We start from the raw sequence: 57671 nt of genomic DNA, 5'->3' as shown, positions 1-57671 counted from the left end.
AATGAGGTCTCTTACACTCCAAGTTTAAATAACAAATTAGCTATGGTTGATTACAAAGTAAAACTGGGATCTATCTATACACTAGGAAAAATAATTCCAAATATAAAAAATGAATTTTTAAGTAAACTATACAATAACTCTTCTGCTGAATCATTTTTGAAGGTAGGGGATCCTTTAGACAAGGAAATTATTTCAAAAGAAAGAGATAGAATCACGAGTCTTTACAAGGGTGAAGGTCTATATAGATTTAATAAATCTCATATAGATTTTACTATAGATACTATTGGTAAAAAAAATAAAGTAGACTTAATACTAAATGTAAATACAGAAGGGAAACACACAAATTCTTATAAGTTTAAAAGAATATTTATAACCACAGATTACTCTCACGCAAAAGAAGATAAGCCTATTATAGATAGCCTCTATTACAAAGGTTATACTTTTTACGCTTATGATAAGTTAAAATACAATCCAGATGTACTATTAAAAAATATTCTAATAGAGCCAGATAAAAAATACGACCAAGGCGTCTATGAAAAAACTATTCGTCATCTGTATGGGTTAAATAATTTCAGCAATGTGAGAATAAATATTTTAGAACCTTCTGATAATCTATTAAACGCTTATATATTTCTCACGCCTAAAAAAAGTCAATCTGTAAAATTTTCTAGTGAAATGTCTAATTCTAATTATTCAAACTTCTCAACTAGAATTAGTTCTTCATATTTGAATAGAAATATATTTGGCAATGCTGAAATTTTTTCAATGTCTTTGGAAGGAGCTATTGGATTAAGCGGCCGTGTAAATAATCCTAAAAAAGATAAAAACGTTTTATTTAACGCTTGGGAATATGGAGTGCGAATGAGTATAGAATTCCCATATTTTTTGTTAGTTCCCAATGTAATTAGTTCTATCTCCAAAGAACTAAATGAAAAAACCATATTTACAATAGGTTTAATTAATCAACAAAACACTGGAATTGAAAAATTAAATATCAATACTTCAATATCGTATAGGTGGAATAGCAATATAGGAAATAAACATCAGATCAATATATTCGACAATGAATATATAACTAACCTATACGCTAGTGATTATGATTATTTGAAAAATGTTAACAAGGAGATCTCGAAAATAACTTCAGATATTATTTCTAAATATGGAAAAGATATTAACGAAAAAAAACTGCGAGATATCTCATCGGATAAAAGTTTTATTAAACAGAATTACGATTTGTTAAAAAAAGTTGAAGATTTATCATTAGTACAAGACAGAATACTCGAAGATGTATTTATCTCTTCTTTCAATTATTCTTTTACACACTTGAACGTATACAATAATGTTCACACTCTTTTTAACTCTAAAATAGAGTCTGTTGGATCGGCATTATACCTCATAGACAGAATAGTAAATTTCATAAGAGGTAATGATCAGTTTAAAAGTATATATCAAATAAAATACGCCAGATATGTCAAATTAGATTTTAGTTATTCTAAACGATGGGATTTAGAAAATAAATCTCAAATTGCTTTTAGGTTTTTGGCTGGAGTATCTATTCCTCACACAAAGTTATCTGATATACCATTACAAAAAGGATATGTAGCTGGGGGAGCTAATGACGTAAGAGCTTGGTTGCCTTATGATTTGACGCCGGGCTTTTTTTTACCTGTATCTAATGGGAACTCATATTATCCGACTGTAGGTAATATAAAGCTGCTATTAAACCTAGAATATCGTTTTGATTTGATAAAAAACTTTGAAGGAGCTTTTTTTGTAGATGCAGGAAATGTGTGGCATTCTTTTCAGGATGAGGAATTGGGAGCTAAGAGCTTTTATTTTAATAGGTTTTATAAGCAATTGGGTATAGGATATGGAATAGGTTTGAGATATGATTTAGGTTTTTTTATATTGAGATTAGACTTCGCTATGAAATTGTACGATCCTATTATGGGAGATTTCATTTTTCCTAATATAACAGAGCACCAGCTTAATTTTGGTATAGGTTATCCTTTCTAATCATAGGTTTTTCTAATTAAAAAAGTACCTTCGCCTCCTTTTAAGACATAAAATTTATCCATGAAATTGATAAAAGAGATAAATAGAAGAAAGACTTTTGGAATTATTAGTCATCCCGATGCTGGAAAAACCACTTTAACAGAGAAATTACTATTGTTTGGTGGAGCAATACAGGAGGCTGGAGCGGTAAAATCCAACAAGATAAAGAAGGCTGCTATTTCAGATTTCATGGAGATAGAAAGGCAAAGGGGAATATCTGTAACTACGACTGTTCTTTCCTTTGAATATAGAGATTTTAAGATAAATATCTTAGATACTCCAGGTCATAAAGATTTTGCTGAAGACACATTTAGAACCCTCACGGCAGTTGATAGTGCTATAGTAGTTATAGATGCTGCAAAGGGTATAGAGCAGCAAACAGAAAAGTTAGTAGAGGTCTGTCGCCTTAGAAAGACTCCTATTATAGTCTTTGTGAATAAAATAGATAAAGAGGGAAAAGATGCTTTCGATATACTAGATGATATTGAAACTAAATTAAATCTAAAGGTCACTCCTCTTAGTTGGCCCATAGGTATGGGATCTGATTTAAAAGGGGTATACGACATATGGGCAAGTGCACTTAATCTGTTTACGGGACAGAAAAAACAAGTCATAGAGGAAAGTATTTCCATAGACAGCTTAGAAGATGAAAAATTACAGTCTCTCATAGGAGAAAAAGCCAGAAATATCCTTTTAGACGATATCTCTACCATAAGGGGAGTGTATCCAGAATTTAGAAAAGAGGAATATTTAGATGCTGATATTTGTCCTGTATTTTTTGGATCGGCATTGACAAATTTCGGGATAAGAGAATTATTGAATTGCTTTGTTAAAATAGCTCCATCTCCTACGAATAAAAAATCAGATATCAGATTGGTAGAAGCCTCTGAAAACACATTTTCTGGATTTGTATTTAAAATACATGCCAATATAGATCCTAAACACAGAAATAGATTAGCCTTTGTAAAGGTAGTCTCTGGTATATTTAAGAGAAATACTTCTTATTTGCATATAAGACACAACAAACATTTAAAATTTTCTAGCCCAAACACTTTTTTTGCAGAGAAAAAGATGATAGTAGGTGAATCTTTTCCAGGAGATATTGTGGGTTTGTACGACACTGGTAATTTTAAGATAGGTGATACCCTTACCGAAGGAGAAATACTAAACTTCAAGGGGATTCCAAGTTTTTCTCCGGAGCATTTCAGATATATAAACAATTCAGATCCTCTAAAGACAAAACAGTTAAACAAGGGGATATTTCAACTTATGGATGAAGGTGTAGCACAGTTGTTCACCATGAATATGACTAATCGTAAGTTAATAGGTACTGTAGGAGCATTACAATACGATATCATACAGTATAGGTTAGAAAATGAATATGGAGCAAAGTGTACTTATGAAAATATCCCCATATACAAAGCCTGTTGGGTGGAGGCTGAAAAAGGAAAAGAGTTCGACGATTTTAAAAGAGTAAAATCTAAATATCTCGCTGTAGATAAAGAAGGTAACCTAGTTTTTTTGGCTGATTCTGCTTTTACCATACAGATGACTAAAGAAAAATATCCTTCTATAAAATTCCATTACACATCTGAATTTAAATAAGAAACCTCTTATAGTCTCATTTTTTTTAATATATAATTATTATTATGGAACCTTTACATTCACTTTATTTGATAGTAGCCTATTTTTTGTGCTTAATAGTTATTTCTTTCTTAGTTAAGAAAAAAGACAACAGCAACTCTTCCTTTTTTATAGGAGATAGAAAATCCCCTTGGTACGTAGTAGCTTTTGGGATGATAGGAGCTTCTCTCTCTGGGATTAGTTTTGTATCCGTCCCTGGATGGGTTGAACAATCTAATTTCAGTTATGTGCAAATGATAATGGGATATTTAGTAGGCTATCTCTTTATAGGCACAGTGCTCATGCCCATGTATTACAAATTGAAATCGGTATCTATATACAGTTATCTAGGTGATCGTTTTGGTCAGTTTTCATATAAAACAGCAACTTCTATATTTATCATAGCTAAAACGGTGATAGCTTCATTTAGACTGTTTTTAGCAGCCAGTATATTACAGATATTAATTTTTGAAAAAATAGGTATAGATTTTTATATAACTGCCATAGCTACAGTCGTACTAATATGGCTATACACTTTTCGTTCAGGGATAAAAACTATAGTATGGACTGATGCCTTACAGACATTTTTTATGCTATTATCTGTGATAATAAGCATATATGTAATATGTAAAGAAATGAATCTTAATACTGGTTCATCACTCATAGGATATATAAATGACAGTCCTCTATCTAAAACTTTTTATTGGGATTCATCTTCTAATAAATACTTCTGGAAACAATTTTTATCGGGAATATTTATAGCTATAGCCATGACTGGTTTAGATCAAGATATGATGCAAAAAAATATCTCTTGTAAAAATATAAAAGATGCCCAAAAAAACATGTTTTGGTTTTGCATTGTACTGATAATCACTAATCTGTTGCTATTATCTCTAGGTGTATTACTAACAGATTTTGCTCTATTAAAAGGAATGGATAAACACAATGATGAGCTCTTTATCTCCATAGCCAATCGACCAGAATTAGGCTTGATAATGTCTTCTTTTTTCATTTTAGGTCTTATCTCTTCGGCTTATTCTAGTATTGATTCTGCTATCACATCACTGACGACTTCCTTTAGTGTTGATTTTATAGGTATATATAAAAAACCTAAGAATAGGCAAGTCCAAATTAGGATATTGACACATATCGCATTTAGTTTTATCATAGTTGTAGTCATGTTGCTATTTAGGTATACCATAACCGATAGTATTATAAAAGAACTGTTCGTGATAGCTGGATATACATATGGACCATTATTGGGTTTGTACTTTTTTGGTTTGTTCACCTCCTACAGAATAAGAGATAAATACGTTCCATTTGTGGCATTGACATCTCCTGTTTTATGTTATATCTTAAAACAAAACAGTATGGATTGGTTTAATTATTCATTTGGATTTGAATTACTCATACTAAATGGAATGATAACCTTCACAGGGTTGTGGCTTTTAAGGAATGGGAAAATGCTGAAAAAGAAACTCTATTAAAAAGCTCAGTAAAATTAAATGCTGTCCTTTTTACTATTCCTTCTAAAAGAAATATTGGCTGAATTTGGGTCATTATTTTTTTTGAATCTAAATAAAATTATTAGGTTTGCAGCTCCACGTTATAATTACGACTTGTTTCGCAGTTAATTGTTTATCTAAGCTAATAATGATTAAACTACTAAATACTTACTCAAATTAAAACAAAAGATGATTAAACTAATAACAAATACCTTTTTACTAATAGCGATTAGTAGTAATTTTTTATTCGCTAAAAATACAGCCAAGATAATTGGAAACATAACAGATTCAGAGAATAAACCCGTTGAACTCGCTTATATTTTTTTGGAGGATATGTCTATAGGTTCACAATCTGACAAACATGGGAATTACGAATTAGACGCCCCCCTTGGAACCCACAAATTAGTGTTAAGGATGCCAGGATATAAAACTATAAAACAAATAATAGAAGTAAAAGACAGTAATGATATAAGATTAAATTTCACACTCAAATTAGATCTACTACAGCTAGACAAAGTGGTAGTCACTGCTACTAGAAATTACCTAGATAGAAAACAAGCCCCTATTGCGGTATCTGTAGCCACTGCTCGTATGCTAGAAGCTACAAACTCCGTATCTCTTGTGGAGGGACTAAATTATCAACCAGGATTAATGACAGAGACGAATTGTCAGAATTGTGGTTTTTCTCAAGTTAGAATAAATGGACTTGAAGGAGCTTATTCTCAAATACTAGTGAATAGCCAACCGATATTTAGCACGTTGAATAGCATATACGGACTAGATCAAATACCGATGAATATGATAAAAGAAATAGAAATTGTAAGAGGTGGAGGATCTTCTCTATATGGAGCAAATGCCATTGCAGGGACTATAAATATCATCACCAAAGACCCTGAGACAAATTCTTTCGGAATAAATCAAAAAGTATCTCTTATGAATTTAGCTACCCCAGAGTATACAACTATGATGAATGGATCTGTAGTAGGTGATAGCAATAATGCAGGATTCTCATATTTTGGTTTATTTAAAAAGAAAGACCCTATGGACTACAACGGTGACGGGTTCTCAGAAATCCCTATGTTAGAAAATAAATCATTTGGATTTAAATCATTTGTAAAACCATTAGAAAACTCTAAATTGACAATGGAGTTTAATACTCTTAGTGAATTTAGACGAGGAGGTAATAAACTTCACTTAGAGCCATTTGAAGCCGATGCAGCAGAACAAATTGTATCTGATGTTTATTCTGGTAATATGTCATTCGACATTATGGATGAGAGTGGAATAATGCATTCAAATAGCTACGCTTCTTTTTCTTCTTCTAAGAATAGAAATTATTACGGTGGAGGCGAGGATCTTGTAGAACAAGAAGGTAAAGTATTAGGTTTTGGTAAAACTAAAAATGAGATATTTTTAGTAGGAACCAAGTATTCTCATAAAATTCCAAATTTGCTGTTTGGTAAAGGAACTATTACTGGTGGATTTGAATTTAAACACGAAATTGTTGAAGACCAAAAGAAAAATCTCGATGCAGAAATAAATCAAACCTTAAAAAACTACGGAACGTATGTACAACAAGAATGGGAAAAAGGAGATATAAAAATATTACTCGGATTGAGAGGGGATATAGATAATTTCATAGAAAAAAAAATAATATTGAGTTCAAGATTAAATATTATGTATTCCATACACGAAGACTCTAGACTAAGACTGTCATATTCTGAAGGCTTTTTATCTCCGAGAATGTTCACCGAAGACATTCACCAAACTCTAGCTGTAGGAGAGCTAACTAGAGTTGAATTAGCTCCAAATTTAAAACCTGAAAAATCTGCCAGCTATTTGGCATCTATAGATTGGGGGAATAATTATGGGGTAGATGAGTTTTATGTTTTGTTAGAGGGGTTTTACACACAGTTATACGATTCTTTTGTGTTAGAAGATATAACTGGAAATCGTAAAGGGAGAATTTTTCAAAAGAAAAATGGAGGCACTTCACATATAAAAGGATTAAACCTAGAGTTGAAATACGCTCCTAATATAGAATGGCAAATACAGTTGGGCGGAACTTTGCAAGAGGGATTACGTTTAGAGCCTACAAAATGGAGTGAAGAATTATCTACTACAAAAAATGACAGTAAATTTTTTAGATCTCCTAATCTATATGGGAATTTTGCTATTACTTATGCTCCTACCAAAGATTTTCAAAATAACATTACTGGAACTTATTTAGGAAGCATGTACGTTCCACATATGAGTGGATTTATAGAAAAAGATAAATTAGAAGAAACTCCAGATTTCTGGGTATTAAACCTAAAATCTTCGTATAACATCCATTACAAAGATATATTAGATATAGAGTTTAGTGGCGGCGTCTTAAACGTTTTAGACAGTTTTCAACAAGATTCTGATAAAGGTCCAGATAAAGATGCTGCCTATATTTATGGCCCATCTAAGCCTAGAACGATATTTGCAGGAATTAAAATCAGTACTCATTAGAAAACAGAAATCTTTTTATTTACTAATAATCTCAAGAAGCTGTCTCAAAACCGAGGCAGCTTTTTTTTTGTTTGAGAGATAATAACAATCCAGAGTTAACAGGTAAAGTATTTTTTGATATTAATAACTCTTTTCGTATCTCTCGCTTCTTTATTAACCTGAGTTCAAATTAATTACTAGCCAAAAACAAATCACTTTTAGTAGGTTAATGCTAAATAATAACTCCTTTCAAGCTTTTTTTTATTAGGAGGGGAGGGTGGGGGTATTAATCAAGTCTAGATTATTTTATTTAGGTAGGATTTTATTCGTCCAAAGTAGAGCACAGGGACATAAAAGCGTATTTCTGATAAAAATTACCTTAAAAAAAACTAAATAAAGATATGGAATGGAAATAGTAAAAAAAAGAAGATCTAATTTCCTGATAATGAGATAATTATCTTTTTTTTTAAATTAAACGAATGACTTGGCTTAGTCAAGCCAAAGTATCTCTGTGATATTATAGGTTAAATTCTTTTTTTACCTGTTCTATCCATTTCTCTATCCTCTCTTGGGTTAATTCAGATTGGTTATCTTCATCTAAGAGCAAGCCCATAAATTTGCCATTCCCTAAATCTGCTTTACTTTCATCATAATCATAACCCTCTGTAGGCCATTGTCCAATTATTTTTCCTCCGTTATTTTTGACAACTTCTCCTATAATTCCTACGCCGTCACAAAAATACTCTCCGTAGCCAATCTGATCGCCTAGACCAAACAATGCAACTGTCTTGCCTGTAAAATCTACAGTCTTGAAATCATCTAAAAATTCTTCCCACGCACTTTGTAATTCCCCATCATACCAAGTAGATAAACCTAAAATTAATTTATTGTACTTGTCAAAGTAATCTACATCAGCATCGTATACATCTATAACATCTGTGAGATCTTCTCCTAAACATTCATGAATCTTAGAGGCTATTTCTTCTGTCACTCCTGAATCAGAGCCAAATACAATCCCTATTTTACACATATGTCAAAGACAAAACTTTAAAAAGGTAAATCGTCATCATCTAGCATTTCCTCTTTTTGAGAGGGAGCAGTTTCAAAATTATCATCGCTGCTGTTGTTATCAGACTTTTCTATCTTCCAGCAATGTATAGAATTGAAATACATATCCTTGCCTTCGGGATTGGTCCACTTTCTACCTCTTAAATTTATATGAGCAGTGATCTTATCTCCCTCTTTATAGGCATTTAATAATTCACATCTGTCTTGTGTGAATTCTATCAATAGATGTTGCTGATACTGCTCTTCAGTAGCCAAAACAATTTCTCTCTTTCTAAAACCACTTTCAAAAACTTGAACATCTCTCATCAAATTTATAGTACCTGTAACTTGCATCAGTATTAAAAAATTAAAGTTGTAATAAAGTTATTTTAACCAGTCGGCTAAAGTACAAAATAAAACTATTTTTTATAGTTTTCAAGGATAAATTATGCTGTTTTAATCCCTTGTATTCTCGTTTAGAGATATTATTTTTTCTACTATTACCCTTGCTGTTTTAATATGAGATTCTACGGTCCAACCTGCTACATGCGGACTGAAAATTACCTTGTCAGAATTTATGAGATATTTAAAATGATCGTTTAATACATCTCTATCATAGAACATCTCAAAGGAACTTTGTTCATACTCTAAGACATCCAAACAAGCTCCTAATACTTTTTTGCTTTTTATAGCACTTACTAAATCCGACAAGGACACTACACCACCCCTTGAAGTATTGATGAGATAAAATGGTTTGTGAAATTTATTTACAAAATCCTCATTGAACATATTTTTTGTAGAATCATCTATGGGAACGTGAAAACTCAGAATATCTGCTTGCTCAAATAGATGATCTATAGACACCTCTTGAGCAAATTTATCTGCGTAGTCCCTCTTAATATCATAGGCTAGAACTTTAGAACCAAAACCGCATAATTTCTTAGCAAAGGTCCTTCCCATATTCCCATAACCTATAATTCCTATTGTCTTGCCAGCTATTTCTACACCCCTGTTTTTCTCTCTGTTCCATTTACCTGATCTAACCTCATTATCAGACCTGTTTAAATTGTTAAATAGAGATAATAACATTCCTATAGAATGTTCCGCCACGGCATCTGTACTGCCTTCAGGGGAGTTCATGCAAACTATGTTTTTCTTCTTGGCGTAGTCTACATCTATATTCTCTAATCCAGAACCTGATCTAACTATAAATTTGAGTGAAGTGCATTTATCTAAAAAATTTGAACAGATCTTAAATCTACTCCTTATTATAATTCCTTGATAAAGATGAATCTTAGATTCCAAAGACTCTTTTGAACTAGTGTAATCCAAATGGCAGGTATAACCCAAAGAGGTTAATTTTTCTTCTAAATAAGGGTGATTGACATCCAGTATTAGTATTCTCATTTCAGAAGCCTAAAACCAAACCTGCTATGAAAAAATACACGAAGAGTCCTAAAATATCATTAGAAGTCGTTATAAATGGTCCTGTGGCCAAAGCTGGATCTATTCCGCATTTGTTGAGTGCTAATGGAACAAAAGTTCCGAATAAAGAGGCGAATATCATGACTATTATAAGAGATATAGAAACCACAACAGATATATCAATGCCGTATAAAATATAACAGAATGAATATATAATTACCGAGCAAGAAATGCCATTGATAAAAGATACTTTTAACTCTTTAAACAGAGTCATCCAAATATTGTCAAAGCTTTTACCCGTTGCTAAATCTTTTACTACTATGGCTGAAGATTGAACGCCAACGTTGCCACTCATGGCACCTATAAGAGGTATAAAAAGCGATAATTCTATATGTTCTGCTATGTCGAATAAACCTATTATTCTAGCTCCACATATTCCACCTATCAAACCTATTAATAACCAAGGCAGTCTGGCTTTAGTCAATCGAAGTATGCTATTATTAGACCTTATATCCGATGATATTCCCGATGCTAATTGATAATCTTTCTCAGCTTCATCTGTTATTACATCTACTACGTCATCTAAGGTTATCTTACCTACTAAAACTCCATTGTCGTCAACCACTGGCAAGACAAACAAATCATACTTTTGCATCAATAGCGATACGGTCTCTTTAGAATCGCTTACCATCACTTTTAATGTAGATTTATTGTAAATGTCTTTTATAATAGCTCTAGTAGAAACGGTGAGTAATCTCTTTAAAGACAGTGTGCCTAGAAATATATTGTCATCATTTACTACATATACTCCGTGAACTTTTTCTATTTCTTCGGCTTGTTTGCGCATTTCCCTCACGCAGTTAATCATATGCCAATTCTCATTGACTTTGACTAACTCTTTGCCCATCAAACTGCCAGCGCTACCCTCTCGGTGTCTGAGGAGATCTATTATGTCCTTAACGTGTTTTTTGTCCTCTATCTGAGCTATTACTTCATCCTTTCTATCTAAAGGCAACTCATTTATAATATGAGCTGCATCATCAGATTGCATATTTTCTATATTTTCTGCAATCTCTTTTGAGGATCTCTCATTAAATATTCTCTCCCTTAAATCTTCATCTAACTCTATGAGAACATGAGATGTCTTTTCTTGATCTATTAAATTGTATACATAGAGGGAGTGTTCTGTCTGCAGATTATTTAATAATTCTGCTACATCAACAGCATGCATATCTTTTAAAAGGTCTAGGATTTTTTGATCATCCTTATTTTTTACGTATTCCTTTAGATTAGATATAAGCATGTCCTTAGGTAATTAAATCATTAGACAAAGAGTTATTTTAATACTAAGCTCGGTGACAAGCGCATATGTGGTTGTTGAAATTTAACTAAAAATGTTATTTCTTTTAGATTGTTCAAAGAAAATAAAAACACATTTAAATTACCTGGAATTTCCCCCTTTTGATATGAGAAAAAAAGAGTCGGGGTGGCAGGATTCGAACCTGCGACCTCCTGCTCCCAAAGCAGGCGCGATAACCAGGCTACGCTACACCCCGAAAGACTCAGATAGCGGAGAGAGAGGGATTCGAACCCTCGATACCCTTTAAGAGGTATAACACCTTAGCAGGGTGCCGCTTTCAGCCACTCAGCCACCTCTCCTAACTACCATAAAACCAATTTAGCCTTACGGCAGGCAAAGGTAATATTTTTTTAAACTCGCATGAAAAAAATAACGCTTTAGATAAATTTTAAATTATTCATTGAGATTCTAATAACTTAACTTGGCAATCTCCTTGAATAGAAATAACACCATTGTCTATAACTTTATTAGATAATATTTCTCTAGATATCTTGTCTAAGACCTCTCTCTGTATCAATCTCTTTATAGGTCTCGCTCCATATTCTGGTTCATATCCATTGTCAGCTATGTATTCTATGGCCTCTTGACTGATCTCTAAAGTTATATTTTGTCGTTTCAATATCTTTTTGACTTCTACTAATTGAAGTTCTATCACTTCCCTAACGTCTGATTTAGATAGTGGACTAAAGACTATAATATCGTCTATTCTATTTAAAAACTCTGGTTTTATAGAACTTTTTAACAAACTCAAAACCTCATCTTTAGCTTGATCCATAGCACTAGATATGTCACCTTTTAAAGTATCGTATTTATTCTGTATGAGGTGACTTCCCATATTCGATGTCATTATTATAATAGTGTTTTTGAAATCCACTAAGCGTCCTTTATTATCTGTGAGTCTGCCTTCGTCTAGAACTTGAAGTAATATGTTGAAAACATCTCGATGGGCTTTTTCAATCTCGTCTAACAAAACTATGGAATAAGGCTTTCTCCTTACAGCTTCTGTCAATTGTCCTCCCTCTTCATAACCTATGTATCCAGGAGGAGAACCCAATAGTCTACTTATAGAATGTCTCTCTTGGTATTCGCTCATATCTATTCTGATAATAGCTTTTTTATCGTCAAAGAGATAAGAGGCTAATGCTTTTGCTAATTCTGTTTTTCCCACACCTGTAGTTCCTAAAAATAAGAATGACCCTATTGGTTTATCCCCAGAATGTAACCCTGCTCTAGATCTCCTGATAGAATTTGAAACAGCGCTAATAGCTTCCTGTTGACCTACTACATATTTATGTAATTCGCCCTCTAAGTTTAATAATTTCTCTTGTTCGCTCTGTAACATTTTAGAAACTGGAATGCCTGTCCATTTGGCTACTACTTCAGCTATATCCTCAGAGCTAATCTCCTCTTTTATAAGGTTTAACTCCTTATTTTTAGAAAGTATATTTTGATTGTCATCAATACTTTTTTGAGCCTCTTTAATCTTCCCATATCTGAGCTCAGCGACCTTTGCATAATCACCCTCTCTCTCTGCTCTATCAGCCTCAGATTTGTAATTATCTATATTCTCTTTCTCTCTCTGTATCTTATTTACTAAGTCTCGTTCGTTTTGCCATTTGGCATTTATCTTATTGCGCTTTTCTTTTAAATTGGCTATCTCAGCAGTTATAGATTTTAATTTATCATCATCACTTTCCCTTTTTATGGCTTCAATCTCTATTTCTGATTGGAGAATCTTTCGGTCTAATTTATCTAATACCTCTGGCTTGGAATTTATCTCTAAGTTTAATTTAGATGCAGCTTCATCTATCAGATCTATTGCTTTGTCTGGCAAAAACCTATCTGTAATATATCTGTCTGATAAAGTGACGGCCGATATAATAGCGCTGTCTTTTATTTGAACCTTATGATGTGTTTCATATTTTTCCTTTATGCCTCTTAATATAGATATAGCGCTATCTATATTAGGCTCTTCGATTAAAATTTTCTGAAAACGGCGCTCTAAGGCCTTGTCCTTTTCAAAATATTTTTGGTGTTCGGAAAGAGTAGTAGCGCCTATGGCCCTAAGTGTCCCCCTGGCTAAATCGGGTTTTAAGATATTGGCTGCATCCATAGCTCCTTCTCCTCCCCCTGATCCAACCAAAGTGTGTATCTCATCTATGAACAAAATGATTTTTCCATCAGAAGAGTTGACTTCTTTTACAACCGATTTCAATCGTTCTTCAAACTCGCCTTTGTATTTAGCTCCAGCGATAAGGGCTCCCATATCTAGAGAATAGATTTTTATATCTCTCAAGTTATCTGGCACATCGCCACGTAAAATTCTACAAGCTAACCCTTCTACAATAGCTGTTTTTCCTGTGCCAGGTTCTCCAACCAATATGGGATTGTTTTTAGTCCTTCTGGAAATTATCTGTAAGAGACGTCTAATTTCATCGTCTCTACCTATAACTGGATCTAATTTGTTATTTAAGGCTAGTTCATTGAGGTTTTTAGCGTATTTGCCTAAAGCGTTATATGTGTTTTCTGCTGTTTTACTGTTTACTTTACTTCCTTTTCTCAATTCATCTATAGCTGCTTTAAGATCTTTTTCTGATACACTCTTGTCTTTGAGTATTTTGAGATTATTTTCATCTCTGAAAATAGATAAAATAAGATGTTCTATAGATACGTATTGATCGCCCATCTCCTTTGAGATGTCTACAGCTTCTTTTAGCATTTTTGCAGTTTTGTGCGATAAGAGAACATCAGCACCTGAAACCTTAACTATTTTATCTAATTGATGATCTACAGATCTTTCGAGTATTGTTATATCTACATTTATCCTCTTTAGAATGAAGGGAATAATGTCCTTGTCTATATCTAACAGGGCTTTGAAAATATGTGCATTTTCAATCTGGTTATGACTATAAGTTTTAGCTAATTCACTAGATTTCTGTATAGTCTCTTGAGCCTTTATGGTAAAATTTTCTAGGTTCATATGAATTTTATTTTACAGTTCTATCTGATGATAGAATATCTCAAAATTCATGCCATTGAAATTGTTATATAAACTAAATGCCATTTTGACACAGATTATTAATCTGGGTTCGATTAATATATTCTAGTAGAATAGTTTATTACAGAGCAGCTAGCTAAAGCTATTTAATTTTATTTCTTTCTGAAATATATGGATATGGGAGCGCCTTTAAAATCAAAATTATCTCTTAATTTGTTTTCAATAAACCTTTTATATGGCTCTTTTATATACTGAGGTAGATTCGTAAAAAATACAAATTTTGGGGTGCTGGTCATAAGCTGATTGCAAAACTTTATTTTTATGTACTTGTTTTTAACCACTGGGGGAGGGGTTCGCTCTATAATAGGAATCATAACTTCATTTAATTTGTTAGTTTTTATTTTCCTTCTCAAATTTTCGTATACGACCGAAACTTCCTCTATGGCTTTAAAAATACGCTGTTTTGTTAACGACGATATGAATATTATTGGAACGTTATCAAAAGGACGTATTTTCTCCCTTATCTCTTTTTCTAAATGTTTAATAGTGTTGGTTTCTTTTTCGACTAAATCCCATTTGTTTATTAGTATTACAGCGCCTTTTCTATTTCTTTCTATCAGGTGATAAATATTTTGATCTTGAGCTTCAAATCCTCTAGTGGCATCTACTATGTGAAAACATATATCGCTTTGTTCTATAGATCTGATAGAACGCATTACAGAATAAAACTCTATGTCCTCATTTACTTTAGATTTTTTTCTCACCCCTGCGGTATCTATCAGAATAAATTCCTGACCAAACCTATTATACTTAACTCCCAATGAATCTCTAGTAGTTCCTGCTATATCCGTTACTATATTCCTGTTTTCACCTATTAGAGCATTTATAAAAGAAGATTTGCCAGCATTAGGTCTGCCCACTACAGCTATTTTAGGTATAGCGCTGTCTTCTTCCGTGTCTTTTTTATCTGAAAAATACGATACTACCTCATCTAACAGGTCCCCTGTGCCGCTGCCATTAATAGCTGAAATACTGTGAAAACTCTTAAAGCCTAGAGAGTAAAAATCCACAGCCTCCATAACTTGCAATGAGTTATCGACTTTATTGACAATTAGTAATACGGGCTTTTTAGATTTCCTCAAAATATTCGAGACGTCTTTATCCATATCTGTAACCCCCACTATATCAACCATAAATAAGATTACATCGGCTTCATCTATTGCTAATTTGACCTGTTCGCGTATCTCTTTTTCAAAAACATCATCACTACCATAGACGTATCCTCCAGTGTCTATCACAGAGAATTCACGGCCGTTCCAATCACTTTTGCCATAATTTCTATCCCTAGTGACCCCACTTACCGAATCTACAATAGCACTCCTCTTTTTTGTCAACCTATTAAAAAAAGTAGATTTTCCAACATTAGGTCTACCTACTATAGCTACTATATTTGCCATTTAGCTTATTAACTTAATTATGTCTGTTTTCTGTTTAAAAATTAATAACTCTATTGTTATTAATAATATTTGATAAAGTTTTATTTCTATTTATTTTTCCACTGCCTGTATAAGTGAATTTATCTGTAAAGAATATCTCCTTAGGGCGTTGGTATTTATCCAATTTATGGTAAATATTAGAAATGTCTATATCGTCTTGTTCACCTTCTATTACCAAAACCAACTTCTCTCCCAAAACCTCATCTTCAATAGAGGATATGAATATATTTCTGTCTAGAACTTCATTTATCTTTTTTTCTATATCTTCGGCTGATAATTTTATACCTCCACTATTTATAACATTATCATATCTGCCTCTCCAAAGAAACTTATCGTGACTTTTAAGTTCTACAATATCATTTGTGACTATTTGTTTTTCACAAAGCAAAGGGGCATGAATGACTAAACAACTTCTATAATCAGTCGATATTCTAACGTTTTTAAGAGTCTTGAAATATTCATCATTAATATTTCTAATAGCTATATGAGATATAGTTTCAGTCATGCCATATGTATGAAAAATATCTACTCCATCTATAGCTCTCAATTTGGATTCTAGATTCTTATTGATAGCTCCGCCGCCTATGATGAGTTTTTTTATATTAGATATCTCCTCTACACTGCTATTTGCCACTTGCATTGGAGTAAGTGCACAAAAGTCAATTGGAAAATAAATATTAGACAGAGGATTAGAAGTTGGCTTTATGGAGATTAGCTCTAATTTTGAAACCATTGCTCTTATGATCATCATCTTAGCAGCGATATATCTACAAGACATAGATAATAATGAAGTATGGCCAGGTTTCAATTTTAAAAATTCGGCAGTAGCCAAAGCGCTATTGATAAAACTCTGTTTATTAACAAATATAGTTTTAGGCTTTCCCGTGGTGCCTGATGTTCTCAATTCTATACAGTCTGAATCAGATAACCATTCACATATAAAAGAATAAAAATATTTCTCCCATTCCTCGAGTTGGTCACTCATTTTTTTTTTGCTCAAACTCAATAAGTCATCTTTAGAATACAAACGTCCATTTAAGTGCAAAGTAGAATACTTCATATTCTATTCTTTTTTGTTCTACTTATGTCTCGCTTTACTTCTCTGTCTTTTAGAGCTTGTCTTTTATCGTATAATTTCTTTCCCTTTGCTACATGTATGTCTAACTTAGCTAAACCTTTTTCATTTATAAATAATCTAGTAGGTATTATAGTCAGTCCTGCATTTTTTACTTTTTTCTCTATTTTTGTAATCTCCCTTCTGTTTAAGAGAAGTTTCCTGTTCCTTTTGACCTGATGATTGTTATATGTTCCGTATTCATACTCTTCTATATACATATTAATCACAAATAATTCCCCTTGGATAGCCTCACAAAAACTCTCAACTATTCTAGCTTTACCGTGTCTTATAGATTTTATTTCCGTTCCATTTAACTTTATTCCAGCAGTGTATTTCTCCAGTAATTCGTAATGAAATCTGGCTTTTTTGTTTAGAATATTTACCGCTTTGAGCATATGTTAGAATATAAAAAACATTAGAATAAATATGTGTCGAGAACTTTACTCATATACTTTTTGAATTGCTTTAGGACTTAAATTGTTTTAAAACTCGCTAAACAGCGTAATTGAAATGCCTAAAAACTGGCAATATGAAAACATCCATAAAGAACACCAAAATTACAACAAGCCCTTTATTAAACTAGATAAATTTTATCAATAAAATTTCCTGGGAATAAAAAAACTATTTTAAATTTGCATTCGCAAACTTAGAGAGTCATATGGTGATTGTAGCTCAGTTGGTTAGAGCGCTGGATTGTGGTTCCAGAGGCCGCCGGTTCGAACCCGGTCCTTCACCCAAAAACATATCAATTCTGGATAATTTAAAACCTCTTATCGAAAATTAGTTTTAGTCAGCAGGTAATTTGCCTTTAATAAAGGCTGTTATGCTGTCTTTCAAGGTAAAGAGACTGATATGCGTGAAGGTCAGAATTTACCTCGCCATTAAACGGCAACAAAATATGAATGTAGAAGTTAAATGATATGTTCCCAAAATTCGAACTAAACAATCCTAAATAACTTTAATAGAAATATGGATCCACAAAATATTATAGAAGAAAAGTCTTTAAATTTCCTAAGAGATTATCTAAATGTAGCCTCTCCTACTGGATTTGAATCCAAAGGGCAGCAAATTTGGTTAGATTACATAAAGCCTTTTGTGCATAAAACATATACTGATATTTACGGAACAGGAGTGGGGGTTATAAATCCAGAATCAGATTTTAAAGTGGTAATAGAGGCTCACGCAGATGAGATATCTTGGTTTGTGAATTATATATCCCCTGAGGGATTGATATATGTAAATAGAAACGGTGGGTCTGACCATCAGATTGCTCCTTCTAAAAGAGTTAATATACACACCAAAAAAGGAATTGTCCCTGGTGTTTTTGGATGGCCAGCAATACACACGCGCAAGGCAGATAAAGAACAATCTCCTAAAAAAGATAACATAACAATAGATGTAGGAGCTGAAAACAAAGAAGAAGTAGAAAAAATGGGGGTTCATGTTGGATGTGTAATAACATACCAGGACGAATTTACAATTCTCAACAAAGATAATTTTGTGTGTAGAGCTCTAGATAACAGGATTGGAGGTTTTATGATTGCAGAGGTAGCAAGATTGCTGACTCTTAACAAAGATACTCTTCCCTTTGGTTTATACATAGTTAATTCCGTTCAAGAAGAAGTTGGATTGAGAGGGGCTAAAATGATTAGCAGAAGTATAAAACCAGATTTAGCTATAGTCACCGATGTGACTCACGATACCCAAACTCCTATGATAGATAAAAAAATAGAAGGTGATATATTTTCTAGAAAAGGACCAGTTATATCTTATGCCCCTTCTATTCACAATAATTTCAGAGAATTCATAATAGATGTAGCTGAAAAAAACAAAATACCTTTTCAAAGAGCTACTTGTTCTGCTTATACTGGTACAGATACTGATGAATTCGCATATTCAAATGGTGGAGTAGCTTCGGCTTTGATATCTTTACCTTTGAGATATATGCATACTACTGTTGAGATGGTAAATAAAAAAGATGTTGAAAATGTTATACGTATGATTTACGAAACTTTGAAAAACATCGAATACAAACAAGATTTTAGATATATAAAATAGTGTTTCCCAACCCTTTGACATAAGGGGGGGTATAATGTAATTTAGATTATTGTGCATTTAGAAGTAAAGATCTATTTTTGCACAGATTTTCAAAGAAAATAAATGTGACAGAATCTTTGGCTAAGCCAGATAATATAATAAAGGAGATAACGGAGGCTATAGTAGATTCCAAGGGGGTGGATATAAACCTCATGGACATCAGGAAGGTTGATGGCTCTGTTTGTGATTATTTTATAGTATGCCAAGGCAGTTCGAATGTTCACGTTTCTAGTATAGCCTCCAATGTAGAGAGAAAAGTATCTAAGAGCTCTAAAGAAAAGCCTTTCAGCGTAGAGGGGCTGAGTAATTCACAATGGGTTATATTAGATTATGTAAATGTAGTGGTGCATATATTTCAAGAACCTTATAGGGCATTCTATGATATAGAGAATCTCTGGGGAAATAGAGAATCAGAAAGTATATCTACCTAGTATAGAAAAAACTCAAAACAAATTAATATTTTGAAAAATAACAAAGAGCATAAGAATACTGGTAATAAGAGACCGAGCAGTAGAAAATTTAATGCATACTGGCTCTATGGGATTATTCTCGTGGTAGTTTTGGGGATTCAATTCTACTCTTCCATGAATACTGGAATGAAGAGTATAAATACACAAGAATTCACTAATTACTTGAAAGATGGTCATGTATCTAAGGTTTTAATAATAAACAGATCCATAGCACAAGTATTCCTAAATGAGGAAGCTCTGAGAAATGATATACATAAAAGTGTAAGCGTATTGCCTCTTAGTAGTGATCTAAATAAGATAGGGCCTCATTATAGTTTTGAAATAGGAGATTTACAAAATTTTGAAAATGATCTCAAGAGCATAAAAGAGAGCTACAATTTAGATTTCTTATGGGAATACGAAACAAGGGGAAGTTGGACAGATAATATAGGCTGGATACTTCCAATTGCAATACTGCTGATATCCTGGATACTAATATCTCGTAAATTGAGGAGTGATGGAGGATTAGGTGGGGGAGGTCATATATTTTCGGTAGGTAAATCCAAAGCCAAGCTCTTTGATGAAAATGACAACATTAAGATATCTTTTAAAGATGTAGCAGGTTTGACAGAGGCCAAAGAGGAGATACAAGAAATAGTAGACTTCCTTAAAAATCCTGATAGATACACCAAACTAGGAGGTAAGATCCCTAGAGGAGTGCTGTTGATAGGCTCTCCAGGTACTGGAAAAACTCTTTTGGCAAAGGCTGTGGCTGGAGAGGCTAAAGTTCCGTTTTTTTCCTTGTCGGGATCAGACTTTGTAGAGATGTTTGTAGGAGTAGGAGCATCTAGGGTTAGAGATTTATTTAAGAAAGCAAAAGACAAATCCCCTTGTATAATCTTTATAGATGAGATCGATGCTATAGGAAAATCTCGTTCGAATGGGCAAGTCCCAGGAGGGAATGATGAAAGGGAAAATACTCTCAATCAGCTGCTTACAGAAATGGATGGTTTTGGAAGCGATATAAACGTAATAGTTATGGCTGCTACAAACAGATCTGATATCCTCGATAAAGCCCTCTTGAGACCGGGAAGATTCGATAGACAGATATATGTAGATTTACCAGAGCTCAAAGAGAGAAAAGAAATATTCAAAGTACATCTTCGAACTATCAAACATCAAAAGAAATTAAACATAGATTTTCTTGCAAAGCAAACACCTGGATTCTCGGGTGCGGATATAGCAAATATATGTAATGAAGCAGCTTTAATAGCTGCCAGAAGAAATAGCACAAGTGTAGTATTACAACACTTTTTAGACGCTATAGACAGAGTTCTATGTGGATTAGAAAAGAAAAACAAGATCATAACTCCAAAGGAAAGGGAGACCATATCATTTCATGAGGCGGGACATGCAACTGTGAGCTGGTTATTAGAACACGCTGCTCCTTTGGTTAAGGTAACAATAGTGCCTAGAGGTAAAACTTTAGGCGCAGCTTGGTATTTGCCAGAAGAGAGACAGATAACCACTGTAGAACAAATTCTCGATGATATGTGTGCTACCCTTGGAGGTAGGGCTGCAGAGCAGATATTGCTAAATACGGTATCTACAGGAGCTCTAAATGACTTAGAGAAAGTTACAAAACAAGCAAAAGCCATGGTCACCTTTTATGGCTTAAGCGAAAAAATAGGAAATGTTACTTATTACGATTCTCAAAAGTCAGGGGACTATAATTTTACAAAACCTTATAGTAATGAGACCGCCCTTATAATTGATAGTGAAATATCAAATATTATTGAATCTCAGTACAATAGAGCTCTAGATATATTGAAAAAGCATAAAAAAGAATTGATTCAGCTATCTGAAAGACTTCTAAAAAAAGAGGTGCTTTTTAAAAAGGACCTGGAAGATATTTTTGGCAAAAGTGCTAAAGAGAAAAGAGAAGAGGAGATAAAAAATAAAGAAAAGGAGGAAAAAGAAAAAAAAGAAAAAAAAGAGCTAAATAAAGAAGATAAAAAAGAAGTTGCAAAAAAAACAGAAAGAAAAATAAAAGACAAAAGTGAAAGTTTAAATAAAGAAGAGACGGTAGGCAAGGCTAACAAGGAAACAGAAAAAGCGGTGAATATCTAATGAAAATTATGTCAAATGATTTTTTAAAAAGGACCATAACAGGAATAGTATTCGTATCTATATCTTATTTCTGTGTCGTTTATTCTAAGTACTCACTGTACTTTTTCTTGGTTGCTATGTCTCTTATAGGAAATTATGAATTCTATAAGATGACCAAAATGAGTAAAATAGGTTGGGCATTCACCAACGTATTTACTGTACTTCTTTTCCTCTATATCATAGATAAAAATAGATACTTAGAGCTAGCAATAATATTCTTCTTATTTATAAATTTTTTGATTCCTCTCTTTAGAAAGAGTATAGAAAATCCATTTGATTATTTAGGTAAAATATTCATATCAACTATATATGTAACGCTTCCTTTGCTCTTAATTTTTGAGGTAATACAAATAGAATTATCAAAGGAGCACAACAAGATAATACTCAGCATATTTATTTTGATATGGTCTAATGATAGCTTTGCATATTTAATAGGCAAATATTTTGGAAAGAAAAAGTTATTCAAAAAATTATCTCCTCAAAAAACATTGGAGGGGTTTTTAGGAGGGATATTCTTTTCGTATTTGATAAGTTATTTTATGTACATATTTTGGATAAATAATAAATTAACCATTACTTTATGGTTTATATTGGTTAGTATAATAGTGGTTACTAGCATATTTGGAGATCTAATAGAATCTATGCTCAAGAGATTTGCTCAGACTAAGGATTCTGGAAGAATACTACCAGGGCATGGGGGTATTTTGGATAGGATAGATAGTTTTTTATTTGTATGCCCTTTTGTCTATTTATTTTTTAAATTGATATACCATGATACATAAAGAAGGGTATGGTGTATTGCTAAATACTTTTACTATCTTATTTTTCATCAATATAGGATTGATATTGTATTCACCTTCTCAAATAAGTGTGTATGTATTGATTGTGTCTACTGCTTTATTTTCAATTATACTCAATTTCTTCAGAAATCCCCATAGAGGCGTGCATGGGGGGGGGAACTATATCACATCTCCTGTAGATGGGAAAGTGGTAATCTTAGAAAAAGTATATGAAAATGAATATTTCAAAGATGAGCGCATACAGATATCTATATTCATGTCTCCTTTAAATGTACATGTAACTCGTTATCCTGCAAGTGGAAAGGTTTTATTTTCCAAATACCATCCGGGTAAATACTTAGTGGCATGGCATCCTAAATCATCTATTAAAAACGAACGTACTACTGTGGTTTTAGAGACGAATATAAATAAGACAGAAATACTCTACAGACAAATAGCTGGGTTTTTAGCAAGACGTATTGTCAACTATGCTGAAGAAGGTAAAATGGTAGTTCAAGGGGATGATTCTGGATTTATAAAATTTGGATCTAGATTAGATCTATTCATACCAATGGATTCGACAATAGATGTATCACTAAATCAAAAAGTGAAGGGGGGACAGCTAATAGCTAAGATTAATTAGATAGAAAAAGTAGTAAGCTAAAAAAAACTATAATTGAATAACTTAAAAACTCCTGTAGGAATTGACGATATGGCATTCTATGTTCCTAACATATTTCTTCCAATAGAAGTTTTGGCAGAGAAGAGAAATATAGAGCCAGAAAAACTAGCTAAAGGGTTAGGGTTAAATAAAATGTCTTTTTTGGATGTTCACGAAGATACAGCTACTATGGCTGCAAATGCTTTGCTATGGCTGATAGATAAAAATGGTATAAATCCCAAAGACATAGGTAGAATATATTTAGCTACTGAAAGCGCCTTAGATAATTCTAAGCCCACATCTACCTACGTGTTAAAGATGTTATCGGATAAACTACAAGATAAAAAGGGTTTTGAAAATTGCGATGTCCTAGATATGATATTCGCTTGTATTAGTGGAGTAGATGCACTGCACAATTGTGTGGATTGGATAAAGGTAAATCCGTCAAAAATGGCAGTTGTAATAACTTCTGATTTTGCTAAATACGATTTAGAGTCTACTGGAGAGTACACTCAGGGAGCTGGAGCTGTGGCTATATTGTTAAAAGCAGAGCCGCGTCTTTTAACTATAGGAGATAGTTGGGGAATAGCATCTGAGGGTGTATTTGATTTTTTCAAGCCAAAAAGGAGTATCAAAAAAGCAGATATAATCAACGATATAATAAAATTGATTTCTATAGACAATGAGGCTAAAAAAGATATAATAGGAAAAATGGATTCTAATCCAGAAATATGTGGAATGAAAGAACAGAGCATAGAAATCATTAGAGACATGCCTGTTTTTGAAGGACAGTATTCTAATAAGTGCTATCAAGAACAGATAAAAAAAGCATATTTCAATTTCGTAGAAAACAAAAAGTCTTCTAAAGAGGAAGAAAACTACTTAAATGTTTGGGAACAGATTATTTTCCATTTGCCTTATGCTTTCCACGGAAAGAGAATTTTAACAGAATTATTTTTTGAAAATTTTAAGGGTAGTGATCTTTTAAAAGATATAGAGACAGAGACTGGATTAGAATTTATCAATTCCTATTTGGAAAAGAGTGATTTAGAAAAAGAAAATATTTTAAAAGCTATAAGTAAGAATTCTCTTTATGAGAATTTTGTAAAACAGAAAATCAAAAAATCAGAATACGCTTCCAAAGAAATAGGAAATATGTATACTTCATCTATTTTTATGGCCTTGATGTCTTTTCTAGAAAAAAGCCTAGAATATGGAAATGACATATCTGATAAAACCATAGGATTTATATCATATGGAAGTGGCTCTAAGTCTAAGATATTTGAAGCTACAATAAATAGAAATTGGAAGATTCCCACAAAAAACTTTTTTCTGTTTGAAACCTTATCCAAAAGGACCAGTATAGACTACGATACCTATGAAAAATTACATAAAAGAGAATTGAAAAATAGTGTTATCCCTCCTACAAAAGAGTTCTATTTGAAACATATAGATGAAGATGGCATTTTTAAAGGATCTAGACATTACGAATTCAAATAAAACACTAATTATTTATCTTAAATAAGGCAAAAAAATGAAGCCGTCTCATTAATGAAATGAGGCGGTTTTTTTTAATTTTTGGTATTTAGCACTACATTTTACTTTCCTTTTAAAAGGAAGTTGTTTTTTTATACTACCTTTTTTCGAAGATTGTGTGCCAAAGCATGTTAATCCAAATTCTAATTAAAACAAAAAAAAGCTGCCTCGGTTTTGAGACAGCTTCTTCTTTCTTTTTAAGAATTCTACTTCTATTATTATGATTTTTTCGTAACTTTTACAGTATACTTCTTAGTCTTTCCATCTGAAGTTACTGTGTAATCCACACCAGTAGCAGCACTAAAGTCTTTTGCTGTACCACTTGCAGGGCTTACCGTAGCTCCTTTAGCTAGCTTTATGGTAGGAGCTAAAGCTGTAACTGCTTTAGCATCTACAGTAACTGTTATGGTACCATCTTCATGATTAATTTTACCTTCAGCATCAGCTTTTAATGTAGTAGCCTCCGCTTTGTTCGTATCGTTCTCCTTTTCGAATTTAAAAGATGTAATTTGTAAATTCTCATCTGCCTTAGAACATGAAAATGCTATAAAACCAGCTACCACTAACGATAAAACGTTCTTAAATAAATTCTTTGTTTTCATATAATTATAATTTAAAGTGTTAAAAAAAACTCTCGGCTAAATTAGTACAATTAAGTTAATAATCTGATGTTTTTTCATAAAAATCATCAATTAAACTAAAAATACTCCAATAATATCAACAATTATAATACCGCAAAAAATAATTTAAAAACCTTATTTTCAGTGTTTTAACTCTTAAAACCTATAAAAAAATCTAATAATGAGTTTCTATGCCCATCTCTATTAACATATAAGCAAATTATTGCCTCGCTAACTTAGATTTAGGTTAAATAAAATAAGTCAAGATAGATATTATCAACGGTTGATAGTTTAAGAGAGAGGGGGGGGGGAGTAAAAAACTATGAGTTATAATAAGTCTGGAAATTGATATTAAAAACAGAGTTAAATTTACGGTCTCAAATGATAATTGTTATTCCAACTTTAATCTGAAAAAAAACAGACAGCCAATTATTATGGAGTCTTGTTTTATAAAAGTATTCTTTAAAAGAAGCCGTCTCATTAATTAAACGAGGGGTTTTTACTTTCAAACAAAAAAACTGCCTCGGTTTTGAGACAGCTTCATGTTTTTAGAACATATGATTTATCATATAACTGTTATATTATTTAGAACTAGCCATTCTATTGTATTGGCAACACTTATGTAGCCCCTTGTAAGCTTTCTCATTAGCAGTTATGTTTTCAGTATCATAACCAGATTCGGCTATTGCTTTTTCTATTTTGTGTAAATCAGTTTTAGTGCTATCAAAAGCTACAGTTATTTTCTTTTGTTTTACATCCCAGATAGCATTATGAACTCCCTTTACGGAGCTAGCAGCGCCCTCTATGGTTTCTTTGCACATCCCACAATTTCCAGATACTCTAAACGTTTTTTTAACTAAATTCTCCTGAGACACTTCATTTCCTGAATTGGTGACTTCTTTTCTTTTTTTTAAATGACACTCTTTTGATTCTTTCTTTTTATTTAATTCATCTCCAGTGGGGTCGATTCCTTTACATACGTTATAGTTTAACAGTAATAGTCCTACAACAAGGACTGATAAAATAATAGTAGCAGTGGTAGTTTTTTGTCTCATAATTTTGTTTTTTTTTATTAATGTATTTTAAAGGTAAAAAATAGAAGCTGCCCAATTTAGGCTTTTTTTAATTATACACTTTTTTTATTTCACCACATCTAAGCATAGAGCTTCCAAAATATGGGTTTTTTATATCTTTTTCATCACTTAACCAATAGGCCCCTTTGTTATTATCAGCCATAGAACAGAAGTTCAGATAAATTTCTTCACCCATTTTAAACATTCCAATTATTTGTATCATACTTTCAGAGACTTGTAAAAAGTGTTTTCTGTATTTTTCTATATCATTATCTAGATTTAGCATTTTTCCAACCTGATTTTTTAATGATGATATAATACTTTTAAATTCTTTTTTGCTATCATAACTACTTATATCACTTAGGGCAGTATTAAGTTTTTTAATCTGTAAACTTGTTTTTTTTACATCATCTTCTGCAAGTGTGTTTTTTAGACCTAAATATGCATAGTAAATTTTTTTTATTTCACTTTTGAGCTTATCTGAAGCTTGAGTTCTATATTTCTTTTTAGAAGATTCTGATTTTGTAATTTGATTCATCATACTGTTTTTGCCCTGCAATTGAGCGGCAGCATCTATGGTGAAAGCTCCATTTATAACTATTTCATCGCCTTTGTTTAATCCACTTTTGATAAAGTAATAATCTTCAGAGTGATCGTATAAACTCACTTCTACTGCTTTGAAAGAGTGTTTTTTTGAGTCTGGGGTTTTAAGATATACTATAGATTGTTTCCCAGTCCATAGAACGGCTGTTTTTGGAATCTTCAACTTCTTTTTTTTTCGAAAAGAGACAAATTTTCCAGTAGTAAACATCTCTGGCAATATTTTATCCTCAAAATTTTCTATTTCGACTCTGACCTTAGCCACACGGGTTTTCTCATTTATAACAGGATCTATAAACGCTACTTTAGAAGTTATTTTTTCTAATCCTGGAACATCAAATGTTATTTCTACCTCATCGCCTTTGTGTATATGTTTAATGTGTTTTTCATATGCGTCGAATACTATCCATAATTTACTCAGATCTGCTATTTTATATAGAGTTGTGCCTGGGTCTACGTGATCTCCTATATTGACATTTTTATAAGTGACTATCCCTTCAAAGTCAGAAATGACATCGAAAGTCCTGATGATAGATTTGGTTTTAATTATTTTATCTATAGTTTTTTTGTCTATCCTCCAGAAATCCAATTTTCTTTTGACAGAGGGAATTAGATTTTCATCTTTATATTTTATAGATTCTAACAGTTCCTCTTGGGCCGTGACTATTTGGGGCGAATACACAGCTATTATTTTTTGTCCTTTTACTATCTTTTCTCCTGTAAAATTTATGTATAATTTTTCTACTTTACCGTCAAAGTGAGCTGTTTGGGTCGATATCTTTCTCTCGTCTACTATTACTTTCCCATTGAGGTAAAATTCCTTTTTAAAGTTGTCGTATTCCACTTTAGAGGTTTGAATATTAGCCAAAGTCATACTATTTTGATTGAGTTCTAATAATTGACTTGTTTCATTTGTACTTTCTTCTTCTTCTAATATTGTCAAATCCATGCCGCATAGAGGGCATTTACCACTATTTTTTTGTTTTATTTGTGGATGCATAGAACAAGTCCATATACTTTGTTTCTCTGGAGTTGAAGTTTTATTTTCGTCTTGATTTTCCTTATTTTCCGAACCAAAGAATATCTTGCCTAGATATATCCCTATCAGCAATAGTAGAATGCTTATTAATAATTGTTTTTTATTGATGTTTTTCATAGATATGAAACTTATTATTTAACACTTTTTCTAGAAACTACCTTTTAAAAATTTCTCTTTAGCCGTTTGCACTAGCACCTTTATATTTGATTCTATCAACATAAATTCGTATTTCAATATTACTTGTTTCATATTCAATACTTCTTCTAGGTTTTTTTCAGCTACACTATATGTATCTAGCAATATGGATAAGGCTTGATTAGATTTTTTCAATTGTGTTTCATATAGTTTTATAGATCTAAAAGCATTTTTTATATCCTTTTTATACTCTCGATATGATATGACCAAATCGTTATGTAACCTCTGTTTTTTATGTTTGGCTAATTCTATACCTAGCTTAGACTCTTTCTTTTTGGCCTGATATTTGGAATAAAATATAGGGATATTTATCGAAATCATAGGCATTAACATATCGGGACCGCCTTTGGGTGTATTATCATTTTCTACATAAATATAGTCAAGCCCTATTCCGAAATTTGGAAAATAGTTTTTACTTGCTAAATCTGATTTATGGCGATTAGATTCTATCTCAAAATCAAAAAATCTTAAAACAGGATTCCCTGAAATGTGTTCATCTTCATTTTCATCTTGAAGACTACTTTCATAAGTAGGAATATTTATACTTTCAGGTAATTTTATCTCTTCCTTATTATCTCTATTCAAGACGTTATTAAAATAACTTTCTAAAATCTTGAAGTCATCTTTTAATACAGATAGATCATTTTTCACTTCATTTTCTGTCATTTGTATTTTTAAAATATCTACCATATTTATTTGAGCAGTTTCATATTTGTTCAGCGCTAATTTTTCATAACTATTCAATATGCGAATATTCTCTTCTGTTAATTTTATCTTTTTATGTAATTCGTACAATTTATAATATCTCTTTGAAACTTCAAAAAATATCTGATTCTTTTTATTTAAAAATTGTTCATATTTCGCTTTGGCATTTGCCGTAGCTATGTTTTCTTTTGTTCCTAAGGTTCCAAACCAAGGAAACGCCTGTGAGATGGAAACTTTAAATTGTTGAGATCCTGGTTTATGAGCAGGAGATACAAAATATCCAAAAAGCACTTTAGGATCTGGCAATGACCCTACCTGAGGGATCTTTTCTAGAGCCATCTGGTACTCTAAAAATGATTCTTTTAAATCTAAATTATTCTCTGCAGCTTCTTTCATATAATCGTCTAAATTGTTTTGGGCAAGACTTATATTAATCGATATTACAATCGCGGCAAATATTTTTATTTTACTCATATACTATAAGCATTATAATTTTTCTATATATTTTTTTCTTTCCACATGGAGTAGAGCACAGGAACCACAAATAGAGTTATGATCGCTATAGACATCCCACCGAAAGAGGGTATAGCCATGGGTATCATAATATCAGAGCCCTTCCCTGACGAAGTCAGTATGGGCAATAATGCCAAAAGTGTAGTAGCAGTAGTCATCAAACAAGGCCTTATCCTTTTTTTACCCGCTTGTATTACACATTTTCTTATCTCTGAAATATCTTTCAAAGATTTACCCTTAAATGATTGTTCTAGATATGTAGCCATTACCACTCCATCGTCTGTAGCTATACCAAAGAGAGCTATGAATCCGACCCATACAGCTACGCTTAAGTTTATAGTTCTTATTTGGAAGATATCTCTGATATTATTGTCGAAAATAGAGAAATTTAAAAACCATTCCTGTCCGTATAGCCATATCATGAGAAATCCTCCTGAAAAAGCTACAGCTATTCCTGAAAAAACCATAAGGCTAGTGCTTATAGAGCTAAATTGAAAATACAATATCACAAAAATTATCAAGAATATTAAAGGGATAATCAGAGATAACTTCTTTTCTGCTCTCATCTGATTTTCATAATTTCCTATAAATCTATAACTTACTCCCTGAGGCACTTTTAAACTAGAATCAGATATTTTTTCTCGTATAATTTTATCTGCATCGTCTACTGAGTTGACCTCTGCAAAACCATCTTCTTTATCTAGTAAGACATACCCTACTAGAAAAGTATCTTCACTCTTTATCACTGGAGGGCCTTGTTTGTATTTTATGTCAACTAATCTACTCAAGGGGATTTTAGTTCCATTTTTTGTAGAGACAAGTATCTCTCCTATAGATTCTGGAGAATCCCTATTTTCTCTTGGGTATCTAACTCTTATAGGGTATCGCTCTCTTCCCTCTACTGTATTACCTAACTTCATGCCACCTATTGCGATTTCTACATATTGCTGTATATCTTCTACAGTCAATCCATATCTAGAAATAGCTATTCTATTTATATCTAGTTCTATATAGGGTTTACCTGTTATTCTCTGAGTGAATACAGATTCTTTTTTTACAGAAGGGACTTCTTTGATGATAGATTCTAATTCTAGAGCAAACTTCTCTATAGTTTCTATATCAGGGCCTTTTACAGCTATTCCGATAGGAGCGGGTATTCCCGTTTGAAGCATTATGAGACGAGTTTCTATAGGTTGTAATTTCGGCGCTGAGGTTACTCCAGGAATTCTAGTAGAATTTACTATTTCCTTCCATATATCATCTTTGGATTTTATTTTATCCCTCCATTGCCTATAGTGAGTTCCATTATCATCTAAGATTAGATCTTCAATATCTACGTCTGAACCTGATTTTATTGGAGGTTTATCATTTTTTCTCAAGAATAAACCATTTTCATCTGTAGCAAATTTTAATGCTTTTCTGTGTTCATCTAAAGCGTACTCATCTTTATAATTTATGATGTTCTCATACATGGAAATAGGAGACGGATCTAGTGGACTTTCTATTCTACCTGCTTTCCCTATTGATTCTTTAACCTCAGGAATATTTGTAGTAGCTATATCGAGTTTTTTTAGTATTTCTGTATTTTCCTCTATCCCAGAATGAGGCATAGAAGTAGGCATTAGCAGAAAAGATCCTTCATCTAAACTGGGCATAAATTCCTTTTGAGTTCCAGGGAAAGTATGATTTAACATACTCCAAATAGGATTTATACGAATATTATACCCTATCAAATCGAGGCTTTTAGGTATTACGAAAAACACTTTACTAAATCCCAGCCATATAGTAATTCCCAATACAACTATAAATACAGGTATAGATAAAAATTTTTTCTTGTTGTCTAAGGCCCAATTGAGCATATTCTCGTAGTATTTTATAAAGACTAGAAAGGCTCCTAGTATGAAAGAAATTACAATACTGACAAATAAAAAGTTTTTGTATATCTCTGCATTCAATCCCAATGGACTCCAGTAATTAGATAATATATAAGTCACCAGTGATACAGATATTATGATATTTGTTTTATTCAAGAATTTATTTTCTGTATATCTCTGTTTAAGGATACCTAAAACACTGAATAACATAATGGATATACCTCCTAAAACAGTATATGAGAATGTTATGTACAAACCTACTATAGACAACAGTATATTCATGATGATCTTCATGGAATTTTTCTCATACAGATACTTACTGAATTTAAGCCTAAATAATACGTAACTCACAGAGGGTATAGCTATTAAACACACTAATAGAGATGCTATCAAGGCATAGGTCTTGGTGTATGCCAAAGGGCGAAATAGCTTTCCTTCTGCAGCTTCCATGGAAAATATCGGGATAAAACTTATTATTGTTATTAGTACTGCTGTTAGAATAGCTGGAGAGACCTCTGTACTAGCTTTATAAATGATCTTTATTATATTTTCCTTATTCAGTTCTTTTTGATTTATGCGCAAGTGTCTGAGTATATTTTCCGACAATATTATGCCCATATCTACCATAGTACCTATAGCTATGGCAATCCCTGAAAGAGCTACTATATTGGCATCTACTCCAGTGTATTTCATAGCTATAAAGACCATAAGTATAGACAGAGGTAATAAGCTAGATACTATTATAGATATATTGAAATTAAGCATCATGATTATAACGACCAGGATTGTTATCAATACTTCCAAACTCAAAGCTTCTTCTAAAGTGTTTAAGGTCTCTTGTATAAGAGTGCTCCTATCGTAAAAAGGGACTATTGTAATCTTTGATATATCCCCATTACTTAATTTTTTTGTGGGCAATCCCGTAGAAATTTCATCTATTTTCTTTTTTATATTTTTTATCACTTCCATAGGGTTAGCCCCAAATCTGGATATGACGACACCTCCCACGGCTTCAGAACCAGATTTATCTAAAACACCTCTACGAGTTGTCGGGCCTAAAGAGACCTTGGCTATATCTTTAATTCTTAAAGGGATATTATTATCTACTTTTACTACAGCTTGTTCTATATCATCGATTTTTTTTATGTACCCTAAGCCCCTGACCAAATACTCTACTTTATTTATTTCTATTGTCTTAGCGCCTACATCTCTATTAGCATTTTTTACAGATTTTACCACTTCCATCAAACTGATATTGTGAGCTTTCATAGCAGAGACATTTATATCTACTTGGTATTCTTTCACAAAACCACCTATGGAAGCAATTTCAGAGACTCCGCTGACAGAGGATAATCCATATTTTACGTAGTAGTCTTGTATACTCCTTAATTCTTGTAGATCCCATCCTCCAGTAGGCTTACCTTTGTCATTTCTGCCTTCTAGGGTATACCAAAATATCTGACCTAATCCAGTGGCATCTGGTCCTAATGCAGGTTGAGTATCTGTAGGGAGTAATCCATTGGGAAGGGAATTTAACTTTTCCAATATCCTACTTCTACTCCAATAGAATTCTACGTCTTCTTCAAATATTATGTATATGCTAGATAGCCCAAACATAGAGGTGCTACGGATGGTTTTAACCCCTGGGATTCCAAGCAAAGAAGCAGTTAAGGGATAAGTTATCTGATCTTCTATATCCTGAGGAGATCGTCCCGTCCACTTTGTGAATACTATTTGTTGATTATCACCTGTATTAGGTATGGCATCTACTGCTACGGGAGCTTTAGGTAAAAAAGGAATATCCCAATTAAAAGGTGAAACTACAATGCCCCAGAGTATTAATGTTATAACTAATATAAGTGTCACTAGCTTCCTTTCCAGGAAGAATTTTATAAATTTGTCGAGCATGTTATTGACTTAATTATATCCTTATTCTCTAGAATTTTTAAAAGGGCGCAATATAGTTTTTAAAATTTAATTTTCTGTAAAAGCTTCGTTTAAAATCTGATTTTAGTTAGTATGAAAAAAAAAGATAAAGCTAATTTTATAATAGAAAATCTAGAGCGTTTATATCCTGAAACTCCTATCCCTTTAAAGCACAAGGATAATTATACTCTTCTCGTATCTGTTTTATTGTCTGCTCAGAGCACAGATGAGAGAGTAAATAGAATTACACCGATGTTGTTTTCAAAAGCTGATAATCCCTTTGATATGATCAAACTATCCATAGAAGAAATAGCTGAGATAATAAAACCCATAGGGTTGTATAAATCCAAGTCAAAAGGCATTTATGAGTTGTCTAAAATTTTAATTGAAAAGTATAATGGAGAGGTTCCTAGAGACATAAAACTCTTAGAAGAGTTACCTAGTGTAGGTCATAAAACAGCGTCGGTGGTCATGTCTCAGGGTTTTGGTATTCCAGCTTTTCCTGTAGATACGCATATTCATAGATTGATATACAGATGGGGTATTTCGAGTGGAAAAAGTGTAGTTCAGACCGAGAAAGACTGCAAAAATATTTTTCCAATAGAAAAATGGAATAAACTACACTTGCAAATTATTTTTTACGCAAGGGAGTACTCTCCTGCTAGGGGGTGGAAAATAGAAAACGATATAATCACCAGAACAATTGGAAGGAAGAGCTTATTAAAAGCCTATTACGATTAATTTTCTTTTACTAAAAACACTTGAACCCCTCAAATTAACTTGGATTAAAGAAACCCATGTTTGTGATAAATAGAATGTTTTAGTGCAAGAATTGTTAAAATTCGACTAAATCTGCCTCGCAAGCATAAAAGATCCCAAAACTAAAAAGGTGTTTCCTTAAATCCGAATAAAATCAAAGGATTCAGGTGTTTCTATTAATCCAACTCAGGTTAACCCGGATTACTCATGGTTTGTATTTCAATTTGAATATAAAGTGTTATTTTTAAAGGGTTTCAGCCAAAAATAACCACTTTAGATATTCCCCAAAAATGAGGAACAAGAATATACCATTTATAACTGTGAGTTTATCAATGACTACTTATAAATACTGGATAAAGCGATAGATTCTGTCCGAAAAATTCATGCGACTATGAATAATCTGGGTTAATCCAACTCAGGTTAATAATATGGATTATATGTTTTATGGAGCTGCAGAATTCAATAGATGCATAAGTTCTTGCCATGTTTCTGAGGTTGCTCATATGAGTAGTATGTTTGACAGCGCTATACTTTTTGATCAAAACTTAAGTGAGAGGGATATTTCTAGTATTTCCTATGTTGATGCTTCTTGTCTATTTTCAGATTAACCCAGATTATTCATAGTTACCCTTTAAATATTGCGCATAAAGTGTTAATTTTAAGGCATTAAAGTCCAAAGAAACATACTTTAATATAGCCCAAAAATGAGGAATAAAAACACATTATTTTATAGAGGGAAAACTTCTGTTGAGTTAACTTTTTCATCATCAGAAATTAGCTCTGATGGATCTTTAATCATGCTTGAAAAACTAGAAAGAGATCATAGATTGATTCATTATTACAGTAAACTTTTGCCTGATACTCGAGACTCTAGATTTATTACTTATACCAGAAAGCAACAGTTAAAACAAAGGGTTTATATGATCATGTTAGGCTATGAAGACGCCAATGATGTTAATCATTTACATAACGATCCTTTATTCAAAGATGTTCTTCAAGGTGATTTGGCTTCTCAACCTACTATATCAAGATTTGAGAATAGCTTTGACAAACAAGCTGTTTTTAAGTTTTGTGATGCGTGGTTATACAAATATGTTTCAAGTTTATCTGATCGTAAGAGAATAGTTATTGACGTAGATTCAACTGATGATCCAACTCATGGCAGTCAACAATTGTCAATGTTTAACGGTTATTATAGTCAATTCATGTACAATGAACTATTTTTTCATGATGGAAAAACAGGACAGATTATCCTTCCTGTACTCCGCCCAGGAAATAGTCATTCTAATAAATGGTATGTGAGTATTTTAAAGCGAATAATTATCAAAATACGTGAGAGTCACCCAGAGATGGAAATAATTATTAGAAGTGATAGCGGCTTTAGTTGCGCTCCTTTTTACCAATTAGTAGATGATTTTGATTTACTATATGTGACAGGCATAGCGAGCAATGAAGTTTTAAAAAGAAAGGTATCTTGGTCAAAAAATGCTGTAAAAAAAATGTATTTAGATCAGGGAGAGAAGCACCAACATTTTATGAGTTTTACGTACAAAGCCAAGAGTTGGCACAAGCCTCAACAGTGCTATTCTAAAGTTGAGAGTACAGGATTAGGGATGAACATAAGGCATTTTTCTAGTAATCTTCCCCAAAAGGATGCTAGAGAAATTTACTTTGACTTTTATGTGAGGAGAGGTGATTCAAGTGAAAATAGAATAAAAGAAGTTAAAAATATGTGTTTTTCTGATCGTTTGTCAAATCATAGTTTTCTTGCTAATTTTTTTCGACTTATAATAAGTAGTCTTGCCTATGAAATGTTTTTATTACTGAAACAGAAGATAAAGAAAACAAGATTTGAAGTAGCAAAAAAATGGTTAATCAGTTCAATTAGAACTTATCTTTTGAAGGTAGGAGCAACGATTAAAATTACCAAAAGGCGAATCTATTACCAGTTATCTAAATCTTTTGTTTACAAGGGTTTATTTCGGGAAATTATTACCCAGTAGCGGTTGTTTATTTGTAAAATGAACAACCTTGGGATAGTTACGTTCTATCGTTAAAAAACCATGTAAAAACACTAAAAAAGATCATTGTCGTGCTAAAAAATGGTGCAAGAAAAACTACAAAGAAGACAAGTTTTGTTTGATTAGTAAAAAAGTTAATTAAAAAAATATCACGTCTAATCTATTTTAATATGACTGTGAATAATCCAGGTTAATGGAATTGAGAATTTTTGGGGACTATGTAAAGTTTAATTATCTGAGTTTAGATGAGTTCATAAACACAAGTTTTATTATCATCTAAAAGAGTATGAATGGAGGTTTAATTATCGCAATGAAAATTTGTATTCTTATCTGTTAAAATGGCTAAGAAAAAATCCCCTTAAGTTGTCTTAAGCCATAATTTCCTGTAGAAATCATGAAAATTATTTACACGACCAACTTGATTGAAAACCTCAATGGAAAAATCAGAAAGTATACCAAAAACAAATTGTCATTCCCAACTGATGATGCTGTTATGAAATCTACTTTTTTAGCTCTGAGGGAGGCTACAAAAAAATGGTCCAAACCCATACCAAATTGGGGAATAATCTTGAATCAATTTTTAACTATTTTTGACGAAAGAGTTCGACTATGAATAAAAACAAAAAAATATGTCATTTCTTATTTACACACTTTAAGGGATAGTGTCACTATTTTTTACAAAAGAGTTCGACTATGAATAAAAACAAAAAAAATATGTCATTTTTTATTTACACCCTTTAAGGGATAGTATCGTTTATCAAAATCTATCATAACTCTCTCCTTCAAGGAGAGACTCCGACACTCTATGCACGTGATACTGCAGTCTGTAAAGTCCTTCGATTATATCTTTGTATAAGAAAGCATTCTTTATATTGTAGTCTTTTTCATTTTTCATGAAGATACGCTCGTATTCCTTAGATAGCTCTTTATAAAGAGCTCTAATTTTTCCATTTATATTTGATGCCTTACGCATGTCAATATCTTTAGGATTAGAGTTTAAATTTTCTAACATAATAGATGCTGATTCCTTTATTAAGACTAACATCTGTTCTGAATTACTGCTCAGATCTGTTAAGATAAATTGTTTTTTCTTTCTCCTCTTTTGAAGATTATAAGCCATATTTTGGCTTATATCACCAATATTTTCTAGGTTGTGAGATATTGATGATAAAGATTTTATTTTCAATCTAGACTCATCGCTTATATCTTCTTTAGAAACTTCCATTAGGTATTTAGTCAATGCTAATTCTATATTATCAGTGTTCCTTTCTTGCTTGCTAACTTTCTCTACTAGAGTGTCAAACTTTTTTTCATCGTATTCAAATAATAGAGATTCTAAGTTTAATATTATTTTATTGGCTATATTTCCAAATCTTGTTATCTCCTTATTGACTTCTACAATATATAATTCTGGGGTTTTAACAAAGCTAGTCCTTATGTATTCAAGAGAAAAATCTTCATCTTCATCTTCCTTTGTAGGAACTAACTTAACAGCGATTTTAGCTAATTGGGGCATAAACCATATCAACATAGATACATTTAAAATATTGAATGAAGTGTGAAAAATGGCCATAATAAATGCATTAGAATAAGTGCTTATATCCGATTTGTAAAATATCCACGATAGCAATTCCAAAAATTGCGGCAGTATTATTACCATCCAACAAACTCCTATAATATTGAACATAGAGTGAATTCTAGCAGAACGTTTCGCATGTACATTTGCCACGGAAGAGGCCATCTCTGCAGTTATTGTAGTGCCTATATTTTCACCTAAGATCATAGCAGCTCCTATCTCTATAGGTAATCCTTGAGTCACTAAAACAATGGTTAAAGACATAGCCGCACTTGAAGACTGTACAGCTATAGTCAATATAGCTCCTATTATTACAAACGTACATCTTACAAGGAGAGTCGGTTGAGAAAAATTATGTAAGAAAGATATTATCTCGGGGTTATTTCTCAAATCTGGAACAGCTTCTTTTAATTCGCTCAATCCCATAAATAAGACAGAAAAGCCGATTAGAAACTCTCCCCAATTTTTTATCCTATGCCTTTTAGAAAACATCATAGGAACTCCAATGGCCATTATAATGAGTGTGACAGAAGAAATTTTAAAATCTAAACCTATTAGAGACACTACCCATCCAGTAATAGTAGTTCCTATATTAGCCCCCATCATAATGCCTCCAGATTGTATAAGAGATAAAAGCCCCGCATTTACAAAACTGACTGTCATTACAGTAGTCGCTGAAGAGGACTGTAAAATGGCAGTTATGATAAAACCACTTAAAACCCCTAAATATCTATTGTATGTCATTGCTGAGAGTATCTGTCTCATTTTTTCCCCAGTAACCTTTTGTATTCCGTCGCTCATTATTTTCATGCCAAAAATGAAAAAACCAAGCGAACCAGCTATATTTAATCCCTTAATTAGATATTCCATGTTAAAAGTTTATATGTAATACGGCGGCGTAAAAGTATATAAATATTTGAGCTATAGCCAAAATAGCGCACAAAAAATGCCCAAAACTTTGAGCTTGGAGCATTAAAGTAATTCGTTAAAATGATTTTTAATTTGAGTCAAAAAAACTTAAGGTAAATTTAATATACCTTAAACCCTTATTTTATCTATGAAAAATAAGTATATACTTTGTTTGAGAATTTCGGAGGTAAAATTTAGGTGTATCTTACGAACCTGAGTTCGATTAATAATTGGGTGTAAAATAGTCAATAAAAACAATGGAATTAGAGTAATTTACGCTCTAAAATTCAACGTTTTAATTCTAAAAAAAAACAGGCATGATAACTTGCTCCAAGCAGAATGAGCTCTAGCCAAATAATGACCATAATGATTATTTTTCAACACAGTAGCATGAGAAAATTCAAGCATTTTTATTTGAATTTTTTACAAAAACACATGACTAAAGAATTCCCTAAAACCGTATCATACAACAGATTTGTGGAATTAATGCAACAAAATTTATTGCCTCTTACCTTGTTGTTAAAGACATTCTGTTTAGGAAAATGTACTGGAATTTCATTTGTAACCTGAGTTCGATTAATAAAGACGCTAAAATCCTTTGATTTTATTCGGATTTAAGGAAATAGCCCTTTAATTTTGGGCTCTTTTTGTATGCTTATGAGGCCGACTTAGTCGAAATCTAACAATTCTTGCACTAAAACATTCTATTTATCACAAACACAAACCTCTTTAATCTCAGTTAATTAAAGGGTTTCAAGTGCTTTAATTAAGTAAATTATTAATCGAACTCAGGTTAACAGGTAAAAACTACACTTTCAAACAAAAAAAGCTGCCTCGGTTTTGAGACGGCTTCAATTTTTTGAACAATCTCTCTTTTCCAATATGAAGAACGAAAGTATTATTTGAATTCTAAACTTAAAAGATTTGTGATCATTTGGGAGTCAGTTAGTTTTTATAACCAAAAAGTATACTTGGGCGCAAGTGAGTAAATAAGTTGATTAAACTATAAATTCGTTTAGATAGCATTATTGGCTCTAGAGTAATATTTTAGATAACTTTGCTAGGATTTTTTTACTGGTCATAAAATAGTATTTATAGAATTGATAAACTATCAGTATTGAAAAGCATAAGATTAAAAATTTCTATAGTTTTATTTTTACTTTATTATCAATCCTCATCTCAGGAGCTAACAGATGGATTTGCGGCTTTGGAGATGTACGATTATTTTAAGGCAAAAAACATCTTCACTGAATTATTACCATCTAAAGCAGCTGGAAGTTCTTATGGGCTCGGCATAATATTTAAGAGAAACGATAATCCCTTCTATGATTTAGAAGAGGCTTATACTTATGGCAGACGAGCATTGAGAGAGTATTCTAATTCTTTTGAAGAGCAACTAAAGGAATTAGATGATCTAGAAATAGGAATACTAGAATTAAAGAGATTAAATGATGATATTGAAACTCTGTTATTTAGTAAACTAAGCGATAATAGCTCACTTGAAGAATTAGGAAAATTCAAAGAGAGATTTCCAAAGTCTAAGCACAAAAAAAAGTTAGACAACCTCATGTCGAACATATTGTACGAGACAGTCGAAAAGGAAAATACAATATCAGCATATAGAGACTTTTACAGACTTTATCCAAATAGTAAATGGGCCAAACAGGCAAAAGATATCTATGAAGATAAGTTGTATTATCACAAGACAAAAAGCGGAGACATCCTCTCATACAGAGATTTTGTATTGACCTACCCAGAAAACAAATGGATCGCAAAGGCTCAAGAAGAAATTTTCAGATTAGCCATAAAAACCAATAATGAAAAGAATTATATCAAATTCTTAAAAAAATTCCCGTATCTGCCTCAATCTGAGATAGCTTGGGCTAAGGTGGAGAGTTTTAGAATAAAAAATTTTAATAACAAGGAGATAATAGATTCTTTCATAAACACCTATCCTAATTATCCTAAAAAGCAAGAGTTATTAGATAAGAGATCTATGATAGATATAGATTTTTTCCCTCTATTAGAAGATGGGAAATACGGTTTTATAAATGATATAGGTGTTGTAAGTGTTGCTCCTGTATATTATTTTGCCCGTAATTTTTCTGAAGAATTAGCCCTTGTAGCTAATGAGACTCACGTTGGATATATAGATAAAAAGGGCAAGACCGTTATCCCATTTAATTTTAATAACGGAAGTGATTTTAAAAATGGATTAGCTGTAGTAGACATAGATGGTAAAAGTGGTGTCATAAATCGTTTTGGGGAATTTATAATCCCTTGTAATTATGACAAGATAGAAATAGGAGATAGCTTTTTATTGGTCAGAGAAGAAAAGAAATACAGTTTTTTTAAACACGATGGAACCAGATTTACCCAAAAGGTATTCGATGTGGCATCGGTCTTTATAAAAGGGCTATCCATAGCAAAAATTGGCAATTATTTTGGAGTCTTAAATGAGAAGCTAGGTGTGTTGATTCCTTTTACATACGATTCTATAGAACGCATTTCTCCTGAATTATTTAAAATGAAAAAAAATGGCAAGTGGTCATTATTCAATGATAAAGGGATGATAATTTCAAAGAAATACAAATATATAGGCGCATTAAGTGAAGAATATATAATGGTTGAAAATAGAGGCAAATACGGATTTCTAAATACTAAAGGCGATGAAGTTATCAGGGCTTCGCTAAGAGTTTTTAAAGATCACAGAAGGACCGCTAATTTTAAAAACGGATATTCCAAGTTTTTTTACAAAGACAAATATGGCATTATAAATAAAAAGGGGAAACAGGTAATACCTAACAAGTATGTAGATATCAAAATAGGAGAAAATGGATTATTTGCCTGTAGGCTAAAAAATTACGGATTTATAAACTCAAAAAACAGACTTATACTCAAACATATATATCAAGATGCTGATACTTTTAAAGACGGCATGACTGTGGTCAAATACAACGGGAAATATGGAGTTATCAATGAAAAAGGCAAAAATATAATTCCTTTTAAGTATAGTGTATTAAAGTCTTTTGTCAAGTCTTTTTTTATAGCTTTTAACGACAATGTAAAAAAAGGATTGATAGATACTGACGATAAGGTTTTAGTTCCAATGGAATACTCTAAAATAGAACTTCTCAAAAATAATATTGCCAAACTTACAAAGGCTAGTGGTGATATACATTATTTTAATCTTATTACCAAGTCTTTTTTGTATCCAATAAGATAATATTAGGGTTTTTGTTAAATGGAAAATTTTGACGACATCTCAATCAGAGACAATATAATTATAAGGGGTGCTAAAACTCACAACTTAAAAAACATATCTCTAACTATTCCTAGAAATAAATTGACTGTTATAACTGGGTTGTCAGGATCAGGAAAATCATCCTTAGCCTTTGATACTCTCTATGCCCAAGGCAGATATAAGTACATAGAGAGTTTGTCTTCTTATGCTCGTCAATTTTTAGGGAAACTAGATAAACCTGATGTTGAATATATAAAGGGGATGTCTCCTGCAATAGCTATAGAACAGAAAGTTAATACTTCTAATCCTAGGTCTACTGTTGGGACTTCATCGGAAGTGTACGATTATATAAAATTACTATTTGCTTCTATTGGAAAAACCTATTCCCCTATCTCTGGAAAACAAGTCAAAAAAGAAGATATAAAAGATGTCTTAAGATGGATAGAAAATCAGAATGAAGGAGATAGAGTATTACTATTGATTAAGATAGTTATATATGAAGGTCAAGAGATAAGAGATATATTGAATAAGTATTTTAATCAAGGTTATATCAGAGTTGAGATAGATGGAAAAGTCTTAGGTATACAAGAGGCTATAGAGAGGGAGAATATAAGAGACTCAGACATATCTATTGTCATAGATCGCTGGGTAATAAAACACGAAAACAGCTTTTATAATAGGGCATCTGATTCTATAGAGACAGCTTTTTCTCAAGGGGAAGGACATTGTATAGTACAAAACTTATCCAGTGGTGAAAATATTTCGTTTTCAAATAAGTTTGAATTAGATGGTCTAACCTTTGAAAAGCCCACTGTAAACACTTTTAATTTTAATAGTCCTATAGGAGCTTGCCCAAAATGCCAAGGCTACGGCAGTATTATAGATGTAGATGAAAACTTAGTTATTCCAAATAAAAATCTTTCGGTATTACAAGGTGCTGTTGCGCCTTGGAGTGGAATCAAACTCTCTAAGCACTTAGATAATTTTATCAGCGGAGCCTATAATAAATTTCCAATAACTCTGCCTTATAAAGATCTTACAAAGGATCAAAAGATGTTTTTATGGGAAGGAGATGGTAAAAGGCTAAAAGGCATAAATTCGTTTTTCGATAAACTGAAGGCAAAAAATTACATTATACAAAATAGAGTTCTTTTATCTAGATACAGAAAAAAAATAGTTTGTAATTCCTGTAATGGCACTAGGTTGAAAACTGATTCTTCCAATATAAAAATAGCTTCTAAAAGTATAGGTGAAATAACACTCATGCCCATAAGCACGTTGAGAGATTTTTTTTTAAAATTAGAGTTATCACATGTGGATAAACAAATATCAAATAGAATTTTAGTAGAGATAAATAACAGGTTAAATGTTTTAACAGAGGTGGGATTGGGTTATCTAACTCTCAATAGAAACTCCAATTCCCTGTCAGGGGGTGAATCACAACGCATAAGATTATCGGCCTCTATAGGGAGCAGTTTAGTCGATTCAGTTTATGTATTAGATGAGCCCAGTATAGGCTTACATTCTAAAAATACAGAAAATCTCATCAAGGTCTTAAAAAAACTGAGAGATATAGGTAATACTGTCGTGGTCGTAGAACACGATGAAGATGTTATAAGGCAGGCTGACAACATAATAGACATAGGGCCGTTAGCTGGAATTAACGGCGGAGAAATAGTGTTTAATGGTCCTTTCGATCAATTAGAAAATTCTGATTCTATCACGGCTAAGTATATTAGTAATAAGTTAAAAATATCCACGCCCAAAATTAGAAGACCTTTTAAAAAACACATTTTAATAACTGGTGCTAGAGATAATAATTTAAAGGATATAGATGTTAGATTTCCGTTGAACACTCTTACTGTAATAACAGGGGTTAGTGGTTCAGGTAAGAGCTCTCTAATTAAAAACGTGTTGTACAACGCCTTGAAAAGGCAGGCAGATAATAATACAACCGATGTAGGTTTATTTGATTCTATAAGTGGAGATCTATCAGAAGTAGAAGAAATAGAGTTAGTAGATCAAAATCCTATAGGAAAATCTTCTAGATCTAATCCAGTTACCTATATAGGAGCCTATGACGAAATTAGACTGTTATTTTCGGCTCAATCTCTGTCTTTAAAAAGAAAATACAAACCTTATCACTTTTCTTTTAATCTAGATGGAGGAAGGTGTGACGAGTGCAAAGGGAAAGGAGAGGTTACAGTAAATATGCAGTTTATGTCAGATATAAACCTAGTATGTGAAAGTTGTAACGGTTCTAGGTTTAAGAGCGAAATCCTAGATGTTAAATTAAATGACAAAAACATAGTCGACCTACTAAATATGAGTATAGATGAGGCTATAGTGTTCTTTAACGATATAGGACAAGTAAAAATATCCAGTCTTTTAGAACCTTTAAAGCAAACGGGAATGGGTTATGTCAAATTAGGACAATCATCTAGTTCTCTGAGTGGAGGAGAATCACAAAGGGTCAAGTTGGCTTATTTTTTATCAAAGGGTAATAAGGCAAAAAAGACAGTTTTTATATTTGATGAACCTACCACAGGATTGCATTTTCACGATGTTAAAAAACTCATCAAAGCCTTTAATGATCTCATAGATAACGGTCATAGCATATTTGTGGTAGAACACAATTTAGATGTGATCAAATCTGCAGATTGGATAATAGACATGGGAAAAGAAGGTGGGAAAAATGGTGGAAATATAATATTTCAAGGTACCCCAGAGGATATGATAAAAGATGAGTATTCTTATACTGCAAAATATCTGAAACAAAAAATATCTTTGTAAAAAAAATACACTTACCAATTTTAAAAAAAATTACACAAATAATGAAATTATTAGAAAATAGAACAGCTGTAATCACTGGAGCTACAAGGGGCATAGGAAAGGGAATAGCACAGAGATTTGCCCAACAGGGAGCTAATGTAATATTCACTTATGTATCTGAATCTTCTAGTAAGATAGCTTTAGACTTAGTTGAAGAATTAACTAAACAAGGAATAAAAGCTAAGGGTTTCAGAGTAGACGCTTCTAAATTTGAGGATAGTCAAAATATGATAGATGAGGTCGTATCTGAATTTGGAGGTGTAGATATTTTGGTAAATAATGCTGGTATCACTCAAGACACATTGTTAATGAGAATGACTAAAGAGCAGTGGGACAAGGTAATAGATGTGAATTTGAGTTCTGTATTTAATATGACAAAAGCCGTACAAAAGAGCATGTTACAAAAGAGAAATGGATCTATTATCAATTTGAGTTCTGTCGTGGGGGTTAGAGGCAATGCAGGTCAGGCTAACTATTCAGCATCAAAAGCTGGAGTGATAGGCTTTACCAAGTCAGTAGCTCTGGAATTGGGTTCTAGAAATATACGTTCTAATGCTATCGCTCCTGGTTTTATCTCTACTGAGATGACTGGCAAACTAGACCCTGAAACTCTACAAAAGTGGGTTAAAGATATTCCATTAAAGAGAGAGGGAACCACAAGTGATGTAGCTGACGTAGCATTGTTTTTAGCTTCTGATATGTCTAAATACGTGACTGGACAGGTCATACACGTATGTGGAGGTATGCTGACCTAAATTTTATTTGAAATGCTTTTTTACAGGCTTAATATTTATACTTGATAATCTTTTAAAAGACGCCCTTGGGTTAGATCTCTGTATAGTTTCTCATTTTCAATATCTATTATAATTTGAGATTTTTTGTAAAAAATCTCTCTTTCTTTGAGGTGAGCTTCTATATATTTTTCTAAAACATCATCAGCTAGATTAGCTATGACAGGGCGTTTGCTCTTTTGAGATTTTAAACGATAATAGAGCGATTTAGCTTCCATTTTCAAATAAATAGTGACGCCATTTTTATTCATCAGATTCATGTTTTGCGCATAACAGGGAGAGCCTCCACCTGTGGAAAGTATAAATCCACAATTTTTGTCTAAAATCTCTTTTAGGCATTCGGTTTCTAATTCTCTGAAATACTGTTGCCCTTTTTCATCGAAAATATCTGTGATTTCCATATGTTGTTTTAACTCTATATATCTATCTAAATCTATAAAATCTAAATTCATAACCTTAGACAAAGCAGAACCTATAGTCGTTTTGCCACAACCCATATAACCTATTAGAATAATTTTCTCCATTAAACTTTTATTGTAAAAAAGTCAAAAATTAGATATTTCTATTATTTAGGAGTCTTTTTAAAATCTTTTATCTTATTTAAATAAGATGTTTTCTTTTCTGGATATTTTAATATTAGGATATTAAAAGCTTCTTCTGCCTTGTCGTATTTACCCTGTTTTATATACATATGTGCTAGAGTTTCTGTCATAATAGTATTGTTTTCTACAATGCTATTTTCTGCTAGATAAGCGTTATCAGATTTTACTTTTTTCAGATTACTTGTGTATTTGGGAATATTAGATATAAAATCATCTATTATTTTAATCTTGTGCTCTAAGCTCATGATAGTATCCTTGTAGCCATTGGAGTTTAACCTCTTATTTAGAATGTAATTATTGGTATAAGGTAACTTCAACCACTTATTAAAAGAATGTAACTCAGAGTTTAAAAGAGATATTTCTGTTATTTGGTCTGTGTAATTAGAATCAGACAATACAATAGTTTGCTCATTTTTTATGGGCTTTATATCTATCTGATCTTCTTGAGTAGTGGATTCTGTAAATTTCTTTTCAGGGGCAATCATAGCATCCTTTGTTATGAATTCGAATAAGTGCTTTCTATCTACCGAGTAAGCTGCTGCCTTTTTTAATTGAATATTATATCTAAAACTATCGGTTTTTTGTAAGCCCTTTAGATATAATATCTGTGCAGTTTGAAAATATGGATACTCCCTTACTATATCTAATAAGTTTTCTATATCTGATTTTAAGATATTAGAATTAGGATCTTTTATTATTTGGGTGAATCTAGATATTTGCATCCTACCACTTTTCTACCGAATCAGCAAATATTCGGTCTATTAGTTTAGCTGTGATGAGATCTATCAGATTGCCCTCTACACTAGTAAAATCTTTATCCTTGTTAAATTTCTCAAAATCACTATAGGTATTTTCGAAGTTTTCTTTTTCGTCTATCTCATTGTAAAAACGGACTTTTATAGTTATAGTTAGTCTGTTAAAAGCAGCCGTATTATTTGCTTGTGCATCGTCGGGAGTAATTTCATACTTAGTTATTTCTCCTTCAAATTTTAAATCTCCTCCGTTTTTTGTCAATTTTAAATTGGTCTGATCTGTAAATCTAGTTTGTAGATCATTAGTTAGTTTTCTGCTCAATGCAGGATTGATTAAAGGAGCATAATTTGGAAAATAATCTACTTGTACGCTCTTGACATCAGGAGAGATAGAAGTTCCCGAAAAGGTATATATTCCACATGAGCTAGCCATTAGCGAGGTAAGCAGCATTGAGTGAATTTTTAATTTTTTCATCGTAGAAATACATTTTTTTTTATAGGCTTTATAAATCATATTGTTTTATTTTTCTATATAAGGTTCTTTCAGAAATCCCCAATTCTAAAGCTGCTTTTTTTCTCTTACCTCTGTGTTTTTTCAGTGATGTTTTTATCATGTGTTTTTCTTTAGTTTGGAGCGAGAGAGGTTTTATATTTTCATCTGTATCTTCATATGTGTCCTCATCAAAGGCGTCTATATTTTCAATGTCTATAGATTCGTATGATGTGGGTAATGATTTTATCTCAAGAAGATCTTTTTTATTGTCATTGCTCTGATCGTTAATACTACTATATAGGTTTAGTATCATTTTTTCTATTTGCTCTATATCTTCTATTTTTTGTCCACTCTTGATGTTTTTTATCAGCTGTAAGACTATCTTTTTAATATTTTCAATCTCATTTTTCATATTAAAAAGCACTTTGTAGAATACTTCTTTATCCTCTAGAGAATCTTTTTTATCAGGATTATGTATCACTGTCAGATCTTTGGAAATACTATCTTTTAAATAGTTGCTCAATACTTCCTCGGAGACCATCCTGTTTTGTTCCATCACAGATAATTCTTCTACAAAGTTTTTGAGTTGTCTTATATTTCCGTACCAAGGGTAGTTTTCTAATTTCGATACAGCATCTTCTAGTAGCCTTATAGTTGGAATTTTATATTTATCTGAAAACTCCAATGCAAATTTTTTAAACAGCAGATATATATCTTCTCTTCGTTCTCTCAAGCTGGGAATGGATATATTTACTGTATTTAACCTGTAGTATAGATCTTCTCTGAATCTGTTTTTTTTTATAGCCTCTTTCATATTCACATTTGTAGCAGCTATTATTCTAACGTCTGTCTTCATCGGATTAGAGCTTCCTACTTTTATGAATTCTCCGTTTTCTAAAACTCTCAATAATCTAGCTTGGGTGGTCAGGGGCAGCTCTCCTACTTCATCTAAGAATATAGTTCCTCGGTTGGCTTCTTCAAAATAACCTTTTCTACTCCCTATAGCTCCAGTGAAAGATCCTTTTTCATGCCCAAATAACTCACTGTCTATAGTCCCTTCAGGAATAGCCCCACAGTTGACAGCTATGTAATTAGAGTGTTTTCTATTTGACAGATGGTGTATTAGTTTTGGGATACTCTCTTTTCCAACACCACTCTCTCCTGTAACTAATACAGAAATATCAGAAGAAGCCACTCTAATGGCCCTGTCTATAGCTCTATCTAAGGAGATACTATTGCCTATAATCCCAAATCTTTTTTTAACTTCTTTTATAGATAACATAGCATTAGGTATAAAAAAGATACTCTAAATGTAAGATTAAACAGCTTTTCCCATAAGCGTAGAACTAGAACAATCTTCTATTAATACATTTACTATATCTCCAACTTTATATTTTCCTTTTTCAAATATCACTCCAATATTTTGAGAGGTTCTTCCAAACAGATGCTCTTTAGACTTTTTGGATACCTTTTCGACTAAAATTTCTTTTACTTGACCAATGGTCTGCATATTTCGGTAAAGAGAATGTTTCTGTTGTAATTCTATGACTTGTTCTAATCTTCTCTGTTTTGTGCTTTCTGGAACATCATCTTCAAATCTCCTACTCGCTAGAGTTTTAGGTCTAACGGAGTATTTAAACATAAAACCAAAAGAATATTTAACTCTTTCCATAAGAGCCAAAGTATTTAGGTGATCTTCCTCGGTTTCGGTAGGATATCCTATTATCATATCGTGAGAGAGTAGACATCCTGGAATTATCCTCTCTATCTTTTCTATTAATTTCAAGTAATAATTAATGTCATGACCTCTGTTCATATGTTTCAATATTCTATCGCTTCCAGATTGTACAGGCAAGTGAATGTGTTTACATATGTTGTCGTGTCTAGCAATGGTGTACAAGACATCTTCTTTCATATCTTGAGGATTCGATGTGGAGAATCTTATACGCATATTAGGCACTGATTGGGCCACCATCTCGAGTAATTGAGAGAAAGATATAGCCGTTGCCTTTGCCATTTCATCAGCTTTTACAAAATCTTTTTTTCTACCCCCACCATACCAGAGATAAGAATCAACATTTTGACCTAAAAGAGTGACCTCTTTATATCCATTTTCATATAAGCTTACACACTCTTGTATTATAGTTATAGGATCTCTACTTCTCTCTCTTCCCCGGGTAAATGGCACTACGCAAAATGTACACATATTATCGCATCCTCTAGTGATAGAGACAAAGGCACTGACTCCTGTTTTGCTTAGCCTGACGGGATTTATATCTGCATAAGTCTCATCTTTAGAGAGTATTACGTTGACGGCATTTTTTCCCTCTTCAGCCTCTTGCACCAAATTGGGAAGATCTCTGTAAGCATCTGGTCCTACGACTATGTCTACTATCTTCTCTTGTTCTAAAAGTCTAGATTTAAGTCGTTCAGCCATACATCCTAAGACACCGATGGTTATAGAAGGATCGTTTTTTTTCAAGACATTAAATTGAGACAATCTCTTGTGAATGGTCTGTTCGGCCTTATCTCGTATAGAACAAGTATTTAAGAGTATTAGACTTGCCTCTTCCAACTTAGAAGTGATGCTAAAACCAACTTCAGATAGTATAGAAACTACAATTTCACTATCAGAAAAATTCATTTGACATCCATAGCTTTCTATATAGAGGTTTCTCTTTTTTCTACTCTCTTGAATTTCAGGGATCATGGGCAATACATTGATTTTTTTAATACAGGAAGTTATACTAAAAACGCAAATTTACGACTATTTAATTTACAGGATATGCCATGAGGATTTTATTTTAATAACTAATGTGGAATTGGAAAAGTATCGATTTTAAATGTATATTCGCAGCGGTTATATCATATATAAAACAAGGATATTTTGAATAACACTACTTTATTTTTTTTAGTTAAAAACTTATTTACTTTATAATCATGTCTTTTGAACTACCAAAATTAGATTACACGTTTGATGCTTTAGAACCTTATATAGATGCCGAGACAATGCGTATTCATTACGAAAAACATCACAATGCCTACGTAACAAATCTCAATGCGGCTATTGCCAATACAGATTTAGAGGGCAAAAGTATAGAATATGTGATGCAAAATATTCCACAGTCTAATTCTAATGCCATAAGAAATAATGGAGGGGGGCATTATAATCACACTTTATTTTGGTCGGTGATTTCTAATGAGGGAAATACAGAACCTGTTGGTGATGTTAAAGATGCTATCACTAGTACTTTTGGTTCTTTTGAATCTTTTAAGGAAGAATTTTCCAAGGCTGCTATGACTCGCTTTGGTTCGGGGTGGGCTTGGTTGTGTGTACACAAAGGTGGAGGATTATCTGTATGTTCTACACCTAATCAAGATAACCCCCTTATGAATTTAGAAGGGATATCTTGTTGCAATAGTGCTACCCCTAGTTGTGATGGAACGCCAATATTAGGATTAGATGTTTGGGAACACGCTTATTATTTAAAATACCAAAATAGAAGATTAGAGTACGTAAGTGCTTTTTTCAATATTATAGATTGGAAGAAGGTATCTGACAGATACAACTCTGGAAAGTAACCATTTATTTAAAATATTAATTCTATAGACCTATGCATAATAATCTTATTAAATTCCACAGAATTTTCAACACTTGCCTGGTAATATTATCAATTTTTGTTTTTGCCTCTTGTAAAGAAACAGCCAAATCAAGTTTAAAGGAAGAGGATAAAAATAAAAGCCAGGATTATCACTCTTATCAAAACAAAAATTTCCATTCCGTTGTTGATGTAAAACCTGTCTCAGACGGACAAGTAAAAAATATAATACTTATGATAGGCGATGGAATGGGACTTGCACAGATTTTCTCAGGGATTACAGCTAATAAGGGACATTTGAATATAGAAAAAACTACTCATATTGGATTTTCAAAAACACATAGTTCAAGTCATTACATTACTGATTCTGCAGCGGCAGGTACAGCTATTTCAACTGGAAAAAAAACATACAACAAGGCTATAGGTGTAGATGATGATAAGAATAAGATAAAAACTATTCTAGAAATTGCCAATGAGAATGGATTAGGTACGGGTTTAGTATCTACATCTACGATTGTACATGCCACTCCAGCCTCTTTTATATCACATCAACCCAACAGAGAAATGTATGAAGAAATAGCTAAAGATTTTCTCGATACAGATATAAATGTCGTCATAGGAGGAGGCAGAGATAGTTTTAATAAGCGTAAGGACGACATCAATCTTTTAGAAAAATTTCGCAAGAAAGGATATGAAGTTGTAGAAACTCAAAAAGATATGGAATCTGTAAACTCTGGGAGACTACTGGCTCTGTTGAGTCCTGGGCATATGGATAGATACTCAAAGAGAGGCGATGTTTTAGTGAATTCATCTCTTAAGGCCATTGAGCTCTTAAATAAGGAAGAAAAGGGTTTTTTCTTAATGATAGAAGGGGCTCAGATAGATTGGGGAGGTCATTCAAATGATATAAGTCTTGTAGTTGAAGAAATGTTAGATTTTGACAGAGCTATAGGAGAGGTCTTGAAATTTGCCGAAAAAGACAAAAATACTTTAGTAATTATAACTGCCGATCACGAAACGGGAGGTCTTTCCATACACGATGGAGATCATGATGGTAGATTAGAAAGTACATTTGCATCTAAAGAACATACTTCTATTATGGTTCCAGTCTTTGCCTATGGCCCTAAATCAGAGGTTTTTAAAGGCTTTTATCAGAACACAGAAATTTTTAAAAAAATGATAGAAGCTTATGGTGATTTAAAATAAAATAATACTATATTTGCACCTTCTTAAGTTAAGGGTTAAGACCTGATAGCTCAGCTGGTAGAGCATCTCCCTTTTAAGGAGAGGGTCCTGGGTTCGAGTCCCAGTCAGGTCACACTCTAATATCTCCCCAACAGGGGCCTACATAAAAGCACTTCCCCTACTCGGGATAAAAAGGCTTCAAAAACACTTCCTTACTCGAAAAGTACTTTCCTACTCGATAAAAATACTTCAAAAATACTTACTACTCGATAAAAACGCTTTTCTACTGGATAAGAATACCTGCCTAAAGGGCAAATAAGATTTACATCAACAATTCCTAGTTACTTAATTTTTTTACCTACTCAAATAGTTACCGCTAGACCGTTGCGTTTTTAACATAATTATTTGAAAAGGCTTTCAAAATCATGACCCAACTTTTTTTTATTAAAGTCAAAAAAATATAAATGACAAATGGTTTTTTGACACTATCGTGAAAAGTGTGTGAAGCTACCTTTTAATTTTTCTCTTTTTAATCTTTATTTTGGTAGATAAGCCCTATTAAAGAGAGCTAAAACTATTTAAACTCCTAATCAGAGCCTTTATTCAAAAGGTAGCTAAGAACCTGAATTCGATTAATAAAATCGCTTGAATCTTTTTAAATTTATTGGAATTTAATAGGTTGCTAGTGTGGTTATTGGTATCCTTTAGTTTATACAGCAGTAAAACAAAAAAGAAGCTGTCTCAAAACCGAGGCAGCTTTTTTATTTACACACTTTACGCGATAGTGTCGTTTACTGTAATAATGAATCAATCTATGATCTCGTTCTAGTTTTTCAAGCATGATTAAAGAGCCATCAGAACTAATTTCTGATGATGAAAAATTTAATTCAACAGAAGTTCTCCCCCTATAAAATAATGTGTTTTTATTCCTCATTTTTGGGCTATATCTAAAGTGGTGAATTTTTGATTAAAACCTTTTAAAATTAACACTTTATACCCAATATTGAAAGGTAACTATGAATAATCCAGGTTAACCTGGATTATTCACAGTCATATTAAAATAGATTAGACGTGATATTTTTTAATTAACTTTTTTACTAATCAAACAAAACTCGTCTTCTTTGTAGTTTTTTTTGCACCATTTTTTAACACGATAATGATCTTTTTTTAGTGTTTTTACATGGTTTTTTAACGACAGAAACGTAACTATCCCAAGGTTGTTCATTTCACAAATAAACAACCCGCTACTGAGTAATAATTTCCCGAAATAAACCCTTGTAAACAAAAGATTTAGATAATTGGTAATAGATTCGCCTTTTGGTAATTTTAATCGTTACTCCTACCTTCAAAAGATAAGTTCTAATTGAACTGATTAATCATTTTTTAGCTACTTCAAATCTTGTTTTCTTTATCTTTTGTTTGAGTAATAAAAACATTTCATAGGCAAGACTACTTATCATAAGTCGAAAAAAATTAGCAAGAAAACTATGATTTGACAAACGATCAGAAAAACACATATTTTTAACTTCTTTAATTCTATTTTCACTTGAATCACCTCTTTTAACATAAAAGTCAAAGTAAATTTCTCTAGCATTCTTTTGGGGAATATTACTAGAAAAATGCCTTATGTTCATCCCTAATCCAGTACTCTCAACTTTAGAATAGCACTGTTGAGGCTTATGCTAACTCTTAGCTTTGTACCTGAAACTGATAAAATGTTGGTGCTTCTCTCCCTGATCTAAATACATTTTTTTTACAGCATTTTTTGACCGAGATACCTTTCTTTTTAAAACTTCATTGCTCGCTATGCCTGTCACATATAGTAAATCAAAATCATCTACTAATTGGTAAAAAGGAGCGCAACTAAAGCCGCTATCACTTCTAATAATTATTTCCATATCTGGGTAACTCTCACGTATTTTCATAATTATTCGCTTTAAAATATTCACATGCCATTTATTAGAATGACTGTTTCCTGGGCGGAGTACAGGAAGAATAATCTGCCCTGTATCTCCATCATGAAAAAAATAGTTCATTGTACATGAATTGACCATAATAACTGTTAAACATTGACAATTGTTGACTGCCATGAGTTGGATCATCGGTTGAATCTACGTCAATAACTATTCTCTTGCGACCAGATAAACTTGAAATATATTTGTATAACCACGCATGACAAAACTTAAAAACAGCCTGTTTATCAAAGCTATTCTCAAATCTTGATATAGTAGGTTGAGAGGCCAAATCACCTTGAAGAACATCTTTGAATAAAGGATCGTTCTGTAAATGATTAACATCATTGGCGTCTTCATAGCCTAACATGATCATATAAATCCTTTGCTGTAACTGTNNCTTTATGGTATAAGTAATAAATCTAGAGTCTCGAGTATCAGGCAAAAGTTTACTGTAATAATGAATCAATCTATGATCTCGTTCTAGTTTTTCAAGCATGATTAAAGAGCCATCAGAACTAATTTCTGATGATGAAAAATTTAATTCAACAGAAGTTCTCCCTCTATAAAATAATGTGTTTTTATTCCTCATTTTTGGGCTATATCTAAAGTGGTGAATTTTTGATTAAAACCTTTTAAAATTAACACTTTATACCCAATATTGAAAGGTAACTATGAATAATCCAGGTTAAGGGGACTTTCTTCTTCGCATTTTTGAGCAATTGACAAACGTAATATGTCAAAAATTTTGTTGATAGTATAACGACTTGCATTAGTCAAATTACTAGCTTTTTTAGCTTCAATATCCATGCAAAATAGTCCCAAAATAGACCTAATTTTTACCTCTACAAATTCTCAAACGAATTGTATACTAATTTTTCATATATAACATAAGGGGTTACACGCATGTAAATTTACCTTAATTGCCTTAACCCTTAATTTTTTGTCCTAGGGCAATTAAGTAATAAATCATAACTGAGTTGTCTTTTTTTGATATTATTTCTTATTAAACTCAGTTGAAGTAATGATTAGTTTAAAATAACTTAAAAGATGGGTTTTTTAATAAACCTAAAACGTTGAAAACAAGATTCATATATTAAGATAAAAGAAAATGCTTTTTGATTATTTATGAGCCTTTTTCCTCATAAAAATATTTGTACACTATATATATATTTTCAAGTCTATCTTTGTTTTGCTTATCTTCTATGAGTAGAAGAGTGTCGTCATAAGAATTAAGTCTAACTTCAATTTGATCTTCGCCATTCAAAGTTTTAAATGTAAATTTATTGGAATAAATATTGGCTTCAGAGTTTTTCCATACTCCATTATTACTATCAATGACCTGATTAGAGATTTTATTTTTAGGGTCTTCGTAATACACATCAATTCTATCTGGGGAGAAAAATCTATACTTTAGCCCTCCTGCATCAATATTGTCCTTAATAAAATTTATAAATTCCTCTTTAGTATACTTGTGGCTCTTTAACCATTTGTCAGATGGGTACTTTACAATTCTATATGTTTTATTAACAAATATTTTGCCACGAAGCTTATCTGAGATAAGAGTATCGTATTTCACTATGATTTCATACTTCGTCTCTCTTCCATCCTTTGCTTGTGCACTTATAATATAAGTGGCGATTTTCTTTTTAGAATCTATTCCTTTTATAGGTATGGAAATACGCCTATTTGTCAAAATCTCGTTGTTTAATATCAATGTAATATCATCATCACATGTAATTACTAAATCCACATTTTCTCTAGTAGTATTATCAGTTTTAACAATATTCATCATATTATCATTGCTCTCAATTTCTAAAAATGGAATATTTTCATTTTTTAAAACTTCAACTTTGATACCTATATTTTTTTTATCATATTCTTCACCAACTCTACCCTTTTCACATCCTAAAATTATTGTAATCATGGAATATGCAAATGCCAAATACAAAAATGCCTTTCCTATATCTATCATATTTTTTAATGCTTCTATCATATGTCTTCTTCGTAAATATAGTGAACCTCATATTCGGGCTCTCCAATGTCTAAAATACGTTTTTTTCTCAAAATAGTCTTGTCGTCTTTCTTAAGAACACTAATTTCTATTTTTCTCATATCGTAATTATTATGAGTAAATGTTTTTGACCATATCTTAGCTTTGGAGTCTTTCCATACAGCTAATTTCGTATTTTCATCTTTTGTTCCTCTCAGTAATACACCATTTTCATATTCTGCATGATAGTAATCTATTCTATCTGGGAAAAAAAATCTATACTTGGAGATAACATTAACTATACTGTGAATCTTGGTGAATTTTTCAACATCATAATTATATTCTTTCATCCATTTTTCAGATGGGAATTTAACAATATCTGATCTTTTAATAATAAAGGTCTTGCCGCTTAACTTTTCAGAAACAAGAGGTTTGTATTTAACAAATATCATATAAGAACCTCTATCTCCATTTTCTGCTTTTGAAACTATAGTGTGTTTTTCTTCTGAGTTTTCGCTTGTAACATTTTGCAAAGGTAATACTACAGATCTATCCTTCAGGATTAAACCTCCCATCTCTAAAATAGTCTTTTTAGAAGCATTTACATTTATCTCTACACTATCTCTTGTGGTGTTTCTAGTTTTTATTAAAGTTAATGTAGATTCATGGTAGTCTTTTTCTATTTCCATAAATTTACTTATCTCTATCTCATCAATTTCAACTTCAATATTTGTATTAGAATCCAAAGTTACTCTGGTACATCCAATCGCATACAAAGATAGCAAATACAAGTATATAAGTGTTTTTCTCATTTTTTTATAGAGTGAAACTCGCTTGATTTTAAGCAGAAAAATTCTTTTAAGAAAAGAACCAGGCAATTTACAAAATATTTCTTTTTCTTGACAAAAAAGCACATTCATATATATAATCCTTTGAGTTATTAGTTAGATTGATATTTGAATAGTAAAAATTACCATAAAGTCCGAAATCAAAGGGATTAATATTTGTAATTATTTGAAAATATTTTGAATTTGATGCCACAAAATTAACTCATTTCTATCCGTCGACAGAAATGTCCTTTGGTAAAGGGTAGATATTGTGTTTTGAATAAGCTTTAAATCGATTGAATCAACAAATTTTTATAAAAATATATTCAGTGACAGACAACGCTTTATTGCATCTGAAATGACGAGATTAAGCTATGGAACTATTAACCTGGATTATTCATAGTTATATTTCGATATTGTGCATAAAGTATTAATTTTAGTAGGATTAAACAAAAAGTCACTACTTTGAATAAGGCCCAAAAATGAGGAATAAAAGCATATTATTTCATAGTAAAAGACACTGCCCTGTAAAGTGTGTAAAGTTTATATTTAGGAAAAAAAATCCTAGATATTTTTTAAAAAAAACTAATTAAAACTTTATACAAATGAAAAAAGAAGATTTATTAAAAGATGAATTCTTAAAACAATTCAAAACAGGAGAAGATCTGATGTCATTTCTAAAAGATATTCAGAGACGAGGTATTGAAAAGATTCTATAAAAACAAAAAAAATATGTCATTTTTTATTTACACCCTTTAAGGGATAGTGTCTTATTTTTTTATCAAAGCTTTGGTGTCCT

At 32.1% G+C, this 57671-nt stretch carries 43 protein-coding genes, 4 tRNA genes and 5 pseudogenes (2 of these 52 cut by a window edge); 23 read left to right on the top strand and 29 right to left on the bottom strand.

Features of this window, described 5'->3' with window-relative positions; translation table 11 throughout:
- The 4 genes from tamL to JBKA6_RS00445 form a co-directional block, all read left to right on the top strand.
- Positions 1-2016: the 3' portion of a translocation and assembly module lipoprotein TamL gene (gene tamL / locus JBKA6_RS00460; RefSeq protein WP_157776845.1), read on the top strand. The gene continues 459 nt to the left of window position 1, outside the view; only the last 2016 of its 2475 coding nucleotides appear in the window; its start codon lies beyond the left edge, outside the window; it ends in the stop codon at positions 2014-2016.
- A 60-nt stretch (positions 2017-2076) separates the two neighbouring features.
- Complete coding sequence (locus tag JBKA6_RS00455) at positions 2077-3660, top strand: peptide chain release factor 3 (RefSeq protein ID WP_096684693.1); 1584 nt, start codon at positions 2077-2079, stop codon at positions 3658-3660.
- Between the two features lie 44 nt (positions 3661-3704).
- Positions 3705-5165, top strand: a complete 1461-nt coding sequence (locus JBKA6_RS00450; RefSeq protein WP_096684691.1) for a sodium:solute symporter — start codon at positions 3705-3707, stop codon at positions 5163-5165.
- Positions 5166-5372: 207 nt separating this feature from the next.
- The gene (locus JBKA6_RS00445; RefSeq protein ID WP_096684689.1) at positions 5373-7679 is read left to right on the top strand and encodes a TonB-dependent receptor; all 2307 of its coding nucleotides are present in this window, start codon (positions 5373-5375) and stop codon (positions 7677-7679) included.
- Between the two features lie 496 nt (positions 7680-8175).
- Here the strand turns inward: JBKA6_RS00445 and JBKA6_RS00440 are convergent, their stop codons facing one another.
- The 10 genes from JBKA6_RS00440 to smpB all read right to left on the bottom strand — a co-directional run bounded on the left by JBKA6_RS00440 (position 8176) and on the right by smpB (position 17496).
- Entirely contained in the window at positions 8176-8688 is a 513-nt protein-coding gene (locus JBKA6_RS00440) for a flavodoxin (RefSeq protein WP_096684686.1), read from the bottom strand.
- Between the two features lie 17 nt (positions 8689-8705).
- Positions 8706-9059 carry a DUF3127 domain-containing protein gene (locus JBKA6_RS00435; protein WP_096684684.1) on the bottom strand — a complete coding sequence of 118 codons (354 nt, stop codon included), beginning with the start codon at positions 9057-9059 and terminating at the stop codon, positions 8706-8708.
- A 102-nt stretch (positions 9060-9161) separates the two neighbouring features.
- Positions 9162-10112: a 2-hydroxyacid dehydrogenase gene (locus tag JBKA6_RS00430; RefSeq protein WP_096684682.1), complete on the bottom strand. Its 951-nt coding sequence runs from the start codon at positions 10110-10112 to the stop codon at positions 9162-9164.
- A gap of 1 nt (position 10113) precedes the next feature.
- Positions 10114-11433, bottom strand: coding sequence for a magnesium transporter (mgtE, locus tag JBKA6_RS00425; RefSeq protein ID WP_096684680.1), 1320 nt, complete (start codon positions 11431-11433; stop codon positions 10114-10116).
- 178 nt (positions 11434-11611) lie between these two features.
- A tRNA-Pro gene (locus JBKA6_RS00420) sits at positions 11612-11686 on the bottom strand.
- A gap of 14 nt (positions 11687-11700) precedes the next feature.
- Positions 11701-11789, bottom strand: a tRNA-Ser gene (locus tag JBKA6_RS00415).
- Positions 11790-11887: 98 nt separating this feature from the next.
- Positions 11888-14470, bottom strand: a complete 2583-nt coding sequence (locus JBKA6_RS00410) for an ATP-dependent Clp protease ATP-binding subunit (RefSeq protein WP_096684678.1) — start codon at positions 14468-14470, stop codon at positions 11888-11890.
- Between the two features lie 170 nt (positions 14471-14640).
- Positions 14641-15945, bottom strand: a complete 1305-nt coding sequence (gene der, locus JBKA6_RS00405) for a ribosome biogenesis GTPase Der (RefSeq protein ID WP_096684675.1) — start codon at positions 15943-15945, stop codon at positions 14641-14643.
- A 34-nt stretch (positions 15946-15979) separates the two neighbouring features.
- Positions 15980-17044, bottom strand: coding sequence for an AMP-binding protein (locus tag JBKA6_RS00400; protein ID WP_096684673.1), 1065 nt, complete (start codon positions 17042-17044; stop codon positions 15980-15982).
- Positions 17041-17496, bottom strand: coding sequence for an SsrA-binding protein SmpB (smpB, locus tag JBKA6_RS00395; protein ID WP_096684671.1), 456 nt, complete (start codon positions 17494-17496; stop codon positions 17041-17043). Before smpB ends, JBKA6_RS00400 begins: the two co-directional genes overlap by 4 nt.
- A gap of 265 nt (positions 17497-17761) precedes the next feature.
- On the opposite strand from smpB, the gene JBKA6_RS00390 reads away from it, so the two are divergent.
- The 7 genes from JBKA6_RS00390 (at position 17762) to JBKA6_RS00360 (ending at position 24756) form a co-directional block, all read left to right on the top strand.
- A tRNA-His gene (locus tag JBKA6_RS00390) sits at positions 17762-17837 on the top strand.
- 233 nt (positions 17838-18070) lie between these two features.
- Entirely contained in the window at positions 18071-19159 is a 1089-nt protein-coding gene (locus JBKA6_RS00385) for a M42 family metallopeptidase (RefSeq protein WP_096684669.1), read from the top strand.
- A gap of 104 nt (positions 19160-19263) precedes the next feature.
- Positions 19264-19629, top strand: a complete 366-nt coding sequence (rsfS, locus tag JBKA6_RS00380) for a ribosome silencing factor (protein ID WP_096684667.1) — start codon at positions 19264-19266, stop codon at positions 19627-19629.
- Between the two features lie 30 nt (positions 19630-19659).
- Entirely contained in the window at positions 19660-21777 is a 2118-nt protein-coding gene (ftsH, locus tag JBKA6_RS00375) for an ATP-dependent zinc metalloprotease FtsH (protein WP_096684665.1), read from the top strand.
- Between the two features lie 8 nt (positions 21778-21785).
- Positions 21786-22598, top strand: a complete 813-nt coding sequence (locus JBKA6_RS00370; protein ID WP_172843086.1) for a phosphatidate cytidylyltransferase — start codon at positions 21786-21788, stop codon at positions 22596-22598.
- Positions 22588-23238, top strand: coding sequence for a phosphatidylserine decarboxylase family protein (locus JBKA6_RS00365; RefSeq protein ID WP_096684661.1), 651 nt, complete (start codon positions 22588-22590; stop codon positions 23236-23238). Before JBKA6_RS00370 ends, JBKA6_RS00365 begins: the two co-directional genes overlap by 11 nt.
- A gap of 33 nt (positions 23239-23271) precedes the next feature.
- Positions 23272-24756 (top strand): hydroxymethylglutaryl-CoA synthase family protein, encoded by a 1485-nt coding sequence (locus JBKA6_RS00360; protein ID WP_231952055.1) that lies wholly within the window; start codon positions 23272-23274, stop codon positions 24754-24756.
- 254 nt (positions 24757-25010) lie between these two features.
- On the opposite strand, the gene JBKA6_RS00355 is transcribed toward JBKA6_RS00360, so the two are convergent.
- From JBKA6_RS00355 to JBKA6_RS00335, 5 genes are all read right to left on the bottom strand, one after another.
- Entirely contained in the window at positions 25011-25394 is a 384-nt protein-coding gene (locus tag JBKA6_RS00355) for a hypothetical protein (RefSeq protein ID WP_096684657.1), read from the bottom strand.
- Positions 25395-25993: 599 nt separating this feature from the next.
- On the bottom strand, positions 25994-26467 hold the full coding sequence (locus JBKA6_RS00350) for a heavy-metal-associated domain-containing protein (protein WP_096684655.1): 474 nt from the start codon (positions 26465-26467) through the stop codon (positions 25994-25996).
- Positions 26468-26534: 67 nt separating this feature from the next.
- Positions 26535-28241 (bottom strand): efflux RND transporter periplasmic adaptor subunit, encoded by a 1707-nt coding sequence (locus tag JBKA6_RS00345; protein WP_096684653.1) that lies wholly within the window; start codon positions 28239-28241, stop codon positions 26535-26537.
- A 30-nt stretch (positions 28242-28271) separates the two neighbouring features.
- Entirely contained in the window at positions 28272-29498 is a 1227-nt protein-coding gene (locus JBKA6_RS00340) for a TolC family protein (RefSeq protein ID WP_096684651.1), read from the bottom strand.
- A 23-nt stretch (positions 29499-29521) separates the two neighbouring features.
- The gene (locus tag JBKA6_RS00335; RefSeq protein WP_096684649.1) at positions 29522-33319 is read right to left on the bottom strand and encodes an efflux RND transporter permease subunit; all 3798 of its coding nucleotides are present in this window, start codon (positions 33317-33319) and stop codon (positions 29522-29524) included.
- A gap of 111 nt (positions 33320-33430) precedes the next feature.
- Between JBKA6_RS00335 and JBKA6_RS00330 the strand changes: the two genes are divergently transcribed.
- The 5 genes and pseudogenes from JBKA6_RS00330 to JBKA6_RS00315 all read left to right on the top strand — a co-directional run.
- On the top strand, positions 33431-34078 hold the full coding sequence (locus JBKA6_RS00330) for an endonuclease III domain-containing protein (protein WP_096684647.1): 648 nt from the start codon (positions 33431-33433) through the stop codon (positions 34076-34078).
- 413 nt (positions 34079-34491) lie between these two features.
- Entirely contained in the window at positions 34492-34704 is a 213-nt protein-coding gene (locus tag JBKA6_RS00325) for a BspA family leucine-rich repeat surface protein (protein WP_317044164.1), read from the top strand.
- A gap of 96 nt (positions 34705-34800) precedes the next feature.
- Positions 34801-36099, top strand: coding sequence for an IS1380 family transposase (locus tag JBKA6_RS00320; RefSeq protein ID WP_096684643.1), 1299 nt, complete (start codon positions 34801-34803; stop codon positions 36097-36099).
- Positions 36100-36306: 207 nt separating this feature from the next.
- Positions 36307-36489 (top strand): annotated as a pseudogene (locus JBKA6_RS07415) (IS1595-like element ISIse1 family transposase); the annotation flags it as partial.
- Between the two features lie 7 nt (positions 36490-36496).
- A pseudogene (locus JBKA6_RS00315) lies at positions 36497-36730 on the top strand (transposase); the annotation flags it as partial.
- Between the two features lie 144 nt (positions 36731-36874).
- Here JBKA6_RS00315 and JBKA6_RS00310 read toward each other — a convergent pair.
- Positions 36875-38563, bottom strand: coding sequence for a Na/Pi cotransporter family protein (locus tag JBKA6_RS00310; RefSeq protein ID WP_096684639.1), 1689 nt, complete (start codon positions 38561-38563; stop codon positions 36875-36877).
- A 369-nt stretch (positions 38564-38932) separates the two neighbouring features.
- On the opposite strand from JBKA6_RS00310, the pseudogene JBKA6_RS08135 reads away from it, so the two are divergent.
- The 4 genes and pseudogenes from JBKA6_RS08135 to fabG form a co-directional block, all read left to right on the top strand.
- A pseudogene (locus JBKA6_RS08135) lies at positions 38933-39166 on the top strand (IS982 family transposase); the annotation flags it as partial.
- Between the two features lie 553 nt (positions 39167-39719).
- Positions 39720-41828 carry a WG repeat-containing protein gene (locus tag JBKA6_RS00305; RefSeq protein ID WP_096684637.1) on the top strand — a complete coding sequence of 703 codons (2109 nt, stop codon included), beginning with the start codon at positions 39720-39722 and terminating at the stop codon, positions 41826-41828.
- 18 nt (positions 41829-41846) lie between these two features.
- On the top strand, positions 41847-44639 hold the full coding sequence (gene uvrA / locus JBKA6_RS00300; protein ID WP_096684635.1) for an excinuclease ABC subunit UvrA: 2793 nt from the start codon (positions 41847-41849) through the stop codon (positions 44637-44639).
- Between the two features lie 41 nt (positions 44640-44680).
- Positions 44681-45433 carry a 3-oxoacyl-[acyl-carrier-protein] reductase gene (gene fabG, locus JBKA6_RS00295; RefSeq protein ID WP_096684633.1) on the top strand — a complete coding sequence of 251 codons (753 nt, stop codon included), beginning with the start codon at positions 44681-44683 and terminating at the stop codon, positions 45431-45433.
- Positions 45434-45468: 35 nt separating this feature from the next.
- Here fabG and JBKA6_RS00290 read toward each other — a convergent pair whose 3' ends face one another.
- Genes JBKA6_RS00290 through miaB form a run of 5 tightly spaced genes read right to left on the bottom strand, consistent with a single transcriptional unit; the run spans position 45469 to position 50026 of the window.
- Entirely contained in the window at positions 45469-45993 is a 525-nt protein-coding gene (locus JBKA6_RS00290) for a shikimate kinase (RefSeq protein WP_096684631.1), read from the bottom strand.
- Positions 45994-46034: 41 nt separating this feature from the next.
- Positions 46035-46793, bottom strand: coding sequence for a hypothetical protein (locus JBKA6_RS00285; protein WP_096684629.1), 759 nt, complete (start codon positions 46791-46793; stop codon positions 46035-46037).
- Between the two features lies 1 nt (position 46794).
- On the bottom strand, positions 46795-47274 hold the full coding sequence (locus tag JBKA6_RS00280; RefSeq protein WP_231952054.1) for an LptE family protein: 480 nt from the start codon (positions 47272-47274) through the stop codon (positions 46795-46797).
- 52 nt (positions 47275-47326) lie between these two features.
- Entirely contained in the window at positions 47327-48598 is a 1272-nt protein-coding gene (locus JBKA6_RS00275) for a sigma 54-interacting transcriptional regulator (RefSeq protein WP_096684625.1), read from the bottom strand.
- 36 nt (positions 48599-48634) lie between these two features.
- A complete protein-coding gene (gene miaB / locus JBKA6_RS00270; RefSeq protein ID WP_096684623.1) occupies positions 48635-50026 on the bottom strand; it encodes a tRNA (N6-isopentenyl adenosine(37)-C2)-methylthiotransferase MiaB in 1392 nt (463 codons plus the stop codon).
- Positions 50027-50256: 230 nt separating this feature from the next.
- On the opposite strand from miaB, the gene JBKA6_RS00265 reads away from it, so the two are divergent.
- The 3 genes from JBKA6_RS00265 to JBKA6_RS00255 all read left to right on the top strand — a co-directional run bounded on the left by JBKA6_RS00265 (position 50257) and on the right by JBKA6_RS00255 (position 52233).
- Positions 50257-50898: a superoxide dismutase gene (locus JBKA6_RS00265; RefSeq protein WP_096684621.1), complete on the top strand. Its 642-nt coding sequence runs from the start codon at positions 50257-50259 to the stop codon at positions 50896-50898.
- Positions 50899-50930: 32 nt separating this feature from the next.
- On the top strand, positions 50931-52121 hold the full coding sequence (locus tag JBKA6_RS00260) for an alkaline phosphatase (RefSeq protein ID WP_197703104.1): 1191 nt from the start codon (positions 50931-50933) through the stop codon (positions 52119-52121).
- Between the two features lie 39 nt (positions 52122-52160).
- Positions 52161-52233: transfer RNA gene (locus JBKA6_RS00255), tRNA-Lys, on the top strand.
- 576 nt (positions 52234-52809) lie between these two features.
- On the opposite strand, the gene JBKA6_RS07410 is transcribed toward JBKA6_RS00255, so the two are convergent.
- The 8 genes and pseudogenes from JBKA6_RS07410 to JBKA6_RS00225 all read right to left on the bottom strand — a co-directional run.
- Positions 52810-53034, bottom strand: a complete 225-nt coding sequence (locus JBKA6_RS07410) for a hypothetical protein (protein ID WP_157776843.1) — start codon at positions 53032-53034, stop codon at positions 52810-52812.
- A gap of 442 nt (positions 53035-53476) precedes the next feature.
- A pseudogene (locus JBKA6_RS08035) lies at positions 53477-53764 on the bottom strand (transposase); the annotation flags it as partial.
- Between the two features lie 18 nt (positions 53765-53782).
- On the bottom strand, positions 53783-54136 hold the full coding sequence (locus JBKA6_RS08030; RefSeq protein WP_157776842.1) for a transposase: 354 nt from the start codon (positions 54134-54136) through the stop codon (positions 53783-53785).
- Entirely contained in the window at positions 54117-54551 is a 435-nt protein-coding gene (locus JBKA6_RS00240; RefSeq protein WP_449404348.1) for a transposase, read from the bottom strand. Before JBKA6_RS00240 ends, JBKA6_RS08030 begins: the two co-directional genes overlap by 20 nt.
- A gap of 188 nt (positions 54552-54739) precedes the next feature.
- A pseudogene (locus JBKA6_RS07405) lies at positions 54740-54889 on the bottom strand (IS1595-like element ISIse1 family transposase); the annotation flags it as partial.
- A gap of 289 nt (positions 54890-55178) precedes the next feature.
- On the bottom strand, positions 55179-56048 hold the full coding sequence (locus tag JBKA6_RS00235; protein WP_096684613.1) for a hypothetical protein: 870 nt from the start codon (positions 56046-56048) through the stop codon (positions 55179-55181).
- Positions 56045-56857: a hypothetical protein gene (locus tag JBKA6_RS00230; protein WP_157776841.1), complete on the bottom strand. Its 813-nt coding sequence runs from the start codon at positions 56855-56857 to the stop codon at positions 56045-56047. Before JBKA6_RS00230 ends, JBKA6_RS00235 begins: the two co-directional genes overlap by 4 nt.
- A gap of 785 nt (positions 56858-57642) precedes the next feature.
- Positions 57643-57671, bottom strand: the end of a protein-coding gene (locus JBKA6_RS00225) for a tail fiber domain-containing protein (protein WP_096684609.1). The gene runs 787 nt beyond the window's last position; 29 of the gene's 816 nt are visible here — the last part of the coding sequence; the start codon falls outside the window, past its right edge — the gene reads right to left on this strand; it ends in the stop codon at positions 57643-57645.

The organism is Ichthyobacterium seriolicida, assembly GCF_002369955.1.
GTDB classification, from domain to species: Bacteria; Bacteroidota; Bacteroidia; order Flavobacteriales; family Ichthyobacteriaceae; genus Ichthyobacterium; species Ichthyobacterium seriolicida.
This window is presented reverse-complemented; position numbering and strand designations above follow the sequence as displayed.

Bases quoted from the DNA above. Each gene is read 5' to 3' on its own strand.
- JBKA6_RS00455 (WP_096684693.1), top strand. From the start codon at position 2,077: ATGAAATTGATAAAAGAGATAAATAGAAGAAAGACTTTTGGAATTATT.
- JBKA6_RS00450 (WP_096684691.1), top strand. From the start codon at position 3,705: ATGGAACCTTTACATTCACTTTATTTGATAGTAGCCTATTTTTTGTGC.
- JBKA6_RS00445 (WP_096684689.1), top strand. From the start codon at position 5,373: ATGATTAAACTAATAACAAATACCTTTTTACTAATAGCGATTAGTAGT.
- JBKA6_RS00440 (WP_096684686.1), bottom strand. From the start codon at position 8,688: ATGTGTAAAATAGGGATTGTATTTGGCTCTGATTCAGGAGTGACAGAA.
- JBKA6_RS00435 (WP_096684684.1), bottom strand. From the start codon at position 9,059: ATGCAAGTTACAGGTACTATAAATTTGATGAGAGATGTTCAAGTTTTT.
- JBKA6_RS00430 (WP_096684682.1), bottom strand. From the start codon at position 10,112: ATGAGAATACTAATACTGGATGTCAATCACCCTTATTTAGAAGAAAAA.
- mgtE (WP_096684680.1), bottom strand. From the start codon at position 11,433: ATGCTTATATCTAATCTAAAGGAATACGTAAAAAATAAGGATGATCAA.
- JBKA6_RS00410 (WP_096684678.1), bottom strand. From the start codon at position 14,470: ATGAACCTAGAAAATTTTACCATAAAGGCTCAAGAGACTATACAGAAA.
- der (WP_096684675.1), bottom strand. From the start codon at position 15,945: ATGGCAAATATAGTAGCTATAGTAGGTAGACCTAATGTTGGAAAATCT.
- JBKA6_RS00400 (WP_096684673.1), bottom strand. From the start codon at position 17,044: ATGAAGTATTCTACTTTGCACTTAAATGGACGTTTGTATTCTAAAGAT.
- smpB (WP_096684671.1), bottom strand. From the start codon at position 17,496: ATGCTCAAAGCGGTAAATATTCTAAACAAAAAAGCCAGATTTCATTAC.
- JBKA6_RS00385 (WP_096684669.1), top strand. From the start codon at position 18,071: ATGGATCCACAAAATATTATAGAAGAAAAGTCTTTAAATTTCCTAAGA.
- JBKA6_RS00370 (WP_172843086.1), top strand. From the start codon at position 21,786: ATGTCAAATGATTTTTTAAAAAGGACCATAACAGGAATAGTATTCGTA.
- JBKA6_RS00365 (WP_096684661.1), top strand. From the start codon at position 22,588: ATGATACATAAAGAAGGGTATGGTGTATTGCTAAATACTTTTACTATC.
- JBKA6_RS00355 (WP_096684657.1), bottom strand. From the start codon at position 25,394: ATGAAAACAAAGAATTTATTTAAGAACGTTTTATCGTTAGTGGTAGCT.
- JBKA6_RS00350 (WP_096684655.1), bottom strand. From the start codon at position 26,467: ATGAGACAAAAAACTACCACTGCTACTATTATTTTATCAGTCCTTGTT.
- JBKA6_RS00345 (WP_096684653.1), bottom strand. From the start codon at position 28,241: ATGAAAAACATCAATAAAAAACAATTATTAATAAGCATTCTACTATTG.
- JBKA6_RS00340 (WP_096684651.1), bottom strand. From the start codon at position 29,498: ATGAGTAAAATAAAAATATTTGCCGCGATTGTAATATCGATTAATATA.
- JBKA6_RS00335 (WP_096684649.1), bottom strand. From the start codon at position 33,319: ATGCTCGACAAATTTATAAAATTCTTCCTGGAAAGGAAGCTAGTGACA.
- JBKA6_RS00330 (WP_096684647.1), top strand. From the start codon at position 33,431: ATGAAAAAAAAAGATAAAGCTAATTTTATAATAGAAAATCTAGAGCGT.
- JBKA6_RS00320 (WP_096684643.1), top strand. From the start codon at position 34,801: ATGAGGAATAAAAACACATTATTTTATAGAGGGAAAACTTCTGTTGAG.
- JBKA6_RS00310 (WP_096684639.1), bottom strand. From the start codon at position 38,563: ATGGAATATCTAATTAAGGGATTAAATATAGCTGGTTCGCTTGGTTTT.
- uvrA (WP_096684635.1), top strand. From the start codon at position 41,847: ATGGAAAATTTTGACGACATCTCAATCAGAGACAATATAATTATAAGG.
- fabG (WP_096684633.1), top strand. From the start codon at position 44,681: ATGAAATTATTAGAAAATAGAACAGCTGTAATCACTGGAGCTACAAGG.
- JBKA6_RS00290 (WP_096684631.1), bottom strand. From the start codon at position 45,993: ATGGAGAAAATTATTCTAATAGGTTATATGGGTTGTGGCAAAACGACT.
- JBKA6_RS00285 (WP_096684629.1), bottom strand. From the start codon at position 46,793: ATGCAAATATCTAGATTCACCCAAATAATAAAAGATCCTAATTCTAAT.
- JBKA6_RS00280 (WP_231952054.1), bottom strand. From the start codon at position 47,274: ATGCTGCTTACCTCGCTAATGGCTAGCTCATGTGGAATATATACCTTT.
- JBKA6_RS00275 (WP_096684625.1), bottom strand. From the start codon at position 48,598: ATGTTATCTATAAAAGAAGTTAAAAAAAGATTTGGGATTATAGGCAAT.
- miaB (WP_096684623.1), bottom strand. From the start codon at position 50,026: ATGATCCCTGAAATTCAAGAGAGTAGAAAAAAGAGAAACCTCTATATA.
- JBKA6_RS00265 (WP_096684621.1), top strand. From the start codon at position 50,257: ATGTCTTTTGAACTACCAAAATTAGATTACACGTTTGATGCTTTAGAA.
- JBKA6_RS00260 (WP_197703104.1), top strand. From the start codon at position 50,931: ATGCATAATAATCTTATTAAATTCCACAGAATTTTCAACACTTGCCTG.
- JBKA6_RS07410 (WP_157776843.1), bottom strand. From the start codon at position 53,034: ATGAGGAATAAAAACACATTATTTTATAGGGGGAGAACTTCTGTTGAA.
- JBKA6_RS08030 (WP_157776842.1), bottom strand. From the start codon at position 54,136: ATGAACTATTTTTTTCATGATGGAGATACAGGGCAGATTATTCTTCCT.
- JBKA6_RS00235 (WP_096684613.1), bottom strand. From the start codon at position 56,048: ATGATAGAAGCATTAAAAAATATGATAGATATAGGAAAGGCATTTTTG.
- JBKA6_RS00230 (WP_157776841.1), bottom strand. From the start codon at position 56,857: ATGAGAAAAACACTTATATACTTGTATTTGCTATCTTTGTATGCGATT.